Here is a 42644-nt window from a genome sequence, read left to right as displayed (position 1 = left end):
AACCGCGAGCACTACCGACTACGCATGCTCCTCATCGGCGGCGGACTGACCCACCCCCACCTGAAGTAGGAAGAGCCGGGAATGAACTACCCCTCCTGAAGAACGTCTTCGACCTTCAGGGCCCAGCTCAGGTGCTCCGCGCGAAGATGCCGGCTGAGCTCGCGCATGGCGGTGTCGATCTCGGCGAAGGTTTCCGTCCACCTCCCGTATGGAGAGAGGCCGATGCTGATCTCGGCTTGCCAGTGGGTGTGAGGCTCGTCTTGGTCGGTTGGCTGGATTGAGATGTGAACTGGGGCGAATCCTGAGGACCCGGCGAGGCGGTCTCTAACAAACTGGGCCAGATCCAATCGCGTCGTCTCCGCCACAGTGTCGGGGCGGTCACCCGGAATGCGGTAGCGCTTGGTAATCCGGGGTGTCTTTGCCACGGCTTTGCCGGTTGTTTCATAGAAGGAGGGACGCAGCCCTGGTGCTCCGAGGTAGGCAGCTCGCACCTCCGATTCACGATTGGCCAGTCCTTCGCGCGCGAGCTTGCACCACCGGCACTGGATCTCATGCGCATCCGGCAGATGACCTAGGTTCTGTGCAACGTCCGCGAGAGTGCGTCCGCACGGCAGTGATTCGTTCATGGCTGCCCTCCTGTGGCCGAGTTCTTGATCTTGACCCGCGCGCGAGCGAGCCGTCCACGGAGAGTCGAGACGGAGACGTTGGCGATTCCGGCAGCCTCCTCGTAGCTCAGTTCCTCAAGTACAACCAGGGTGAAGGCTTCACGCTCGCCCATGCTAAGTCGACGTAGCACGTCCAGTGCGTCTTCTGCTTCGGACCGGAGGACACTTAGCTCCTCTGGAGTACGCGCCTCCGTCGGCAGTGCAGTGTCGAGCACAGTCTCCAGGGAGTCCTCACTCCTGCGTCCGCGGACTCGATGAGCATCCATACAGAGGTTACGTACCATCCTGAACATCCAGGCGATGAATCCTGAACGGTCTCGCAGCGAGTCAAGACGAGTCCATGCTCTCACCCATGCTTCCTGGACCGCCTCCTCGGCGTCGCCTTGGCGCCCCAGCAACGAGTAGGCATATCCGTGCAGCCGGCGCGAAAGCAGACGCACGAGGTCGTCAAATGCCTCGGCATCACCCTCCTGCGCTCGACCCACGAGACGTGAAACCGGCACAACCCTCACCCCCGTCCGTGTGTGTACACAACCATTGCATGGTCCCCTCGCGAAAGCCCACGAATAGATGTGACCCATCTCACGTCTTGGTCGTGTGACGATGGGGGTTCGGATGCCGTCTAGCTATAGACAGCACGTTCTTACGAGGAGGAATCATGAGCCAGAACAACAGCCCCGTCGTTCGCCCCACGGGAGAAGAGGCCGCGCGGGCTTCGAAGAAGGAGGCCCAGGACACTGAGGTCGAGGTGCTCGGTCCCCTTCACACAGAGCACGGCAAGACCACGATCGAGGACCGTGTGGTCCAGAAGTTGGCTTCCATCGCAGCGCGCGAAGTTCCGGGTGTGTATGCCATGGGCAACGCTGCTCGCCGCACCTTCAACTCGATCGCAGAACGCATTCCGGGGGCCTCTGCGAACACCTCAGGCGGGGTGAGCGTGGAGAAGGGCGAACAGCAGGCTGCCATCGACGTCACGATCGTTGTGGAGTACGGGTACTCGATTGTCGATGTGTCGGAAGGCATCCGCTCCAACATCATCGACTCCGTTCAGCAAGCCACGGGGTTGGAAGTGCTTGAAGTCAACATCGAGGTGTCCGACGTCCACCTTCCCGAAGACGACGACGTCGAAGCCGAGCGAAGCGATCTCAAGTAACCACGGCGCAGTGTCACGCGCTCGATTCAAGGAGGTAGTGCCGTGAAATTGATGCACTGGGGCATCGTGGCTGGTCTCGTCATCGGACTGGTCCTGGCCTTCGGATCATTCACTCAGCTGATCATCGTCCTGTTCTTCACCTTGCTCGGGGCGGTCACGGGTTGGGTCCTACAGAACAAAGCAGACCTCTCCGCCTTCATAGCCGACCGCAGGAGGTGAGGCAGGTGTCGACACGAGGAACAACACACGTCCCTGATGCGGTGATCGCCAAAGTCATCTCCCAAGCAACAAGCGAAGTGGCTGAAGTTGGCTCCTCGTCAGGTGGTGTGCTCGGCGTCGGACAGAGACGTGATTTCAGTAAGCGCCCACGTGTCGACGTCGAACTCTTCGGAGCAACGGCGCTGGTCACGATCGACTTGGGCTTGCTCTATCCCAGCCCACTCGAGACCACGGCCGAACGTATCCGCGAAGTGGTTACGAGCCGCCTCGCCCGCGATGTTGGCATCCATCAGGCGCAGATCGACATCCACGTCTCGTGGCTGTACCCCGCCGAACCGACCGTCAAGAGGAGGCTCAAGTGAGAAACTTCTGGCACGTTCGCCCAGCACGAACCATCGCCCTCGCGATCTTCTCGCTCCTGGGGCTATCGGCATCTGTGCTGGCGGTGTGGGCGGGGATACGCAGGCTCGACCAAGGCTCCTGGCCTGAACCGGTAGGGGAATGGCTGGCTGTCCTCAACCGCGCTGCCCTCAACAGCAACCTGGTCCTCACGATCGGCGTGAGCCTCTGCGTTCTGGGAGCCATCGCTTTGGTCTGCGCTCTTGTTCCCGGGCGTCACAAGACCACGCCTCTGCAAGCCAGTACCCCGGGCGACGAGCAGGTGCTAGCCCTGCGAGGCCTGAGCGATTTGGTCCGCGCTACCGCCGAAAGTACCGACGGGGTGGCATCAGCGCGAGTCACGGCGAGACCTAACCGCATCGACCTCAGCGTACGAACACCGTTGCGTGCTACTGAAGGAGTACGCGAGAGCGTTCTGGATCGGACCAACCAGCTCGTCTCTGAACTACCCCTGGACACGAAGCCATCAATCCGCATCCGCATGCAGACGGAAGGAGACTGATATGTCTGAGAAAAAGCAGGTTCAGAGCATCTCGAAGAAGCTCGGCATGGGCCTGATGCTCATGTTGGTCGGTTGGCTGCTGGTCAAGCGTCAGTCTCGACGTACCGGGAAGGTGGCATCCAAGCTGGTGGCCCGACAGCGAGAAGCAGCGGCCCGCAAGATCGATCGTGGCCGCGTCCCAGCGGCCGTAGTTCGAGCCGTGAGGGGGCGGCACTAGTGTGGCGCACACACGGTCCACGTCAGCGAGCGCTCTTGGCCATCGGGGCGGTCGTCATTCTTGGCGTCGGAGTGCTCTCGCTGTTGTCACCCCAGCTCTGGGGCGGCAACTCCGAAGCGATGCCGCAAGTTGACGATGTAGTTCGGTGGTCGGGGGACCAAGTCGCGACGGGTTTGATCGTCGCAGGTTTCCTCCTCGCATTGGTCTGCGTTTGGGTCCTTCTTGCGGCAATGCCTAGGAAACCTCCGGTCAGGACACTCCGCTTCAGTTCAGGCCAAGGGGCAAGTACGACGATCAGATCAGACGTGATTGCCAAGGCCGCGCAAGAAGCTGCTGAGCACAGCGGCCTGATCACCACCGCCCGTGTGCGGATCTCAGGCAGCGCAGCCACCCCATCGCTCTACGCCACCTTCAGCGTTCGTAGCGATCGTCCACTCGCTGAAGCGGTTCACCTCGTCAACGAGCGCGTCATCACTGACATGGAAACCGTTCTTGGAGCTCAATTCGCCGAGAAGCACATCCGCTACGACGTCAACGATGAGCACACCAAGAACTCCGGTGCGCTCGAACTCACTTCCCTACCTGCCACCGCGGGCTAGAGGACCATCGCTCGGAACAACTGCGAGCACTCACATCACATAGGGGGACCACATCATGGGTTTCATCGGTTGGATCGTTCTCGGACTCATCGCCGGAGCCATCGCTAAGGCCATCCTTCCTGGCAAGCAGGGAGGCGGCTGGATCGCCACCCTCATCCTCGGCGTCGTCGGCGCACTCCTCGGAGGCTGGATCGGACAGAGTCTCTTCCACGCCGACGTAGACAAGTTCTTCTCACTCTCGTCCTGGCTGTTGGCCATCGGCGGATCGCTGATCGTCCTTCTGATCTGGGGCTTCATCACCGGACGCAACAAGAACAACGCCTAACAGCCTCCACCCAACCACAAACAAAAACACAACAAAGGAGATCATCATGAGCCTGGCAGACAAGGCAAAGAACACCGCGGACAAGGTCGCCGGCAAGGTCAAGGAGACCGCCGGAAAGATCGCTGACAACGAGCGCCTCGAGGCCGAGGGCAAGGCCCAGCAGGCCAAGGGCGACATCAAGCAGGCCGGCGAAAACGTCAAGGACGTTTTCAAGAAGTAACCATCGGCAAGAGAGGGGCCCGGGCCGCAACGGCCCGGGCCCCTCCGTGCCTGCTTGACCACTCACCGCAGGGAAGAGGATCACCATGAAGACGTCATGGGCAGGACTGGCCAGGGCGCTTGAACACGCACTCATGGCCTACGACGAGGTGCGCGAGTGCACGGTCGAGCTCTCACCGGACCGCCAGCACGCCTGGGCCGTGATCATGTTGGAGTCCCTCGCCGAACCCGACCAGCGCCGATGGCAGTCCCTCTTCCGTGCCACCAGCGCCAGCCACGGCGTACCTTCGACCTTCGACTACGAAATCAACGTCCGAGCACGCTAAAGCACCCCGCGACGTGCCCGCCCGCCAAGTGCAGAGCGGTGCGCCGACGCCCCGCCATCAAGCCCTAAGGACCTCGCTGTGGCCAGCATCGCTGTTATCTGGAACCCCTCCAAGACCGAGCGCGCGGAGCTCGCCGCGATCCTGGAGGACGAAGCTGCCAACGACGTGTCGTGGCACGAGACCACCGAAGACGACCCAGGGCAAGGCGCCGCAGGTGCAGCCCTGGCCACCAGCCCCCAGCTGATCCTTGCCGCCGGCGGAGACGGGACCGTTCGCGCGGTCATCGAGCGCCTGGCTCAAGAGAAGAACCCGCCTGCCCTGGGCATCCTTCCCCTTGGCACCGGAAACCTGCTCGCCCGGAACCTCGGCATCCCCATCGGAGACCTCGAAGCCGCAGCTGACCGAGCCCTCAGCGACGCACCGCCGAAGCCCCTGGATGTGGGCTGGATCGACTACGCAACCCCCGACACCTCCCATCGCATGGCCTTCGCCGTTATCGCCGGGATCGGCATCGACGCCCAGATGATCGTCGAAACCAACGACAAGCTCAAAGCCATGACCGGATGGCTGGCCTACATCGAATCCCTGGGCCGGGCACTCAAGACCACCGACCTCATCGATGTCGACCTCACCATCGACGACATGCCAACCCAGCACGTCAAAGCCCACACCTTCCTCCTCGGCAACTGCGGCACTCTCCAAGGAGGACTTACCCTCCTGCCCGACGCTGACCCTTCCGACGGTCAACTCGACCTTCTCGTCAGTAGCTCTACCGGGGCCAGCCAGTGGCTCGGGACTGCCAAAACCATGCTCTGGGACAACGGCTTCAAGCGCCTCCTCGGAAACAATGAGCCCGCAACAGACAGTGCCTCCACCATTCACCGCACCTTCACTAACCTCAGCCTGGTCCTCCCGGAGCCACGCCACCTCCAAATCGACGGCGAAGACATCGGACAGGTCACCCACTTGCGCGCCAGCATCCAAAAACACGGCGTCCTGGTCCTTTAGCATCCGAGCCACGGCTCCCGCAGCAATGAGAATTCCGGCCGTCCTGACCGCGCAGCACTGGGAGGCCCCGTAGTTGCTGCGTCCATAAAACTAATGTTTTACGAGACACACGCCACTCCCCCGCCCGGCCGACGGGCTCCCGCGCCAGATCAGGACGCGCCCTGACGCACAAACTTGTCTCACCGTGAAGCGTGTCACGAACACGCTTGCCAGGGGTTGTTGGGACAGACTGGACGCATGAGGCTTCTCGGATACACGCGCGTCTCCACCCAGGCACAAGATCCCACCCTGCAGATCGACGCGCTCGTCGGCGCCGGCGTGCAGCGCCGTGACATCTTCTCCGACGTCACCTCCGGGGCGAAGAACGCCCGCGAGCGGCCACAGATGAAGAAGCTCCTGGACTACGCGCAGGCTGGTGACACGGTTGTGGTCTGGCGCATCGACCGACTCGGCCGATCCCTCATCGACGTCCTCAACACCGTCAACGAACTCCGCGGCCACGGCGTCGAAGTGCGTTCCCTCTCTGACGGCATCGACCCCACCACCTCTTCCGGACGCATGATGCTCGGCATGCTCGCCACCCTGGCCGAATACGAACGCGAACTCATCACCGAACGCGTCAACGCCGGCATCCAAGCAGCCAAAGCCCAAGGCACCCGCTTCGGCCGCCCACCCGTCAACCCCGACACCATCGCCCGGAAACTCGCCATCGCCGCAGACGAACGCAAGAAAGGCCGAACAGCGGCCCAAGCCGCTGCCGCAGTCGGATGGTCCAGAGCCTCCCTCTACCGACACCAACAAGAGGCGGCAAGCCAAGTCGCAACCCCGGAGCCGGCTACGGATCCGACTGGTTTAACCTAGCGGGTCTGTTGGGTCGTTCCGTGTATGTGTCCGGCCCCTTCGCTACACTGAGTCCGTGCCGGGTGACCACGTTTTCCTTTCGTATATCAGTGAAGATTCCGCAGTGATCGATGAACTGCAATCGGCACTTGAAGCGGCCGAATTCGTCGTCTGGCGTGACAAGGACAAGTTGTGGCCGGGCGACGACTGGCAGAACGAGATCCGGAATGCGATCCGCGGCGGGTCCTTCGTCTTCTTGGCCTGCTTTTCTTCGAATCTGGCGAAGCGCGAGAAGTCATATCAGTTCGAGGAGCTGACCCTCGCTGCTGAGGAGTACCGCTTGCGTGCTCCCGATGCCAAGTGGCTCATGACCGCTCGCCTCGACGAGTGCGAGATCCCTGAGTTCGACCTTGGCGCCGGACGCACACTGGATCGGACGATCCATCGCACTGATCTGTTCGGACCACAGAAGTCCGCGAACGTGGCCCGCCTCGTCGTTGCGATTCAGCGTGCGATGGGAAGCACTCCTGGCACACCTCCGGCCTCGGTCTCGAAGGTCGCGGCTGATGCCGGGCGAGCCAAGAACGACGACGTCGAGCACCTGCGAGACCTGTTGCGGAACCCTTCCCTCGTCATGGACTACGACGAGTACCTCTCAGGTCTGCGGGTGCCGATCCGCGAGACTCTTGCCAACCGCGATGAGTTCCCGATGTCGGTGGCGTCCGGCACGAAGGTGGATCCAGATCTCGCGCGTTCCTGGATGGGTCGACTTCGCCGCTACGACGACGTCATGGCTCCGGCGCTGATCCCACTGAAGCTCATCGCGATGTACGGGACGCCGACGCACGAGCAGGAGCTCACCAAGACGCTTCAGGTTCTCGCTCAAGAATCTACCCAGCGAGAGGGCATGGATATCTTGACCTCGCTGCATGAGTACCCGGCTCTCCTCGCAACGTACGCGACAGCGCTGGGGGCCACTACGAAGCTCAACTACTCGATGCTTCGCGCAGCGACTGCCGACGTCCGCGTTAGTTCGCTGGGACGTCCTCGAGTGCCCTTCATCCTCACTTCCGGAGGCCGGAGCATCGTGGAGCACGATCGATGGAGTGCCTTCGGAACCCTGATCTGTCTCGAAGACGACGGAAATGAAATTCAGGATGATGAGATCGACAAGCTGCTGAAATCGGGTGGAGGGCGCCGGTTCACGCCTGTATCTGATCACCTGTTCACCCTTCTCGCTCCGCTCTACCGGCCCCAGTTCGCAAGCGACGACGAGTACGCGGAGGGATTCGATCGGGTCGAGGTGCTCCTGGATGCAATCTCGGAGGATGCTCGTGCCCAGGAGGACCAGTACTACTACGGCGCGCACGGCGGGTACGGGAGGTACACCTGGAGAGGCAAGCACCGGTACCGCGGAACCGGGGCGGAGATGGAACTGTTGATGGAAGCTCAGTCGCATGGCGCTGGATGGACGCCCCTGCTCGGAGGACTCTTCGGCGGTGACTCCGAACGTGCGATCTCAGCGCTCACGGCTGTCAAGGACCTTGCGACGAGCATTCGCTCGTCGCATTGGTGACCGTCACTGAGGAGACACGGAGCGGATGCGTCAACGCACTGCTGCGGCGCAACCCGGTGAACCCGAAGCTGAGGGAGAGCGTTGACTTGGCCACGAGGGCGAGCGGCCGGCGCCAGAGGCGTACTTCGTGAAGAACCGCACGCAGCCAGCTGCCCGCAACGCATCGTCCCGCGCCTGGACGTTCTGTTCGAGAATGAAGACACGGGCGTAGCCGATCAGGTGCCCGGCGCTGCTGCTTGACTCCATCCCCACGCGGTGCAGGCCGGGTGGGTTTCGGGCCAGCGTTTCGGGCCGTCGCGGCTCGGCGTGTCGAGCCGGCGGCGACAGTGGCCCGGAACCGGTCCCTTACGGTCCTCGCTTGGGTCTCAGGATCCGTGACCGCTGTCCCTGCCGGCGCGGGTCGGCTCCCTCAGAATCTCAGAGCAGAACGACTCGAAGAGGTAGGGATGGGCCCGCGCTTAGCGCCAGCGCCCACGGATCAGTAGGATCACAGAGATTCCGCGTTGCCCACACTCAATGGCGGACTCTTTCGTCTTGCCAGAAAGGTGTGCCCTTGTCGCGTCTATCGGAGCTACTGCGAACGCTGGAGCAACTCGACCCAAAGCTGGCAAAGGACCTCGACGACGAGATCCGCCCGCTCCAGAAACGCCTTCCCTTCGGTCTGAACTTTGAGCGGCACGCTCCAGAAGCGGTCGAGCTGGCAGGCCACCGCATCCGCAAAGGCAACAAAGTCCGGGTTCTCCCTCCCCGGGGCTCAACCGACCGCGGCGACCAGCGGCTCTGGCACGTCGACTCCCTCAGCGGCGGCATCGCGGAGGTCTCAACGCCGAACAGTGAGGGCCGCACGACGCAGTCCGTGCCGGTCGAAGACCTGATCCTGGTTGCTGAGTTCCGCGACCACATCTACCCCGGCCTCCGGCCTGGCGGCTCTGTTGAACGAGGCGCTGATAAGCCGTTCCATACCGTGATCAACGGCGAGAACTTCCACGTGCTTGAGCTGCTCACGTTTACACATGAGCACTCGGTGGATGCGATTTACATCGACCCGCCGTACAACACGGGCTCCCGAGACTGGAAGTACAACAACGACTACGTCGAAGGCGACGACCTCTACCGGCACTCGAAGTGGCTGGCGTTCATGGAACGTCGACTCAAGCTCGCAAAAAGATTGCTTAAGCCGGACAACTCCGTCTTGATCGTCACGATCGACGAGAAGGAATACCTGCGTCTAGGCCTGCTACTGGGTCAGGTATTTGACAACGCACGCATTCAGATGGCGAGTATCGTCATAAATGGCCAGGGTTCCGCTCGACAAATGCAAATGTCGAGGGTTGACGAATATGCTTACTTCGTCTACTTGGGTGAAGCAAAACCTACAGCAGTGGCGGTAGAGACACTCCAGTCAGATGATAGTCAGTCACAAGTTGGGGCTGAGCGAATCTGGTTTCCGTTGATCAGAGGTGGCAAATCAGGGGTAAGGGCAAAATCTAACGACAGCTTCTTCCCCATCTATGTGGACGACGATACTGGCCGCATTAGAGATGTCGGCTACCCCTTACCGCCACTCGAACACCCCGATGATTCTGTGCCCCCTCCCGATGGTTGCGTGTCAATCTGGCCCATCAGCAGAGGAGGCATCGAAGGCCGGTGGCAGATGAGCCGTGCCGAGTTTATCTCGCGCCTTGAAAAGGGCTACATCCGAGTCGGCGGCAAGGGAAAAAACGGTCGATGGCCGATTACATACGTGCGAGCCGGCACGATCGCACGAATTGAGTCGGGTGAGGTCGTAGTACAGGGTAGGGACGACCGTGGCGCTCTCATTCTCGCGAACGATCCGGACAATCCGAGGGGCCGAACCCCCAAGACGGTTTGGTACCGGAAGTCACACAACGCTGGTACATACGGCACTGACCTCCTCAACTCCCTAACTCCTGGAAGAGATTTCCCTTTTCCGAAATCGCTGTACGCCGTCGAAGACGCGCTTCGCTTTTTCGTTTCAGACAAGCCCAACGCTGTTGTACTCGACTTCTTCTCTGGCTCGGGAACGACAGCGCACGCGGTAATGCGCCTGAATAAGCAGGACGGCGGCAGCCGTCAGTGCATTTCGGTAACGAACAACGAGGTCTCGGCCGAGGAACACGCGAAGCTGCGCAGGCAGGGGCTGCGCCCGGGAGATCCTGAATGGGAGCAGTGGGGTATCTGCGACTACATCACGAAGCCTCGCATCCGCGCTGCCATCACCGGTCTCACCCCTGAGGGCGAGCCGATCAAGGGCGAGTACAAGTTCATTGACGAGTTCCCGATGTCCGATGGCTTCGAGGAGAATGCAGCGTTCTTCACCTTGAGCTACGAGTCACCGTGGATGATCGAGGCGGACAAGGCGTTCGCAGCCATCGCGCCGATGCTCTGGTTGCGTGCCGGTGCTGTCGGAGAGCGGATCGACTCACTTGAGGGCGGCTGGGCTGTTGCTGATAGCTACGGCGTCCTCAAGGACTTGGACCTTGCCAGCGATTTTATCGCCGAACTCCAGCGCCGACAGGGTATCCGTATCGCCTATGTGGTGACCGACGACGACGGGCGTTATCAGCAGGTCGCGAGCGAGATCCCCGGCATCGAGACGGTGCGCCTGTACGAGGACTACCTACGCAACTGCGAAAGCACCGGTGACATCTGATGCGTTTCACTCTGAAGGACTACCAGGCCGATGCCGTCGGCGACACTCTGCGCGAGCTCTCCTCAGCGCGGGACTTTTACCGCAGCGCGAGCAAGCGCGTCTCGTCGGTGGCATTGACCGCGACGACCGGCGCGGGCAAGACGGTCATGGCTGCTGCCGTGATCGAGGCGATGTTCTGGGGTAGTGATGACTTCGACGTCGTGCCCGATGAGGGTGCCGTGGTGCTGTGGTTCAGCGACGACCCTTCCCTGAACCAGCAGACCCGTCACAGGCTTGAGCAGGCCTCGGATCGCTTGCGGAACAGACTTGTGACAGTGGAGCACCCCTTCCGATATCCGAAGTTGTTGCCGGGGCACGTGTACTTCCTGAACACCTCGAAGCTCTCACGAAATAGCCTGCTGGTTCGTGGGCACGACGACTCGAACACCCTCGATGGCATCCAGTGGCCTGCAGACACTGTGCCGTTCACCTTCTGGGACACGCTTCAGAACACGATCGAAGACGACGATCTCACGCTCTACATGGTCTTGGATGAGGCGCACCGCGGCATGGGCAAACGCCCCTCAGACACCCCGACGATCGTCAAGCGCCTCATCAACGGCCACAGCAATATTCCTCCTGTTCCGATCGTGTGGGGTATCTCCGCGACCGTGCAGCGCTTCGAAGCGGCCATGACAGAAGCGGAGGTCCAGTCGAACCGTGTGCACCTCGGCACGGTGCAGGTAGATCCTGTGCGCATTCAGGAGTCAGGCCTCCTGAAGGACGACATCGTCCTGGACTTCCCGGCGGAGACCGGCGACTTCAACACCGTGCTGCTACGCCGCGGCGTGCGCAAGGTGAAGGCCCTCTCCGAGGCCTGGACTAGCTACGCCGCTGAGCAGAAGGCCGTTGGGCAGGACTTAGAGCCGATCAAGCCGCTGATGGTGCTCCAGGTCCCGAACAAGCCTGCTGCCGATGAGGTCGCCTCGGCCATCGACGTGATCCGAAACGAGTGGCCAGAGCTGGAAGCAGACGCGATCGCCCATGTCTTCGGCGAACACACTGCCCAGACATTTGGGATGCACACCGTCCCGTACATCTCACCGGAGCGAGTGCAGGACGCCTCATACATTCGAGTGTTGCTCGCCAAGGACGCGATCAGCACTGGATGGGACTGCCCCCGCGCGGAGGTAATGGTGTCCTTCCGCCCGGCAAAGGACGAAACCCACATCACCCAGTTGCTCGGGCGGATGATCCGCACTCCCCTCGCCCGACGTATTGAGGGTGATGACCTGCTCAACAGCGTCGAGTGCATCTTGCCCAAATTCAGCAAGGCGACAGCCAGTCTGGTGCTAGAAAAGATCATGGGTAACGACCTCGCGGGAAGCGGCGACACCGGCCAGCGAGTACTCGTCAACCCAAAGCTCATGACACCCAACGGTGCCGTTGCTGACGAGGTCTGGGAGCTGTTCCAGTCGCTTCCCGCGGAGACGTTGCCGCGCAAGCACGCCAACCCCATCAAGCGGGTCACCTCGCTCGCTCACGCCCTCGCTGCGGACAGCCTTGTGCCGGACGCCGGGAAGCTCGCCCACGAGCGCCTACACGGCGTGCTGGACGGACTGACCGCTCAGTATGCGAAAGACCTCGCGAAGGCCAGCAAAGACGTACTCACGGTCGCCGGTGGCACCGTGCGAGGGCAGGCACGCCACGGCATGCGGCAGGACGAGTCCTGGACCGAGGCTGCAGACGACCGTGCGGTCCAAGACTCCTACCGCAGCGGCGCGCGCACGATCACGCCCGACGTGGCTCGCAGCTACGTCGAGCACCTCACTGCCGACGCAGACAACGAGGACGACTACCGCGAAGCGTATGTCCGCGTCGCTGCCCTCGCGATGCTGACGCAGACACGTGCGAAGCTCGACGAAGAGGCCGACGAGATATCGAAGGAGTGGCTCGACGAGCACCGCGTCGCGATCAAGGAACTGCCCGAATCACGTCAAAGCCTCTACGCAGAGATCACCGCGATGAGCACGGACCCACAGCTGATCTCCATGGCGCTGCCGAAGAACCGCCAGGAGGAGACCAAGCGCGTTCTCGGCGACAGCGATCAGCTCCTCGAACGTCGAGCCCTCCACCTCCTCTCCGACGAAGAGGGCATGTTCCCTATCGGCAAGCTAAACCCCGACGAGATCGAGGTACTCGACACGGAGATGGCCAGGCCCAACGCACTTGCCTGGTACCGCAACCCAACGGGCGGGCGCGACTCAATGAGCATCGCCTACCGCGACTCTCACGGCGAGTGGCGCACACTGCGCCCGGATTTCCTGTTCTTCGTTGACACTGAACAAGGGGTGCGCGCGAGCATCGTCGACCCACACGGGCACTGGCTGCCGGACGCGGCCTGGAAGCTGCACGGCATGGCACGGTTCGCCGAGGTATACGGGGATCGATTCCACAGGATCGAGGCGATCAGCCGTATCGACGGAAAGCTACGAGTGCTCGACTTCAAACTCCCAGACGTGCGCTCCAAGGTGCTCGACCATTCCGATGCGAGGTTCGCCTATGACGCTGCGGCCGTGGACTACTGAACCTGCTTAGGAATCGGCGAAGTCCCACCTCGCCCCCTGGGCTTTGCCGGCTGGGGGCAGTTCGTGTGATCTTGCATGCGAAGCCGCGTGTCCCCGTGTGAGGGGTGAGCGGGCAGACTCCAAGCATCAGCGCCAACTGGCAACCTTTACAGCACAAGGGCGACAGTTTGAGGTGAACTGTCGCCCTTGTGCTGTAAAGCCCTCGTGCTGCGGGTGTCGGCTTAGTGCAGCTCGTGGGGCCGCAGGTCCGGCGCGGTGGGGTCTTCGGGAGAGCCGGCCGCGATCCAGGCTTGGTGCTGGCGGCGTAGCTCGTCGTTCGTCGGGGCCACGGCGGCCCAGGCGTCTTCGGTCTCTTCTTGGTGGGTGCGGTAGCCGTTGGTGAAGCCGATGGCGTGGCCGTCCTTGTAGCCGGCTTCGTAGCCGTGCTTGGTGGCGTCGTGGCCGGCTGCTTGGCCCATCTGGTAGCCGCGGATCTCGGCCTCCACGGTGGCTTCGATGACGAGCTGCAGGACACGGGGGTCGGCCATGAGGGTCGCGCGTTCGGTGTCGGTAAGTTCCAGCATGGTCCGTTCCTTTCCGTGTGGTGGTGCTCGAGGTGTGCCGGTTAGGCGGTTTCTTCGGCTTCGAGGCGTCGGGTCCAGGCGCCGAGGAGGAAGTCGGTGAAGGTGAGTCCGTAGAGCTTCATCTGGTCTTCGATGTTGGCCAGGAGGGAGAGCGGGACGGAGATCTCGATGCCGACGTTTGTGGCCGGCCGCAGGGAGGCCCTGCGCGTCACCGGGTCGTAGGCCCCGCTGATGACGTTCTCCATGCTCTGCAGCAGGTAGTCGGTCAGCGACTGCCCTGCTGCTTTGGCCTTGGCCTTCATGTCGTTCTTGATGCCGACGTCGACCACGATCTGCTTGCGCTTGGTGGGCTCGCCGTCGTACTTGGGGGGTCGGCCGACAGGGCGGGTGGTCATGAGGTGAACCTTTCTAGGTGGCGGCAGCGCGGTGGGCGATGACGCGTTCGATGTTGGCCGGATCCAGGCCGGACCAGTGATCGTCGTCGGTGACGACAACGACGGGGGCTTGCATGTAGCCGAGCTCTTCGGTGATGTACTCGAGGCCAGCTTGGTTGGCCGGATCGGTGATGTCGATGAACTCAAACTCCACGCCGGCAGCACTGAATGCTCGCTTGGTCTGCTTGCAGCCAAAGCACATGGCGTCCGGCTTGCCGTAGATGGTGATCATTGCCCGTTCTCCTTTGGTGCTGTGGGAGGCCCTTGTGGGTTCGCCCCTCCCTTGCTGATACCCATAATTTTACCCTGATAGCATGAGGGTGTCGAGGTTTTTCCCTGATCTCTTGTGGAGTATTTCTGACGGCCCGACCGCACAGCTCCCCCGCGTGAGTGCGCGGAATGAGGCGGGCCGCCGGCCCCTTTCGGGACTCTGGGAGGGCACTCGAAGTAGATCGCAGCAGCACGCCTCTCCGCACCTCATCCCGTCGCTCGTCCCAAGCCAAAGAAACCCGGCCGCCCACCAGTGGTGGACGGCCGGGTGATCAGGCCGGCCCGGCTCGAGCTCACGCGTGTGCGCGCAGCGCGACACGGGGGTGCCCGAGGGGCGCGCAGCCCCTCGGGCCGGCCACAGGCCGGCGGCTGAGCCACTGGTCAAGCCTGGCCCGAGGGGCGGGCTACTGGGGATGGTCTTGGGGCCAGCATGCGGGGTGGGCGCCGGTGCGGATCAGCTCGCGCTCTTCCGGCTCGGCGTCCGGCCACACGTTCTGAATGAGCTCCCCACCCTGCCAGCGGTGATAGTCGTCCGCATCCACCATGACGCGGGTGCCCTCGTTGCAGAACATGCAGCGCTGCAGGATGGAGACGGTGTTTCGCTCGTCCTTGATGGTGATCATGATGGGCTTGTCCTTCCTTTGGGTTTGACCCGTCGAGGCCCAGGTACTGGGTTCGCCCCTCGGTCGGGTTGAGGAGGGGAGGGGCCGGGGCCCCTCCCCCTGGTGTTGTCTGCCTAGAGGTGGTTCGGGTCCACCTTGGCGTGGACCTCGCTGCGTCCGTCCTCGCGCTCAATCACGATGAAGTGAGCGCGGGACTGGTGGCGCATACCGCGTTGGTGGGCCTGGAAGTCGCCGGAGACAAGGATGTTGTTGTCCGGGAACCACCCGAGCCGGCCGTAGCCCTCGGGCCGGTCGCTCTCAACGCGCTCCTGCTGCTGAAGCCAGCACTCTTCGAACTCGGCCGCGCTCAGATCGGGACGAGCCTCGCGCTCGGCCTGGACGCGGGCGGCGGCTTCCTTGATGCGAGGGGTGAAATCCATGACGGTCACGGGATTCTCTCTTTCCTTTGGTGTTGTCGGGAGGCCCTTGCGGGTTCGCCCCTCCCTTGCTGACACTCATAATTTTACCCTGGTCGGGTCAGGGTGTCGAGGTTTTTCCCTGGTTCTTTGTGGAGTATTTCTGACGGCCCGTCCGCACGGCTCCCCCGCGTGAGTTCGCGGAATGAGGCGGGGCGTAGCCCCTTTTCGGGACTCTGGGAGGGCACTCGAAGTAGATCGCAGCGGCACGCCTCTCCGCACCTCATCCCGTCGTGTGTCCAAAGCCCAAAAAACCCGACCCCACCAATGGTGGGCAGTCGGGTGGTCAAGTCGGCCCGGCGCGAGCTCACGCGTGTGCGCGCAGCGCGACGCGGGGGTGCCCGAGGGGCGCGCAGCCCCTCGGGCCGGCCGGAGGCTGGCGACGCGGCCACGCGCGGAGGTTGGCTGCGCCGGTAGGGGGTGTGGGTGCGATTCCGCGGAGCGGGAGCACCCCCGGCCACCGTGGTTTGCGGAGGCCGGGGGTGCTTACCTGCTAGGCCGTCGGGCGGGTTTTCATCCACTCGGGGATGACGCCGGTGTTGACGAACTCAAGCAGCAGGCGGCAGAGCCGGTTCTCGGGGTCGGCCTCGCGGCCAGCCTCGAGTTCCTTTCCGGCCTGGGTGCCGTGTCCCTGCGCCCATTCGATCCAGCCGAGCAGGGCCCGGGCGTTGGCGGCCCACACCGGCGGCAGGTAGGCGCCGATTTCCAGGAGCAGGGCGCTCATGGCGTCGCGGTGGCGCAGGTTCGGGCCGATGGCGGCCTTGCCGAGCAGTGCCGCTTCGCACGCGGCCATGTCCAGCAGGTCGATGCCGTCGAACAGGGCGACGACGAGCATGTCACGCAGGGCCGGAGTGCCCAGCGCGGCAGCCACGTGCGCCCACTCGACCCCGCTGGTGGGGTGCTCGCCCGAATCGATGGCCTTGCCCCAGTGGCCCATGATCGCGGCCGCGCGGGCCGGGTCGGTGACGTGCTCGCCGGGGGTGAAGCCTTCCTGTGCGAGCGCCTGGTCGAACTCGGCCACCTGGGCCGGTGCCCACCCTCCGGCCCAGGCGTGAGCCGTGGCGGTGGGAAGGGTGGCCGCGTGGGCGGCGATCGCCTCGGAGTCGATGGGCTTCGGTGCCCGGTCGACGCGCAGTTCGTAGGCGGTGCCGGTGGGCATGACGGCCCAGCCGATCACGGCGGTACCGACGGCCTGCAGCTCGCGCCAGAAGGCGACAACCTGCGCCAGGCGGGTGCCCTCGGGCGGGTAGATGCCCACCGCGATCTGGTTGAATCCGGCATCCTGCAAGATGCCAGCGGTCCACGCGGTCAGTACGCCGGTGTTCATCTCAGCGGTGAAGTCGTGCCGCGCGGTGGCCGCCCAGCCGCCTTCATCCAGAAGGCCGATGACGAGGCTGTTCTCCGGGCGGAAGCCCAGGGAGTCGCCGACGTGGGCGATAACGCCCGTGAGGTTTCGAATCGTGCTCATGATGAGCCCTTTCCTTTGGTGTTGTCGGGAGGCCCTTGCGGGTTCGCCCCTCCCTTGCTGACACTCATAATTTTACCCTGATAGAGTCAGGGTGTCGAGGTTTTCCCCTGGTTCTTTGTGGAGTATTTCTGACGCCCCGTCCGCACGGCTCCCCCGCGTGAGTGCGCGGAATGAGGCGGGCCGAAGGCCCCTTTCGGGACTCCGGGAGGGCACTCAAAGTAGATCGGCGCGTGGGTCTCCCCGCACCTCATCCCGTCGCTCGTCCAAAGCCAAAGAAACCCGACCCCCACCAGTGGTGGGCAGTCGGGTGATCAGGCCGGCCCGACTCGAGCTCACGCGCGTGCGCGCAGCGCGACACGCTAGGGCTGTAGGTGCTGGCGGTTCGCCAGGCGGTGAGGGCGCTGGGGGTGAGTGTGTCCACGGTCCCCGCTCACATGAGTGGCGGTCGCGGGTGTCCTAAGCGTGGGGGCGGTGGTCACACACCTGGTGGGTCCCGCTGTCCACGTGTGGGAGGGTCCGCCCCGGGCGAAGCACGGAGCCGTCCACGGGTGGGCAGGGGGCCAGTCTCAGGAGGCTTGTGCTGCCGGTTCTTCGGTGTACCAGCGTCCGGTGACTTGGTCGCGGATCGCTTCGATGGTGCGCAGCTCGCCGCGCGTACCGAGCTGGACCTGTAGGCGCCAGACTTCGGTGTCCACGAGGCCGGCACGCGCGCCCTTTGCTGCGCGGGACTCCTCGGCCCACCACGCCCGGCGCTTGTAGTAGCGCACGGGGCGCGCGGCGACGCGCCAAGTGTGACCCCGCCAGATCAGGCGCAGCGGTTGGCCGGCGGGGGTGGTGGTGACGGTAAGGGAATCGGCAGGCACGCATCCCAGTTTCCCGCGCTCCCCCGACACGTCGACGGCCGGGACGCAGTCGGGTTCAAAGGCCGGCACAGCTCGAGCTCACGCGTGTTCGCGCAGCGCCGGGAAAGGGTGAGGCCCCGCCGGGGCGAATCCGGCGGGGCCTCTGTGTCTCACCAAAGGAAGGAGAGAAGTGCACCCCGAGGGGTGCGGGTCTATGTTCTCATGCGGCGCCGGCGGCTACCATGCGAGGTCGATGCGGTGCCGGAGGAAGGAGAGCAGCACTCCCCCGGCGACCCAGCCGAGCGCCGAGACGAGGCCTGTGTTCAGCCAGGTGCCGATAGCCACGACGATGCAGATCACTGCGCCCCATCCGAAGAGCTGCAGGACGATCCACCGCAAGGTGTTGACCGGATGGAACAGAAGTCCCAGCAAGACGTTGACCACTAGGACAACGGCCAGCACCGCGAGAGTAATCACGATCGGCACGGTGCCATCCTTCCTGTCAGGACATCAGCTCGTCAGGCCCAGCGAGCTACGCAGCTCTGCTTCGCTCGAGCCCTCCAGCTCGTTCCGATGCTTTTCCAAGAGCAGGTCGACCGCAAGACGAAGCAGGGTGTTGTCGGTGATTCGTTCATCCTTGCGCTGGCGAGCGGCCTGCAGCTGCAGCGTCAGTTCTCCGAGGGCGGTGATCTGGTCGGCGCGGAGGCGGGCCGTCTTGGGCAGAAAGGCGGTGTACCGAGGTTCCGCCTTAATTTCCGAACTAGCGACCTTCGGAATTTCAGAAGTTCGTGACGTCGGAATTTCCGAAGTTTGAATAGTATCGGCGGGGACGCCGGGCGCCACCGCCTGGCCCTTCAGCATTGCTCCCAGGTCTCGCTTGACCATTGCCTACCCCTTACTTTGCCCAGATGGTCAGGAGCTCGCTGTGCAGCTTCCTGAAGTCCTCCACGGCGCGCATGGATGCGCGACCCGTGTACTGCGTCACGACTTCGCCCGCCAGTGGTGCGAAGGTGTGAACCTTGTATGTCCTCAGTGTAGTAGTGAAGTGCGGAATTTCATAAGTTCGCAACATCTCAAGTGCATCGTCTGCATCCTGCTGCACGCGCGGATCAACCTTGTTGACGAGCACGCGGTAAGGGACGCCGGCCGGGACCACAAGCTTCTCCACCGTGCGCATGAGTGGCTTCACGGACAGCGGCCCGGGCTCCATCGGCAGGATCGCGAAATCGCTCTGGGACAGCACGGCGGCCAAAACGTCGCCGGCTTCCATTGAGCCGGGCGTATCTACGAGAACAACGTCATAGGGCAGCTGGCGCAGCTGTGCGAGCTCCGCAGGGCTGGTTGATCCGGTGATGTCGAAGGGGAGGGATTCGCCTGCGCTGTCTGCCCAGTCGCCGGAGCTGGTGGCCTGGGGGTCGACGTCGGCAACGAGCACGCTCATCCCTGCTTCCTGGAGCACCGCGGCAAGGTTCATGAGGACGGTGCTCTTGCCGACGCCGCCCTTCTGGTTCAAAACAGTGATGACACGCATCTCTACTCCTGGGGTGTGAAGATCTCAACTCTGGAAGTTCACAACTAAGGTACATCGACACTTCCGAACTTGACAAGTCTCAAGTTATGAACTTCGGAACTTAATGCTTTGAGCGGCGAGCTGCTAGATCCTCCCGGATCCGTGCAGCCCAGCTCGAGGCCACTGGCGCCAAAGCCTCACGGGTTGCCTCCGCGCCGGCGCGGCGGGCGAGGTAGGCGCGGTGCTGGGCGTGGAGTCTGGCCGCTTCGGCGCTGATGCGTTGGTCGGGGCTTCGCATGACCTCGCCGGCGGCCGTGATCCAGCAGGCGAGGCGGTAGCGGAGTACTTCGCGCAGCACACGTTGGTGGTCTACGGGGGTTTGGTCCTGGCGAGCCTCGGGGAGAGGACCCCAATGTTCGCGGCCGGTGCGTGGGTCGGGGGAGGGGCGGTGGTTGAGTGCGTGGTGGAGGTCGGCCACGGTGTAGCCGGCGTCGAGGTGATGACGCATGAGCGACCGGAGGTCGCGCAGCGAGAGCACCCGGAGGGCGGGATTGAGATTCCGCAGAGTGGAAAGCCCGGCCAGGCGGCTTCCGTCAGAAGCCATCGTTCGATGACGTTCCCACGTGAGTTCTTGCCGATCTGCGGGTAGGTGAGGCTGCGCGGCGCTTGCGCCGCGCCTGGATGAGTCAGGGCCGCGAAGCGGCTCCACATCTTGGTTTTTTTCCTCGCGCGCGTGTGAGGTTCCTTCAACTTGAGTAGGTGAGAACCGCTTCGCGGGAGGGGTATTTTTTTCTTCCACAGCCAGGCGGGCTGCGCCTTCACGGCGGGCGACTGCTTCGGCGTGTGCCGGTAGCACCGGAAGAGCTCGGAGGCCGCGGCCGGCGGGGCGGCAGAGGACGTAGACGGCGGCCTCGTTGCAGCGCTGGCCATCGGCGTCTTTGGCGGCGTGGTCGGCCTGGCGACCGGAGGCAACAATGCCGATCAGGCCCCAGGCACGCAGCTGACGCAGTGCAGTGGCCACGGCGTTGCGGGAGCGGCCGGTGCGCTCCTGCAACACGGCCCACGTGGGCCTGGTGGTCATGGTGTCGAAGTCGGCGCAGCGCATCAGCACCCAGAGCACGCGGGCGAGGGTCAGGCGGCGGTCTTTACGGGCCAGCTGGTAGCCGGGCAGCTCGAGGAGCGCACGCCAGGTCTGCAGGGTGTGGTCGACGGCAAGGGAACCCGGAGGAATCGCTGAGACGACGTTCTTGCGGGAGGTCTCACGCAGGCGTGAGACGCGCCGGCGGTGGGAGCCATCGAACGTGGGGGCGCCGTAGCCCGTGGGCCGGCCTAGAGGCTTCGCCAGGCCACTGGTGCAGGCGCGGCCTCCGCACGAAGCATGGCGGCTACCTGCACACGTTCCAGCAGTGCGCTGTTCGACGGCGGGGGAGAGGGGCGGTGTGAAGTTGCTGTCAACACGCCCCCCTGATGTTGCGTCAGGCAACACCAGCGGTATGCTGGGCACAACAAAGTCCTCCTTCGGAGGGTGTAGTTGATGGACCCAATCACCTCGTGGTCGCCAAACTCTGAGGGTGATTCGGTTCCGAGACTTTTACAGAGCCCCGCTTCGGCGGGGCTCTTCTCGTTCTAGGCGCTCTTGGCGTGAGCCTCCTCGAACAGCGTGGACTTGTGTGAGCTCTGTGCCTCACGGAGGGCCCGGGAGGCGTAGTCGATGACGAGCCCCGAGAGCTGGTCAGTCACGTCAACGTTGGTCAGGCGCTTGATCTCCATGAGCTGCTCGTGCACCTCACGGGGTACGCGGACAGCCACAGGCTTGCGATCGCCCTTTGACGGTCTAGGCATGGTTCCTCCTGATGGTTCCTGGAACAGGTTCGCACGTTAACGGTTTCCGTAACGGGATCTGGTGCGGCGTGTCTACTCCCGTTCTTGCATCCATCGGGCAACGGTGCTTGGGCTGAGCCCAAGATGTTCTGCCACTTTCTTCCGTGACACCCCGCGGTCCTCGATCATGTACTCCACGAGCTCACGGAGGCCGCTTTGTAGCTGTTGGCTTGCCTCCTGTACGCGTGATGCCGTGTCCAGAAGAACCTGGGGGACTGGCTCGTTGAGCACGCGCGCTTCCACCGCGTCCAGCCCTTCTAGAAGATCGCGGGCGCCATCAAAGGCCGCGTTTAGCCGCTCCATCACGCTGCGGGCTTCTGTCCGGCGCGACCCAACTTGTTGCTCATCATGCATTCCCCAATCATGGCGACCTGCTCCAACCAGTTTGCCATGCACCTATGCATGATGCAAAGGAAGAACATATAATGCATACTCTAGTGGCGCTCGTACGGCTGAGGCGGACACGCCTGAGAGTGCGCCGAGAGTGCGGACGGTGATGAGTTCTTTTAGTGGGAAAACGCGAAAGGCCCCCACCCGGACAGGGGTGGGGGCCTTCGACGCGCGTCCCCCTGGGAGAAGGAACGCTGTGGTGTGCGGTGAGAGCGACCGGTGGGGGAACCGAACGTTCGATCGGCCGCACCCCGCAAACGTAACGGTGTTGTCTTTGTATGTCGAGGACCGTTGTGGGCGTGGTGTCGGGATATGGGAAGAGGCCCACCGGTTTGTGCTCCCGCGGTGGGCCTCTTCTGACGTTTCGCGCAAGCCTCAGGGCTGCGCGTTCGTCTCCGCGGAGGATCCCCCGATCTCCTCGGGACTCAGCCCCCATGAGCTAAGCCAGGCCACACCCTACCCAGAGCGTCCGACATTGCTCGAATCGGGCTCAGGGTTTGAGGGTGACGCCGTGGGCTTGCAGGAAGGGGATGGGGGAGATGGGGGTCTTGTCGCGCCAGACTTCGAAGTGCAGGTGGTAGCCGGTGGAGTTGCCGTTGGTGCCGACGTTGGCGATGTGGTCGCCGGCTTTGACTTGGTCTCCGACTTTGGCGATGAGTCCGTCGGCGAACATGTGCACGTAGAGCGTGCTGATGCGTTGGCCGTTCTCGTCGCCGTGGTCGATCTGGATCTGGCAGGGGGAGCGGCCTGCGGCCAGGTCGGAGCAGCTGGATCGGGTGACCTTGCCGTCTGCTGTGGCATAGATCGGCGTGTTCTTGGGGGCGGAGAAGTCCTCGCCCATGTGCAGGTATCCGGCCCTGGGGGCTCCGAAGCCCGAGGGGGTGCCGGTGTAGGTCTTCACTGGCTGCACCCAACCCTGGGCGGAGACGGTGCCGTAGAAGCCTCCGGTGTTGGTGGCGCAGGAGCCCGGCACGGGGTTGGTGCCGGCGTCGGTGGCATCGGTGACGGTGACGGTGACGCCGGCGAGGGCGAGGGCGTCGATGATTTTCTCTGCTGTCCTCTGGTGCTTGTTGTAGGCGTCGGGAAACGCGGAGATCTGTACGGCCTGGGCGACCTGGCCGTAGGCCTTGTGTTCCCAGTCGGGGATCTTCTTCATGCGTTGCATGAAGGTGGCTGCGGAGTAGGAGGGGTTCATGATCTGCTCGACGGTGCCCCAGCCGGCGGAGGGGCGTTGTTGGTACAGGCCGATGGAGTCCCAGTCCGAGCCGACGGCTTCGTGGGGGTACTTCATGGATTCCATGGCCACGGTGCGGGCCTTGGCCCACGCCGCCGCGCTGAGCACGCTCGAGGTGGCGGGCCGGATGAAGGAGCCGTCGTTGGCGTGATTGAGCAGGGTCGATTCCTGCATGGCGGTCATCAGCGCGATGACCGCGCCCTTGCGGCCCACGCCGGCCTTGGAGGCTTCGTTGATGATGATGGCCGCGTTGCGCAGCTGTTTGGCCCCGTATGTGCCAACGTTCTGCACGGGCAGGGCGGAGACGTTCACGGTGCCGATGGTGGCGCCGGCCCCGCACTGATCCGCCGCTTGAGCGGCGGGGGTGGTGGGGTTATCCAGCAGGACGGGGATGGCCAGCACCCCGCCGAGGGCGAGGACGGCGGCGGTGGCGATCGCGGCAGGCTTCTTCATGATCTGCGCCCGTTCTTAGGCCGGATCGATCTTGTAGACCAGCAGCTTCGTGTAGTCGTCGTTGTACTGCAGCTTGATCGTCAGGGCCCCGCCTTCGACCTGGACGGGTACGTCGATGAACATCGGGTGGGCTTTGTCCTGGACCGGGGCGCCGACCTTGGTGACGGCTCCGTAGGGCATGGATTCGTTGGAGGCCGTGGAGTACAGCGCCTGGGCGTCTTGGGTGAGGAAGCCGGCGAGGTTCTGTCGCCAGATCTGCGCCGAGACCTTCGTATCCACGAACGCCGCCGCGGCCCGGTGGGCGATGTCGGCCGCACGCTCCTGCTCGGCCTTGTTCCAAGCCGGTGTGCTCACGGGGGTGGGGGAGCCGGTGGGGCCTTCCAGGCCGAGGTCGGAGCCCTCGTCGTGATGCAGAGACGGCACCGCCGCGCCCGAGGTGGACGCGGCGGAGGATGCTGGCTGGCTGGTGCTGGCGGAGCAAGCACCCAGCAGCAGCGGCAGCACCAGGGCTGCCGCCGAGGCGGTGAGTGCGTTCTTAGATGTCCTCGGAGTCGGGTTCATCGTCGTGGTCTTTCGCTCGTGTTCGGGAGTTGTGTGTCCCTGCGAGGTATTCGTGCAGCTCCGACTTGGCCACGATCCAGCGTTGGCCGGTGGGCTGGTACCCGGGAAGGGTGCCTTCCTTCAGCCTCACGCGTGTGGCGGCCGGGTCGATGCGCAGGATCTCGGAGACCTCGGGGACGTTCAGGAAGTTCGGGTAGGGCTCAAGGATTTCGTCGAGGATCTCGTCGACGCTTCGGCTCGGAGCGGCATCCCCCGTGAGAGTGCCGTTGGTGGTGTTGCGGGTGGAGCGCAGGTAGTCGATGAGTTCGCTCTTGGCCATGGCCCAGCGCAGGCCGATCGGTTGGAATCCCGGCAGCAGTCCGTCGCGGAGGCGGTTGCGGATCGCATCAACGTCATTGCGCAGCACCTCCGAGATCTCGTGGATCGACAAGAAGGCCGGGTAGCCCTCAAGCATCTTTTCAAGCCCGTCCATGTGGAACTCCGTTGCCTTGGGGGAAGCGTCAGCCCCAAACCCTACTCTGACACCGTTCTTCCATCATCTGTGCCCTGCCCCTACCAATCAGAATAGTGTTAGAGTTGAATCAGAGCAAGCTTACACTGTCATGTAACTAGCTCAAAGAATTTGTAAACCCGAGGGGGGTTTCGATGACTAGTTGGCCCGGCATGGAGCGACCACAGGATGCTCTTGTGCAATCTCTAGACCCGAACGCAAAGAAAAAGCAGGCGGCGGACGAACAGGCCGACGCGACTGCCTACCCGGCCGTGGGCTACGGTGCAGCACCTTCTGGGGGCTTCACCGTTCCGCGCGAGCGCGCGCGCGAGGTACAGCCCACCGCCCCCGCACCTGCCCCGGCCCCTGAGCCGCAGAGTCTGGCTGAGCGCATGGAGGCGCTGCAGGCGCCGGTCCCTGTGGGGAAGCCGTTGCCGGCACAGGAGGGGTGGCGCGCTGGGCTCTCAAAGCTGACGGGCGGGTTGATCAAGCTTGCCCCGGGCAAGGTGGAGGCCGCGAGCCGTGAGCACGTGTCCACGATTCAGCGGGTGTTCCCGCGGCCGGTGACGATCATGGTCGCCAACCCTGGCGGGGGAGAGGGCAAGTCGCCCACGGCCCTGGCCCTGGGCGCGACGTTCGGCACGCGCAGCGAGCACGCCGTGCTGGCGTGGGATAACAACGAGACCATGGGCACCCTCGCGGCCCTGGCCCAGTCCGATGGTTCCACGCGAACCGTGACGGATCTGCTCGAGGCGTTGGACTCGCTCTCACACGCGGGTGTGCGTGCAGGGGACGTGCGGGCCTTCACCCGTCACCAGGGCAACAGCCGCTTCTCAGTGCTGGCCTCGCACCACGACCCGGCGCGGATGCAGATGATCACGCGGGAGAACTTCTCCTCGATCCTGGAGACCGTGCAGCGGTTCTGGAACCTCACGATCCTGGACACGGGCAACAACACCATCGCCCCGAACTGGCTGGCCGCCCTGGACGTGGCCGATCAGCTCGTGATCCCCATGCACCTCACCGGCAAGGGACAGCGCTCCGTGCTGCAGATGATCCAGCAGCTCGACACCCTCACCGCCACTACCGGAAATCTGCGTTACCGCGAGCTCTACGAACGAGCCGTGGTCGTCCTGGTCCCGGGGCGAACCGGCGATGCGAAGGCAGCGCGGGTGATGCGCGGCCAGCTCGTGCAGATCTTCGGCCCCTCTGCGACGTTCATTGATGCGCCGTTCGAGCCGCAGCTCGCCTCCGGCTCCACCGTGGACTGGGCCCAAGCCCGCCCTGTGACGGTACGCGCCTACGAGAAGATCGCCGCCGCCGTCGCTGACGGGGCGAACACCTGGGCCAAAACCCACCCCTAACCCTCCTCACCTCAGACAACTGCCTGAGGGTGAAACCCAAGCACCTCGCGGGTGGGCATCCGCGCGGAAGACCCAAGAAAGAGAAACCACCATGATCACCACCCTCGCCATGAAGGCCGAACTGGCCCTTGGCACCATCCCTGTCCTGGCCGACAAGGTCGACAACCCCCTCAAGGGCGTCACCCCGAAGCTCGACGTCTTCGGAGTGAAGTTCACCAACGCAATCTCCCTGATCCTCGGCGGCGCCTGGGCGCTGGCCCTGGTCGTGGCCGTGTTCTTCATGATCAAGAACGGCGCCTCCTGGGCCGCCGCACGCCAGCGCGGCATGAGCGATGACATGGAAGACGGCGCCACCGGCCTGAAGCGCTCCGCCCTGGCCTTCGCCCTGATCGCCGCGCTTGGTGTGATCGTCGGTGCCATCCTCAACGTGATCGGGATGCTCTGATGCGCCGGCGCTGGTGGATCATGGGCGCCGGCCTGATCGTGGTCATCGTCGCAGCCGTCATCCTCACCGTGGTCCTGAACCGCCCCGAGAACACGGCCGGCCCCGAGACCTCGTCCACCGGCGCCGCAACGACAGGCAAATACGGCTTCCCCGTCTCACCCATCCGCGTGGGTGAAGGCGGGCGCGAGCTCGCGCCCGACGGTAAGACTCGCGTCGGCTACGGCCCCTCCTGCCAAGAAGCCGCCCAAGCCGCCCTGAACTACTACTCCTTCGGCCGCTCCGCGGAGAAGCCGGACATGGACGCGCTCACCAAGACCGCACCCATGATCTATGCAACCCAAGACGACGTGACGAGCAAGCTGTACTTCGTCTCGACCGTGATCGGAGAAGCCGCCCCCGGTGCCCTGCAAGTGAACGTTGCAGCACCTGGACTGTTCAATATCGCCAAGTGCACTGAGGGGCAAAGTGCCTTGGTGGTCCTGGCCGTTTCCTCAACCGACACCCGTCCCTCAACCAACATTGCTGAGACACGCATGACTGCTGTGCAGGTGAACTATGTCGATGGCACCTGGAAGGAGACGTACCCGGATTTTTACGAGTTCGACACTGGCCAGGAGGTGTCACAACCTGCGTCGGAGGGATTCGTGAAGATCACCCCGGAGGTGATCAACCGGCTCTTCACCTCCGATGAGGGCAAGCCGCTTTCGCGCGACGGTTGGTTCGAGGTCTCCAATGCTCAGTAAGAAGCTCAGCTGGCGCACGGCGCTGAATGTCCTGATGGCCGCCTTGGTGGCCTTCTTGGTCGTGGCCACGCCGGTGGCTCCGGCCTCGGCGGCGGATAACCCGCCCTCGGGGATGAACGCGGATCAGTGGAAGCGCTGGAACAGCCTCGACGCGGCCGGCAAGGCCAAGGTCCGCGACGAAGCGATCATCGAAGACGCCAAGAAGAAATGCGAGAAAGCAGATTTCAGAGATCAGTTGGGGGTGAAGGATCGGTGTGAGGAGGTCGTGCGTGCTGGCCTGACGAAGGCCTACGAGAACGTCGATGAGTTCATCCAGGGCAAGGTCCCGGACACGAAGATCTGCCTGGCGATCGCGCAGGGCTCCCCGAGTGAGTCATTCGCCAAGGGCTGCGCGAACCAGGTGCTCGCCGGCATGAAGAAGGCCAACGACGCCACCCTGATGGCCGCGTTCGCGATTCTGGGCAAGGTCACGGGGGTGAGCAACGCCATCGACGTGGCCAAGTTCATCGCGGACCCCAAGACCGCCCTGGATAACCTGGCCAATGACTTCAAGACGCAGTCAGTGGAGGGCACCAAGCAGGTGCTCACCTCCCTGACCTCCGTCACTGGTCTGGATGCGAACTCGAAGGAGTTCCGCAGCGTGTGGGGTGCGTTCGCTGGCATCGGCGTGGTGGTCATGACCTTCATGATGCTGTTGCTCTTCAAGCGCTACGGCGAGGGGAAGGTCTCTGACGATTCCTTTGGCACCTCGATGATGTACTACCTGCCTGGCGGGTTCCTCCTGGCGATCTTCGGCCCGGGCCTGATGGGCCTGGCGCAGAAGTGGTCGTCCGGCCTGACGGATGGGGCCTCAGGCTGGGCTGCTGGGGCGATCAACAACTTCGTCTCCGTGATCGCTGGCTTCGGTGCCATGCAGTCCACCGATTGGTTCGGGTCCGTGCTGGCCGTGATCCTCTTCGGCATTCTGCTGCTGGGAGCCTTTGGCCTGCTGGTGTTCTTGCTGCTGAGCCCGTTCTTCATGGGCTTCGCCGGCCTGGCCGTGGCGATCCTGTGGGGCCTGGCCCTGGTGCCGAGCCTGCGCCCGCGCCTGGCGAAGATCGGCTCGGTGGTCGTGGTCATGATCTTCATGAAGCCCATCGTGTTCGTCCTGCTCGGCGGGGCGTTCTCGCTCCTGGCCGCCACCCCTGCGTTCAAGACCGGCACCGATGACGTGCTGGTCAACGTCGGCTCCCTGGCCGCCACCGGGATCATCTTGCTGATGCTGGCCCTTTCCCCGGCATTGCTGTTCAAGTTCATGCCGGTCCTGGACGCCGACGACGTCCCCTCCGGCACCGGCGGGGCCGTGCTGGCCGGTGGTGTGGCAGGCGCGGTGACCGGCGGCGCGGGCAAGGCGTTCAGCACCCTGCAGCAGAACGGGCGCGCGCGACGTCGCGCGGCCGCCGACTCCCACGGCGGCGGCGCCGGTACCCAGGGCGGCGGCCAGTCCTTCAACGCTCCGGGCTCTGGCTCGGCGGGTTCGGGCACGCAGGCCGGTTGGGGCGGCGGGTCCGGGGCGGGCTCCACTGCCGCTGGTGGCGCCTCGTCCGCGAGCCCAGCCACCGGCACCGCCGGGGCCGGTGCGCGGCAGCGCCGCGGTGGCGCGGCCTGGACCAACGCCGGCGGCTCAGTCAGTAAGCAGGGCACGGGAGCTTCTGCCGGGGAGCCTGGTGCTACCCCGGGCAGCACCACTTCCATTGGCGGTTCTGCGGCCCCTGGCGCTCGTTCTGGTGGCCGCCGCGCCGCTTTGAACGCCGGCCCCGGCGGGGGTGGTTCTTCGGCGTTGGCGACGGCTGCAGGTGCGACTGGTGGGGCGATCAAGTCGGGTCTGGTGGGGGCGCTGTGGGCTGGGCGTGAAAGCGCCCGCGCGGCCCGCCGCGCGGCTAGTGATTATGGGCAGATGCCCACTTCGTGGGGGAACTTCAAGGGCGCCCCCGCTTCGAAGGAACAGGAGTAGGGGTCATGGCACGCAGCGTTGCACTTGGTGGAGAGCTCAAGGGCCGCGGCCTGATCGGTGGCCGCTCCAAGCCCGAGACCTGGTTCCTGATCGGCGCCGGTCTGATCGCGGCGGCGGTCTTGCTGACTGGAATGTCTTCGCTGTGGTCCCTGGTGTTCGCCGCGGCGATCGCCGGGGCGGGGTTGCTGCTCTCGTGGCCGGCGCCGCTGCTGGGTGGGCGCTCGGTGATCGCCCTTCTCACGGAGGCGATCTACACGAGGGTGCGCGCACGCCAGGGCACGAACGTCTTTGACCCTCAGACCGAGGCCGAAGCGGCCGCGCGGGTGGCCGCGAACCGTGAGCACGCCAAGGCGGTGCTCGCAGCGCGCAAGGCCAAGCAGCCGGCCCCGGCCGCGCCCGGCGCCAGCCAGGAGCGCCCGGCACAGCTCGTGGCGGCGATGAAGCGCGCCAAGGAGCGCTCATCGCAGGCATTGGCGGCTCCGTTGTTCTTCGGGAAGGTCCAGATCCGCCAGGTGCCCTGCCCTGACGGGTCGATGATCGCGGTCGCCCGGCACGCCAACACCGCCGATGCCTACTACTCGGTGGTGTTTGAGGTGCAGGGCAAGTCCCTGGGGGCGGTGGAGTCCGATGTGGCCGAGGTGCCATTCCTGTCCTGGGGCGCAGGGTTCTTGGCGCAGGCGGCCCGGCGCACGCACCCGGTCTCGCACGTGCAGTCCTTCACCCGCTCGGTCCCGGCCGACATGGTCGATCACGTCATGTGGCTCAAAGACTTCGTGGACGGGCACGTGAGCGAAGAGGTGCTGCGCTCCTACCAGCAGCTCACGACGGACGCCCGCCGGGTCGGGGAGCAGCACCGCTCCTACGTCGTGCTGCGCTTTGATAGGTCCGAGGCGCTCTCGCGTCTGGACCGACGCTTCGCCGGCTACGAGGACGCCCGCGAACGCGGCATCGCCCAGGAAGCGCACACGCTGATGGCCAAGGGCCGCATGGGTGGCTCCTTCGAGGACTTCCGCCCGGTGGACGGCACCATGCTCATGGGCTTGCTCGCCCACCTGCAAAACCCCTACCGCTTCGACGTCGACGCCGTCGCCGTCACCCCCGAGACGGTGTTCTCCCACCTGGATGGCTCGATCACCCGCGAGGCGGTCGTGGCCGACGGGCGCGCGTACACGCGCACCGGCTACATCCCCCGCAACGGTTTCGCAGGCGATGAGATCTCGGTGCGGACGATGAACCAGTTCGTCTCCACCATCCAGCCGGCCGTGGTGCATTCGGTCTCCTGGATCAACAAGCTCGAGGACGCCGCGATCTCCCGCGGCAAGGCTCGCCGCCGCCGCGCCACCTCCGTTGCCCGCAAGCGCGAACGCGACAAGCGCGGCCAGGTCGGCGACGGCACCGAAGAGGTGCTGCTGGGCGCGGACACGCAGCGCGCGATGGACCTGAAGCCCAATTCCGGGCACCACGGTGCTGAGTGGGCCGCGTACATCTCCTTCACGGTGGCCTCGGAGGAAGAGCTCTACCAAGTCTCCTCACAGATCGAGGCCCAAGCCTTCGACGCCGGTATCGAGCGCATCGAATGGCTCGACGGGAAACAAGACCTGGCCCTGGCGGCCGTCATGCCCTTGGGAAGGGGAATCCGATGAGCATCTTCACCCGCACCCCAAAGCCGGCGGCCGCCGCCGATGAGGTGAGCTCGCGCAAGAGCAAGAAGAACCGCCCGGCACGCACCTCGAAGAAGGTGCGCTCCGAGCGGGCGGAGCGGGCCGTGGCCGGTGGGCAGTCGGAGCCGTGGGCGTCCTTCGACGCCGGCCGGCGCCTGACGATCGGCTCGGCGTTGGGAATGTATGACCCGGCCCCGATCGGGGCGCTGTCCACGACCCGTCAGATGGAGGTCTCCAACCTGGCGGTGCCGTGGGCGCCGACGAACCATCGCGGGCTGATCGTGGGCATTGATGAGGACTCCGGGCAGATCATCATCCACGACCCCTTCGTGTCCTACCCGGAGCTCGTGAACGACCCGAACGTGTGCATCATCGGCGACGTGGGCTCCTCGAAGTCCTCGCTGCTGAAGACCTGGGGCACCCTGCGCCCGCTGCTGATGGGCCGCGACGTCCTCGTGGTGGATAAGAAGCCCCAGGGCTCGGACGCCACCGAGGGCGAATACGCCTCCCTGTCGCGCCTGATGGGGCGTGAGCCCATCACCTTCCGCATCGGCACCGGCGGCACCTGCCTGAACGTCCTGGACGATGAGGTCGCCCCGTACCTGGACATTGACCCGCTCTCCTCCGACGCCCAGCGCCTCGAGGAGAAGGAAGACGCCAACGCCCCGCGGCCGGAGAACCAGAACCGGCTGGTGCGCGTGATGATCGAGACGATCATGGATCGCACCCTCACCCCGCGTGAGGGCAAGGCGCTGCGCACCGCCCACCGCCGCGCCCGCCTGGACGCGGCCGCGGCTGGGAAGGTCCCTACGCTGCGGATGCTCATGGCCCGCCTGATCGACCCACACGAGGACGATGCCGCCCTGGTACACGAGGGCGTCGCCGCGATGCGGGCTTGGGGCCTGGACATGGCCTTCGAGATCGAACGCATGGTCAGTGACGACCTCGCCGGCCTCTTCGACGGCGAAACAAGCCAGTCCGTGCGCCTGGGCGCCGGGCTGACGGTCTTCGACATCTCCCAGCTGCCCGAGTCCGGGCCGGCGATCCCGCTGGTGATGATGGTCGTGAACACCTGGCTGGCCAACCACCTCTTCGCCCAGCGCGCTGCAGGGCGCAAGACACACTTCATCATCGAAGAAGCCTGGCACGTCGTGGTCGGCATGGTCGCCACCGTGATCCGCCGCAACCTGAAGGTCTCCCGCGGTATCGGCCTGGGCAACTGGTTCGCCTTCCACCACGTCTCTGACATCCCCAAGAACTCTGCCGCCGAGACGATCTTGAAGGAGTGCTCCACCGTGGCCGTCTACATGCAAAAGCGCAACCAAGACGCTCTCTCCGCTGTGGAGTTCTTCGATCTGGCCCCGGGCAGTGAAGCGACCATCAAGCACCTGAACCGGGGTGAGTGCCTGTTCAAGATCGGCAAGCACCCAGCCATCAACCTCAAGCACACCCGATCCGACCTGGAAGTGGCCCTGACCGATACGGACACCGCCATGCTCGTCCACAGCGCCCGTGAGGAGCGTGAGTCCAATGGCCTCGCAGCCTAAGACGCACCCGTCCGCTCTTGCGTCGCCGAGTCAGGCGCCGGAGCGCTCGAATCGTCACCACGTCACCTATGAGGGTGGGCACTACCTGGCTCGGCGCGGTGGCCACGGCAACCCCTTGGATGAGGTGGCGTTGCTGGCGGAGGTCACCGAGCAGGGAAGCTTCGTTGCCTGGCTGCCGGCTCCCCGAGTGCTCGCGGCCTCGGCCGTGAGCCTGGACGAGGCGGGGTTGCGTTTCCCTGGCACGTTCCTGAGCCTGGCGTGCCAAGCCTGTGGGGCCGGTGTCGGTGAGGAGTGCCGGGACTGGGAGGGCTGGCCCTGGGCTGAGTTCCACGAGTACCGGCAGGCCGAGTTCTGGGCACAGAACGATCCGACAGTGCATGTGCGCGACGAGCGCGGGCATCTGTTCTCCGCCAAGCTCCAGGGCCTTGATCAGCTCCGGCTGCGCCAGGACCTCGACGCCCTGGAGGACTCAGCGGCGCCGGTGCTGCTTGACCTGGTGGTCGACGCCTCCGGGTACACCTTCGAGGACTACGCGGCAGTGCTGCTGCTGCGGCCCCTCGATCCCGAGTGGTGAGAGCCACCTCTTCTGACCGTCCTGCTCGATCTCAGTCTTAGGAGACACCGATGCCCTCCACCCCGAAGCGCTCCTCTGGGGCCAGCTCCACGATCATGGCGTGGGTATTCATCGCCGCCGTCGTGGCTGTGGTGCTGGCGGCGATCAACTGGGGCCAGGCCTGGATGCCCGTGAAGGGTTCCAAGGTCTCCTGGAACCCCATCGAGCTGATCAAGTACGCCACCGCCGGCCAGTTCCACTGGTCCACGGGCTCCACGATCCTGCTCGTGGTGCTGCTCATCGGCATCATGGTGGTGCTGACGTTCGGCTACTACTTCCTCATCGCCCCGCTGCTGAACCGAGGCAAGAACGAGAAGACCCCCGTGGGTCGCTCGATCCTCTCGGTGATGGGGCTCAAGCCCGCCGCGCGCAAGGCCCGCCAGGCGTTAGACGTCCCGCCCGATGTGAAGGACGAAGACGTGGTGGTGAAGGTCGCCTACAACGGCAAGACGGCCTTGTGGGCACAGTGGGAGGACGCGGGCTGGTGCTACGCCCCGCAGCGCGCCGGCAAGACCCTCTACATCGTGGTCCCCGCGATCCTGGAAGCCATCGGCCCCGTGCTGACGACCTCCACCAAGGTGGACGTGCTGTTCTGGACGGCGATCGCCCGCCAGGAGAAGGGCCGCGTGGCCGTCTTCGACCTGGACCAGATCTCCAACTGGCCTGATCAGGTCCGGTGGAACCCGATCTCCGGGTGTGAGGACCAGAACGAGGCCCTGGATCGGGGTCTGGCGTGGGCTTCGGCTGCGCCGATGAAGGGCACGAAGAACGGGGACTGGTTCTCCGGCCAGGCCGCGGCCGTCCTCGGGCGTCTGCTGCACGCGGCCGCGATCGGGCACAAGGACATGGGCGACGTGATCAAGTGGATCATGGACCCTGGCAACCGTGAGCCCGTCGACATCCTCACGGGCTTCGGATACAACGACGTGTTCACCGGCCACCTCAAGGAGCGCCTGTCCTCCCGTGCTGGGGAGACGCAGGACTCGATCAAGGCCACCCTCATGGGCCTGGTCGAACCGCTCGTCTCCGAACGGGTGCTCTCCCAGTTCCGGGTTCCTACCTCGATCGCGTTCAAGGCCGAAGACTTCCTGGCCGGGAACAACACCCTGTACGTCCTGGCCGACGGCGCGGACTCACGGATGGCGCCGCTGGTGTCCATGTTCACCGACTACGTCTTCCGCACCGCTAAGCGCCTCTCCCAGCAGCGCCCCGGCGGGCGGCTCTGGCCTCCGCTGTCGATGCTCCTGGACGAGGCCCCCAACGTCGCAGCCCTACCGGACATGACTTCCGTGCTCACCGACTCCGGCGGGCGCGGCATCCGCGTGCTGGGCTTTAGCCAGTCCTTCTCCCAGAACGTCTCACGCTGGGGCCGCGAAGTCGCCGAGACCATCGAGGAGACCGCCAACGTGAAGTTCCTCCTCCCCGGGCTCAAGGCCTCCAACCTGAAGGAGTACGCCGAGGAAATGGGCGTGCGCGACGAGCAACGCTCCTCCTACTCCGTGGGCCGCGGCGGCGGATCGCGCACGGTGAGCACCGCGGAGAAGGCCGTGATGCGAGCCGAAGAGCTCAAGCAGCTCGAGGTCGGCCAGGCACTCATGGTCTATCGCAACGTCCCGCCCACGGTGGTACGCCTCGAGGCCGTGTTCGAGCGCAAGGATGCCGCCGGCATCAAGGACCAGAAGCGCCAGGCCGAAGCGCTGGCCGGGCGCATCGCTGTTGAGGAGGCCGGCCGATGACGCAGGAAGAGACCACCCCAGAGACTGAGGCGATCGGCACAGGCGAGCTCGAGGACGTTGTCTTCGAGCTCCTGGCCAAGGTCAAGAGCCTGGCCGGGCAGGTCGACGGGCACACCAACGCTCTCACCGAGCTCACCGAACGCATCGACGAGGCCACCCCCGAGGCAGACCCGCTCGACCCGGACCCCTGGAACCTGCGCGAAGCAGACGACGAGGAAGCGGCCCTGCAATGGCAGAAGGTCGCCGAGTGGGTCATCTGGTTCAACGCCAACTACGCGCCCTATGCCGCGAACGACCTGCGCATCCCCGAGTGCTGGTACCTGCACCCGCACGGGCGCATGCTCCTGCTGGACCTGTTCTATGCGTGGCGGGCAGCGAACTACGGCCACGAAGCCGACAGCGCTGACGCCATCTACTGGTCCACGAACTACATGCCCAACGCCATCCGCATGGCGCGCGAGTACAACGGCTGGGAGCGCTGCACCGTCAGGCACGAGGAGGAGCGCACCGAACGCCCCGTCTCCCCGATCACCCCGCCGGTGTCCTTCCGGACCTGGCTCGACCGCGGCGACAGCCACGAACCAACCCCGCGCACCGACCAACTCCCCGTCGTGCCGCCGGCGCCGGGTGTGGCCGGCGAGTTCTCTGCGCAAGCGGCCGGCTGGCAGCCGCGCCCCTGGTCGCCGCAGGTGTGACGGGCTAGGAAGGGAGGGACGTGGTGGAGTTCGTGGAGCGCTTCTTCAAGCTGACGTTGGACAACGTGTACCGCTTCGTCTGCAGCGCACTGCTCCTGGCCGCGGGGTTCGGGGCAGGCAACGGGCTCAAGCCCCTGCAGCAGCTCGGGCGAGCGTTGGACTGGCTGGCCATCCCCTCAGAGTGGACGACGCCAGTCGGGGAGTGGATAGCCCAGCGAGGGTTCTTCGTGGCCTGCGTGGGTGTCGGCGGCCTGATGGTCGCCGCTCTCTTCGTCACGACAGGTCCGTTGAGTCGAGCGGGAGCCTCTGTCCTGCTCTCCGTCGTCATCATCGGCGAAAGCGGATACGCGCAATGGCTGTGGGTGGTCTTAGGCATCGTGGCGGCCGGGCTCGTGATCCTGGCCGGATGGGCCATCCGAGACGTGCTCATGCGCCACGGTGAGCTTTCGTGGGAGGTGCAGAACGTCGGGCGCTACGTCGGAGCTGCAGCGCGCGGGCTGCTCCTGTCCGTGTTCTATGTGCTCTCGCCGCTGGGGTGGGCTCTCAGCCAGGAGTACACGGACCAGCGGGGATCGGCGCGCAACCCGCTACACGTGAAAGCGGTGGAAGAGCACATGCCTTCAGGGGTGCGGTTCACCCCCGGCACCCCTCCGCGATGAGGGAAGGGCCCGGAGGTTGTGGCGCGGGGCGTGATGCCCCACGCCACAACACGTCAGGCCAGGATCAGGTCAGGCCCGGGGAAGTTCCCCGGGTCGTCGTTGATCCCTTCGGCCAAGCCGCGGCAGATCTCCAAGGTCCACCCCCAGAGCTTCTGAGCCAACGCCCAGATCCGATCGCAGGTGACTGCGATCACCCCTACGCGGTAGGCCTTCTTGACCGTGCTTCCTGCCGCGGCCGCGGCCTTGTTTTTCTCGGTCATAATGACTCCCTTGAAATCAGGGGAGGATAATGACATCTCAGCTAATCAGGGACGACCGTCTTGAAGTCTGCTCATTATTGTGTAAAATAAACGTAGAGACTTGGCAAAGACTCTCAGATACAACACGGCACTCCTGGTGAGTGTCAGACATACCTCCCGATGTGTGGATGGATCTTCTTCGGCTTCAGCTCTGCTGCGAACAGGGCATCAGCCAAAGGCCATCGTACCACATCGTATTTTCGTGTCCGGGTTTTTCCGTTTGATGCGGCCAGGCGGCCCCGAGGGGCCGCCTTTTTTGTGCCCTCACGACGGACCGCCCTCACCCACGGAGCCCGTTCGGCCGGGCGCGGGCACTACAGCTGGGGGCCGCCGCCGATGTCTCGGGTGGGCTGCTGGGTGTCGCGTAGGCGCCGGCGCTGGGCCTCGTCGTCCTTCTTGCTGGCCTCGGCCGCGGATTCGGGCTTCTTGGCCGGCTTGGGGGTCGCGTCCGGGGCGGGGCGCTTGCTCCACATGTCCTCGAGCTCGGCACGGGCCTGGGCGAGACGGCTCGCGGGCTTGGCCGGCTCGATCTTCTCGGTGGCCTTGGTTCCGGGCTCGGTGTTCAGCGCCGCGACGGCGGCGCGCAGACGCGCCCGCTTCGCCTCGGGGCTCTCCCCGGCCGGCGCCGGCCCGTCTTCGCCTGGCCGTGTGGCGGCCGTTCGCTGAGCCTCGCGCTCCTGGCGCAGCTGCGCGACGAACGCCTCGGCCTCAGTGGGCTCGATGTTCGGTCGCGCGGCGTCCTCGGCACGGTTGGCCTTGCCCTGGCGGTTCTGCTCGGACGCTCCTGGCTGGTTGGTCAGCGCCGAGTGCTTGTGCAGCGCGGTCGCGCGAGCGGCGAGCTCCTGGACGACGGGACGCGCCTGATGCTCCCTGGGTGCGAGGGCGGTCTCGGAGTCGGGGATGTTGTAGGTGTGGCGGTACGCCTGGATGTCGGCCGCGAGGGTCCTCCACTCTTCGGCGCGGTCCGGGCGGGAGGGCACCGGGCCGAGGGCATCGGTCCAGACTGGCGGGTTGGCTGCGAGGTTCGCTCCAACACGGGCGTGTTCGGTGGCCACGGTCTCCCTGTATCCCTCGAGCTGGGTGCGCCACGGCGTGGGCATGTCCGGGTGCACAAGATCTGCGGTGGGCGCGAGCCATTCACCCACGCGCTCGGTGTCGTCGACGGGGCGCGCTAGCGCTTCGGGGGCGGTGATGGTGCGCAGCTGCAGCTCGGTGTTGATCCGGGCCAGGACGGTCTCGGCGGCGAGCTGGTGCATGGGCTGTTCGCGCATGAGGGTTTCAGCCTCATGCAACGGCGCCGGCATCACCTGACGTAGGCGTGCCTCTTCTTGCAGGCGGGTGATCTCCCAGCCCAGCTGCGCGGACTTATTCTCTGGGTCGGAGGGGATCTGCCGGGCCTGCTGGTCTTGGGCGTACTCAATGCGCGCTTCGAGGCTGGTGTCCGTGAGGTGCCCGAACAGGCGGTGCGTGTAGGGCTTCACGCCGGCCTCGACGGCTTCGGCTTCCACGAGCTGCCGCGGCGTGGCCATGCTCTCGCCCAGGCGTTCGCTGGCGCGGGCCTGCAGCGCGCGCAGGTGCGCCTCGGGGACATTGGCCAGAGGTCGCTCCCCAGCGCCGGCGATCTGGGCGCGGTAGTTGGTGGCGAGGGCTTCCATGCGCCAGGCGAGCACGGCAGCCGGGTCATCACCGGAGACGATTTCGCGCTTCTCGTAGGCGTTGCGCAGCAGCACGACCGGGTCCAGGCCAGCGGCTTGGGCTTGGTCCATATGGGTGCGCACGGCGCCGAACGCGTCAGAGGTGACGACGTCGGCCGCGTCGGAGCCGAGGGCGCCACGGATGGTGTTCTTCACGCGCTCGGTGTGGGCCATGTCGTACACGTCCCGGTAGATCTCCGCGAGCTTGGCAAGGGATCGGGCGTTCTCGCGTTCGTGCTCGATGGCCCCGTGCGCGGTGAGGACGGGTTCGTGGTTCGCGGCGATCGTGGCGAGCACGTCGGCGGGGTTCTCGTTCTCCTGCAGCCCGACATAGACGCGGTTCTCGTAGCGTCCGCGGCTGGTGGCCACGTAAGCGCCGGCGCGGTCGGTGGTGGCGGTGAGCAGGGCGTGGGCGGTGTCCACGGTGATGCCTTGGGCGCGGTGCACGGTGGAGGCGTAGCCGAGCATGACGTGGGCTCGCACGTACTCAGCCGGCAGGGTCGCGGTGGCACCGTGGCGGGTGTGCTGCACGGTCAGGGAGCCGTCCTTGTTCAGGGCGGTGACGGTGAAGGTGTCGTTGTTCTTGACGAAGTCCCGGCCCTGGCTGAAGGCCAGGCGGCGGTCGTTGTTGCGGGTGACGATGAGGTCGCCGACGTGCACGCGGGCATCGTCGCGGATGCCCACGTAGTGCTCGGGGTCGAGTTCGCCGGTGCCGATGCGGTAGGTCTGGGCCTTGAGGTTCAGGCCGGCCACGAGTTCGTTGCTCGGGGCGAGCATCAGCGAGGTGCGCCCGGTGTTGGTGTCCTTCTGCCAGGCGGCGAAGACCTCGTCGGCCATGAGTTCCACGGCGCCGGCGTGCACTCGCCCGGCGTCCTGGTAGTAGGCCCAGGGCGCATCCGGGCCGGTGGCGGCCGGTTCGCGCATCGCCAGGGAGGCGGCGGCTTCTTCGGTGTTGGGGGTGCCGTCCTCGTGTCGGAAGCGGTGCACGTCCTCGAGCCGGACGGCTCCGACTTCGCGGTCGATCAGGCGCAGCGCGCCGCCGGCGCCGATGGCTGCGAGCTGGCGGTCATCGCCCACGGCGCGCACCACGGCGCCAGCTTCGGAGGCCAGGGCGACGGCCTGGGCGAACTGTGGGGTGCCGACCATGCCAGCTTCATCGAGCAGGACGACGTCGCCGGGCTTGAGCGGCACGAACGTCTCCGAGGGCTGGTTCCTGCTCATCAAGAGGGCGTCGATGGTCATGCGCTCGGCGCCCACCTCCTGGCCCAGCAGGTTCGCGGCCACCGCCGTGGGAGCGATCGCGATCACGCGGCCGCCGGCTGCGTGGATCGCATCGACGGCCAGGGACATCGCCGTCGTCTTGCCCGCACCGGCCGGGCCGATGCCCGCCACGAGCAGCCTGTCACTGGTGGCAAACGCTCGGGCGAGGGCGATCTGCCCTTCATCCAGGGGTCCTTCGTGGGAGGCGAGAACCTTCTCGAAGGTCTGCACGCCGGCGGCCGGAATCACCGAGGTGGAGGCCGCATCCAGGAGGGATGATTCGGCTTCGAGGACGCTCTTGGAGGTGTAGAGCGTGGCGTTGGGGCGCTGGTACACGGACACGTCCATGACCGCCCCCTGCACCGGGGCCGGCACCGGAGTGGGAGGTGTGACGGTCAGGGACTGACCTCCCAGGGCTTCGGTCACGACGGTGGAGATCAGCTCGTTAGGGACGATCTGCGCCCCGGCCATGGCCCCGAGGTGGCGGCGGGTCTCGGCCTCCACGTGGTGCTTGGACCACACGGCACGCTGGGACTGGACCTTCTCGATCACGTCGCTGGCGGCCTTGCCAACGCCCTGCACGTCGAGCTCAAAGCGCCCGCCGGCGGCCAGTTCGGGGTTGCGTCGGGCGTAGCGCTGAGCCCGCTCAAGGGCGCGCGTTCCGACGTCGACGCCGTCCACCTGGAAGAACTTGTCCTTCCATCCGCGGGTGAGTTCTTGGAGGGACTTGCCCTCCTTCTTATCCGGCCTCGTGGCCAGCGTGGCTTGCTGGGAGAGGCGGATCATCTGCTTCTTGCTGGGGGCGTAGCCGTGCTCGGCGGTGAACTTCTGCACGAGGGAATCGAGGTCGGCGGTGATGTCCGCGCGGCGCGAAGAGGCGGCCTCGATGGCAGCCATGGGCACGCCGCCGATCTCCATGATCGGCTGCTTGCCAGGCACCTGACGCATCACCGGAGCGACGTTCAGGAACTCGCTCACGCGCTCGATGATGCGGCGGTTGTAGTGCTCCGAGGCGGTCACGTTGAACTTGTAGAGCTGGGACCCATCGAGGGTTCCCCACTTGCCATCCAAGCCCAGCACCTTATTGGAGACCACGACGTGATCGTGCAGCTGCGGGTCGCCCGTGCGGGAGTCAAAGTGACGGAAGCGGGTATAGGTCAAGCCGCCTTGGACGGCTTCGGTGCGCACGCCGTTGCGTCCCTTGCGGGTGAACGTGGCGTTGTCCTCCAGGAACGTCATCGTGTCCTGGATGGCCAGCCACTGGGCCTTCTCGATCGCCTCGCGGGCCTCATCAGTGGAGGCTCCCCAGAGGAAGGAGACGGACTTGGGAGGGGAGAACACGAGGTCGAAGCCGGCCACAGCGTTGCCTGCCGGCTTGGCCTGGCGGGTGAGGAACTGGGAGAGCTCTTCCTTCGATGAGGGGTTGCGTCCGTGCTGTTCGCGGAAGTACTGACCGCCCACCTTGGTGCGGATCTTGCGGCGCTCATCGGCGTCAGGCTCGCGCTTCTGCAGGCGGGTGAAGTCACCCATGGCCTCGTTGATGCGCTTGGCCAGCTCAGGGTCGCCCTGGTTGGTGCGCTTGAACCGCTGACCCAGTTTCGCCGGAATCACGGCCCCAGTGGCCGGGTTCTTTTGGCCCGCGAGTGGGTGCAGTCCCTGGCCGTACAGCAGCTCCATTTGTGCCTCGGTGACCTCGCCCGAGACGCCAAGAAGGGCGGCACCTCGGCCGCCCCACATCCCCGGAGGGTTCCCGGAAAGGGTGTAGTAGTCACCCAGTTTCCGCCCTGGTGCGCGCAGCTCATCACCACTGGCGACCTCACGCGTGTAGTACGTGTACCCGTCGCCGGCACTGAGCTTGTGCACGGTCATCACTCCGCCAGGGTACGCGGGGACGGCCTCACATATCAATGATGCATGAGGTGTGACAGATCTGGATGGTTCAGCCTGTCCGAGGAACGAGAGACAGGGTCAGGCTGAACAAGTAAGATTTGGCCATCACACTGTGATGCGGCTTTGCACATGAGACTCGGTAACGAGTCGATTGTTCAAAGGCGCAGGAGCGGTGGGCTTTCCACAGGTGGGCAGGCCGGAGCCACGAGCAAAGCTCAGGGGCTGTCCACGTGTGGAAAGGGCACCGCAAAGAAGAGGCTTAAGCGTTGCGAAGTCCGCTCGCGCGAAGCGCCAGCGTCCCGGCGAAGCCGGCGAAGCGACTGGTGCGCTGACCGTTAGGGCGGGAATGAGAGATTGGGGACAAAGACATGAGCAAGCCACGCAAGGCATCCGCCGCCCTCGCGGCCCGCGAGAAGGCCCGCGCGCGAGCCGAAGAGATCACCCGCCGCAACGAAGAGCTCATCGAGCTCGCCACCGGTTACTTCGTCGCCGCCGATCGCATCGAGGCGATCGAGACCGAGCTGGAAGAGAAGATCGCCTCGCTGCGCGAGCAAGCCGACCGTGACTCCGCGGCCGCGCGTGAGGAAGCCGCCGGCGTCGTCGTGGCGATGCTCGCCACCGGCGAGGCCAAGCGCGCCGTGGCCGAACGCCTCGGCATCAGCACGGCCGAGGTCACCGCCGCGGCCAAGAGTGCCGAACCGGAGCAGCCCGCGACCGCGGAGCCGGATGAGGGTGAGAGCGATGAGTGAGAACCCGGTCGTCGACCCTGACGACTTCACAAGCTCAGCACTGCTGGCCGCGCGGTTCAACGCGATGATCAACAGCGCCGCGGCTTCCCGCCCCGCAAGCGTGCGCCAGCTCCTCGATCCCCGCGCCAGCGTCACCATCCCCACGCAGGAGAACGGGCCGCAGGACGGGGCGTGCTTGCCGATGTTGCAGGCAGCTGCGTTGTACTTGCACTTCGCCGCCCAAGTAGACGATGACGCCCGCGAAGTCTTCGCCACCGTAGAGGCCGGCTTCACTGGCCTGCCCGTTGAAACCGACTACGCCCGCGCTTGGCTCGGCCTCACCATCCACGTCGTCGACGACGAGACCGGCTCGTACTACACGCGCACCTCGGATGAAGCGATCACTGAGGCCGTCTACGAAGCGCTGCTCTCGATCGACCCCGAAGCAACACTGGATTGATCATGCGCCCAGAACAGAACGGGAAGTGGTGGCGCCAAGGGCGTTGGGTGCCCGTCGCCCTCCTCGGCGTCTACCTCTGCAGCATCGCCGTGATCTTCTACTACGTCACGCTCCCAGAGCCCCGATACATTCGGCCTCATACGGCCGACGACTGGGCAGCGTGGGGAACATGGATCGGAGGCATCGCAGGCACTGTCGCTCTGGTGTTTGCCGCCGGGCAGATCCGGCAGCAGGCGGCAGCGACAAACAATGCGACTCGAGACTCCGCCAGGCTGGACCTTGAAGCTCGCAACCGTCAACGGCGCGAGTCAGTAGCTTGATGGCGCTCATCGAAATTCCCCAGAGTTGCTCATCGGAATTCCTCAGGTCGCGTGGTCAGGTTAGCGCAGGTTCG

Annotated in this window: 46 protein-coding genes; 26 read left to right on the top strand and 20 right to left on the bottom strand. The window is 65.1% G+C overall.

Annotation, left to right across the window (positions count from 1 at the left end):
• Positions 1–86: 86 nt before the first annotated feature.
• Together DWB68_RS16045 and DWB68_RS17255 are read right to left on the bottom strand one after the other, a co-directional pair.
• The gene (locus DWB68_RS16045) at positions 87–626 is read right to left on the bottom strand and encodes a hypothetical protein (RefSeq protein ID WP_147391689.1); all 540 of its coding nucleotides are present in this window, start codon (positions 624–626) and stop codon (positions 87–89) included.
• Positions 623–1246, bottom strand: a complete 624-nt coding sequence (locus DWB68_RS17255) for an RNA polymerase sigma factor (RefSeq protein ID WP_119425623.1) — start codon at positions 1244–1246, stop codon at positions 623–625. Before DWB68_RS17255 ends, DWB68_RS16045 begins: the two co-directional genes overlap by 4 nt.
• 77 nt (positions 1247–1323) lie before the next feature.
• Between DWB68_RS17255 and DWB68_RS13385 the strand changes: the two genes are divergently transcribed.
• The 14 genes from DWB68_RS13385 (at position 1324) to DWB68_RS13330 (ending at position 13289) form a co-directional block, all read left to right on the top strand.
• Entirely contained in the window at positions 1324–1818 is a 495-nt protein-coding gene (locus DWB68_RS13385) for an Asp23/Gls24 family envelope stress response protein (RefSeq protein ID WP_119425622.1), read from the top strand.
• 42 nt (positions 1819–1860) lie between these two features.
• Positions 1861–2037 (top strand): DUF2273 domain-containing protein, encoded by a 177-nt coding sequence (locus tag DWB68_RS16310; RefSeq protein ID WP_158588318.1) that lies wholly within the window; start codon positions 1861–1863, stop codon positions 2035–2037.
• Positions 2034–2399, top strand: coding sequence for an Asp23/Gls24 family envelope stress response protein (locus DWB68_RS13380; protein WP_325048569.1), 366 nt, complete (start codon positions 2034–2036; stop codon positions 2397–2399). The genes DWB68_RS16310 and DWB68_RS13380 overlap by 4 nt, the downstream gene beginning before the upstream one ends.
• Positions 2396–2938: a DUF6286 domain-containing protein gene (locus DWB68_RS16040; protein ID WP_147391688.1), complete on the top strand. Its 543-nt coding sequence runs from the start codon at positions 2396–2398 to the stop codon at positions 2936–2938. The genes DWB68_RS13380 and DWB68_RS16040 overlap by 4 nt, the downstream gene beginning before the upstream one ends.
• Position 2939: 1 nt before the next feature.
• The gene (locus DWB68_RS13375) at positions 2940–3155 is read left to right on the top strand and encodes a hypothetical protein (protein WP_119425620.1); all 216 of its coding nucleotides are present in this window, start codon (positions 2940–2942) and stop codon (positions 3153–3155) included.
• 305 nt (positions 3156–3460) lie between these two features.
• Positions 3461–3754, top strand: coding sequence for a hypothetical protein (locus DWB68_RS13370; RefSeq protein WP_119425619.1), 294 nt, complete (start codon positions 3461–3463; stop codon positions 3752–3754).
• Positions 3755–3809: 55 nt separating this feature from the next.
• Complete coding sequence (locus DWB68_RS13365; protein WP_119425618.1) at positions 3810–4079, top strand: GlsB/YeaQ/YmgE family stress response membrane protein; 270 nt, start codon at positions 3810–3812, stop codon at positions 4077–4079.
• A gap of 46 nt (positions 4080–4125) precedes the next feature.
• Positions 4126–4299, top strand: coding sequence for a CsbD family protein (locus DWB68_RS13360; RefSeq protein ID WP_119425617.1), 174 nt, complete (start codon positions 4126–4128; stop codon positions 4297–4299).
• Positions 4300–4384: 85 nt separating this feature from the next.
• The gene (locus DWB68_RS13355) at positions 4385–4624 is read left to right on the top strand and encodes a hypothetical protein (protein ID WP_147391687.1); all 240 of its coding nucleotides are present in this window, start codon (positions 4385–4387) and stop codon (positions 4622–4624) included.
• 78 nt (positions 4625–4702) lie between these two features.
• A complete protein-coding gene (locus DWB68_RS13350) occupies positions 4703–5632 on the top strand; it encodes a diacylglycerol/lipid kinase family protein (protein ID WP_119425615.1) in 930 nt (309 codons plus the stop codon).
• Between the two features lie 237 nt (positions 5633–5869).
• Positions 5870–6493, top strand: coding sequence for a recombinase family protein (locus DWB68_RS13345; RefSeq protein WP_119425614.1), 624 nt, complete (start codon positions 5870–5872; stop codon positions 6491–6493).
• 55 nt (positions 6494–6548) lie between these two features.
• Complete coding sequence (locus DWB68_RS13340; RefSeq protein ID WP_119425613.1) at positions 6549–8048, top strand: toll/interleukin-1 receptor domain-containing protein; 1500 nt, start codon at positions 6549–6551, stop codon at positions 8046–8048.
• A 553-nt stretch (positions 8049–8601) separates the two neighbouring features.
• Positions 8602–10722: a site-specific DNA-methyltransferase gene (locus tag DWB68_RS13335; RefSeq protein ID WP_119425628.1), complete on the top strand. Its 2121-nt coding sequence runs from the start codon at positions 8602–8604 to the stop codon at positions 10720–10722.
• A complete protein-coding gene (locus DWB68_RS13330) occupies positions 10722–13289 on the top strand; it encodes a DEAD/DEAH box helicase (RefSeq protein WP_119425612.1) in 2568 nt (855 codons plus the stop codon). Before DWB68_RS13335 ends, DWB68_RS13330 begins: the two co-directional genes overlap by 1 nt.
• Before the next feature lie 221 nt (positions 13290–13510).
• Here DWB68_RS13330 and DWB68_RS13325 read toward each other — a convergent pair whose 3' ends face one another.
• The 16 genes from DWB68_RS13325 to DWB68_RS13255 form a co-directional block, all read right to left on the bottom strand.
• Entirely contained in the window at positions 13511–13852 is a 342-nt protein-coding gene (locus DWB68_RS13325; RefSeq protein WP_119425611.1) for a hypothetical protein, read from the bottom strand.
• 41 nt (positions 13853–13893) lie between these two features.
• Positions 13894–14247, bottom strand: a complete 354-nt coding sequence (locus tag DWB68_RS13320; protein WP_119425610.1) for a hypothetical protein — start codon at positions 14245–14247, stop codon at positions 13894–13896.
• A gap of 13 nt (positions 14248–14260) precedes the next feature.
• The gene (locus tag DWB68_RS13315) at positions 14261–14518 is read right to left on the bottom strand and encodes a glutaredoxin family protein (protein ID WP_119425609.1); all 258 of its coding nucleotides are present in this window, start codon (positions 14516–14518) and stop codon (positions 14261–14263) included.
• A gap of 442 nt (positions 14519–14960) precedes the next feature.
• Positions 14961–15179, bottom strand: coding sequence for a hypothetical protein (locus DWB68_RS13310; RefSeq protein WP_119425608.1), 219 nt, complete (start codon positions 15177–15179; stop codon positions 14961–14963).
• A 113-nt stretch (positions 15180–15292) separates the two neighbouring features.
• Complete coding sequence (locus DWB68_RS13305) at positions 15293–15598, bottom strand: hypothetical protein (protein ID WP_147391686.1); 306 nt, start codon at positions 15596–15598, stop codon at positions 15293–15295.
• A gap of 529 nt (positions 15599–16127) precedes the next feature.
• Positions 16128–17102, bottom strand: coding sequence for a DUF4192 family protein (locus DWB68_RS13300; protein WP_119425606.1), 975 nt, complete (start codon positions 17100–17102; stop codon positions 16128–16130).
• A 566-nt stretch (positions 17103–17668) separates the two neighbouring features.
• A complete protein-coding gene (locus DWB68_RS13295; RefSeq protein WP_119425627.1) occupies positions 17669–17965 on the bottom strand; it encodes a hypothetical protein in 297 nt (98 codons plus the stop codon).
• Positions 17966–18181: 216 nt separating this feature from the next.
• Positions 18182–18430 (bottom strand): hypothetical protein, encoded by a 249-nt coding sequence (locus DWB68_RS13290; protein ID WP_119425605.1) that lies wholly within the window; start codon positions 18428–18430, stop codon positions 18182–18184.
• Between the two features lie 24 nt (positions 18431–18454).
• On the bottom strand, positions 18455–18829 hold the full coding sequence (locus DWB68_RS16455) for a hypothetical protein (RefSeq protein ID WP_199700459.1): 375 nt from the start codon (positions 18827–18829) through the stop codon (positions 18455–18457).
• A gap of 10 nt (positions 18830–18839) precedes the next feature.
• A complete protein-coding gene (locus DWB68_RS13280; RefSeq protein WP_119425604.1) occupies positions 18840–19475 on the bottom strand; it encodes a ParA family protein in 636 nt (211 codons plus the stop codon).
• Between the two features lie 100 nt (positions 19476–19575).
• Positions 19576–20574: a hypothetical protein gene (locus DWB68_RS16035; RefSeq protein WP_147391685.1), complete on the bottom strand. Its 999-nt coding sequence runs from the start codon at positions 20572–20574 to the stop codon at positions 19576–19578.
• 506 nt (positions 20575–21080) lie between these two features.
• Positions 21081–21296 (bottom strand): hypothetical protein, encoded by a 216-nt coding sequence (locus DWB68_RS16030; protein ID WP_147391684.1) that lies wholly within the window; start codon positions 21294–21296, stop codon positions 21081–21083.
• 72 nt (positions 21297–21368) lie between these two features.
• A complete protein-coding gene (locus DWB68_RS13270; RefSeq protein WP_147391683.1) occupies positions 21369–21731 on the bottom strand; it encodes a helix-turn-helix domain-containing protein in 363 nt (120 codons plus the stop codon).
• Positions 21732–22215: 484 nt separating this feature from the next.
• The gene (locus DWB68_RS13265) at positions 22216–23412 is read right to left on the bottom strand and encodes a M23 family metallopeptidase (protein WP_119425601.1); all 1197 of its coding nucleotides are present in this window, start codon (positions 23410–23412) and stop codon (positions 22216–22218) included.
• A gap of 15 nt (positions 23413–23427) precedes the next feature.
• Positions 23428–23973, bottom strand: a complete 546-nt coding sequence (locus DWB68_RS13260) for a hypothetical protein (protein WP_147391682.1) — start codon at positions 23971–23973, stop codon at positions 23428–23430.
• Positions 23948–24445, bottom strand: coding sequence for a helix-turn-helix domain-containing protein (locus DWB68_RS13255; RefSeq protein WP_119425599.1), 498 nt, complete (start codon positions 24443–24445; stop codon positions 23948–23950). Before DWB68_RS13255 ends, DWB68_RS13260 begins: the two co-directional genes overlap by 26 nt.
• 500 nt (positions 24446–24945) lie before the next feature.
• Between DWB68_RS13255 and DWB68_RS13250 the strand changes: the two genes are divergently transcribed.
• The 10 genes from DWB68_RS13250 to DWB68_RS13205 all read left to right on the top strand — a co-directional run bounded on the left by DWB68_RS13250 (position 24946) and on the right by DWB68_RS13205 (position 35919).
• Entirely contained in the window at positions 24946–25827 is an 882-nt protein-coding gene (locus DWB68_RS13250) for a MinD/ParA family ATP-binding protein (protein ID WP_147391681.1), read from the top strand.
• A gap of 91 nt (positions 25828–25918) precedes the next feature.
• Entirely contained in the window at positions 25919–26272 is a 354-nt protein-coding gene (locus tag DWB68_RS13245) for a hypothetical protein (protein WP_233548813.1), read from the top strand.
• On the top strand, positions 26272–27015 hold the full coding sequence (locus tag DWB68_RS13240) for a hypothetical protein (RefSeq protein WP_119425597.1): 744 nt from the start codon (positions 26272–26274) through the stop codon (positions 27013–27015). Before DWB68_RS13245 ends, DWB68_RS13240 begins: the two co-directional genes overlap by 1 nt.
• The gene (locus DWB68_RS13235; protein ID WP_119425596.1) at positions 27005–29008 is read left to right on the top strand and encodes a hypothetical protein; all 2004 of its coding nucleotides are present in this window, start codon (positions 27005–27007) and stop codon (positions 29006–29008) included. The genes DWB68_RS13240 and DWB68_RS13235 overlap by 11 nt, the downstream gene beginning before the upstream one ends.
• Before the next feature lie 5 nt (positions 29009–29013).
• Positions 29014–30651: a hypothetical protein gene (locus DWB68_RS13230; RefSeq protein WP_119425595.1), complete on the top strand. Its 1638-nt coding sequence runs from the start codon at positions 29014–29016 to the stop codon at positions 30649–30651.
• The gene (locus DWB68_RS13225; protein ID WP_119425594.1) at positions 30648–32216 is read left to right on the top strand and encodes an ATP/GTP-binding protein; all 1569 of its coding nucleotides are present in this window, start codon (positions 30648–30650) and stop codon (positions 32214–32216) included. The genes DWB68_RS13230 and DWB68_RS13225 overlap by 4 nt, the downstream gene beginning before the upstream one ends.
• Positions 32200–32790, top strand: a complete 591-nt coding sequence (locus tag DWB68_RS13220) for a hypothetical protein (RefSeq protein WP_147391680.1) — start codon at positions 32200–32202, stop codon at positions 32788–32790. The genes DWB68_RS13225 and DWB68_RS13220 overlap by 17 nt, the downstream gene beginning before the upstream one ends.
• 50 nt (positions 32791–32840) lie before the next feature.
• On the top strand, positions 32841–34565 hold the full coding sequence (locus tag DWB68_RS13215) for a type IV secretory system conjugative DNA transfer family protein (protein WP_119425592.1): 1725 nt from the start codon (positions 32841–32843) through the stop codon (positions 34563–34565).
• Positions 34562–35260, top strand: coding sequence for a hypothetical protein (locus tag DWB68_RS13210; RefSeq protein ID WP_119425591.1), 699 nt, complete (start codon positions 34562–34564; stop codon positions 35258–35260). Before DWB68_RS13215 ends, DWB68_RS13210 begins: the two co-directional genes overlap by 4 nt.
• 20 nt (positions 35261–35280) lie before the next feature.
• Positions 35281–35919 carry a hypothetical protein gene (locus DWB68_RS13205; protein ID WP_119425590.1) on the top strand — a complete coding sequence of 213 codons (639 nt, stop codon included), beginning with the start codon at positions 35281–35283 and terminating at the stop codon, positions 35917–35919.
• Positions 35920–35972: 53 nt separating this feature from the next.
• On the opposite strand, the gene DWB68_RS13200 is transcribed toward DWB68_RS13205, so the two are convergent.
• Complete coding sequence (locus DWB68_RS13200) at positions 35973–36179, bottom strand: hypothetical protein (protein ID WP_119425589.1); 207 nt, start codon at positions 36177–36179, stop codon at positions 35973–35975.
• A 353-nt stretch (positions 36180–36532) separates the two neighbouring features.
• Positions 36533–41041, bottom strand: a complete 4509-nt coding sequence (gene mobF, locus DWB68_RS13195; RefSeq protein WP_119425588.1) for a MobF family relaxase — start codon at positions 41039–41041, stop codon at positions 36533–36535.
• Positions 41042–41430: 389 nt separating this feature from the next.
• On the opposite strand from mobF, the gene DWB68_RS13190 reads away from it, so the two are divergent.
• Together DWB68_RS13190 and DWB68_RS13185 are read left to right on the top strand one after the other, a co-directional pair.
• Positions 41431–41811, top strand: a complete 381-nt coding sequence (locus DWB68_RS13190; protein WP_119425587.1) for a hypothetical protein — start codon at positions 41431–41433, stop codon at positions 41809–41811.
• Complete coding sequence (locus DWB68_RS13185; protein WP_119425586.1) at positions 41804–42250, top strand: hypothetical protein; 447 nt, start codon at positions 41804–41806, stop codon at positions 42248–42250. The genes DWB68_RS13190 and DWB68_RS13185 overlap by 8 nt, the downstream gene beginning before the upstream one ends.
• The last annotated feature ends 394 nt before the right edge of the window (positions 42251–42644 follow it).

The organism is Galactobacter valiniphilus (assembly GCF_003575975.1).
Lineage (GTDB): Bacteria > Actinomycetota > Actinomycetes > Actinomycetales > Micrococcaceae > Galactobacter > Galactobacter valiniphilus.
This window is presented reverse-complemented; position numbering and strand designations above follow the sequence as displayed.

Excerpts from the sequence above, each read along its gene's own strand:
- mobF (WP_119425588.1), bottom strand. The coding sequence starts at position 41,041 with ATGACCGTGCACAAGCTCAGTGCCGGCGACGGGTACACGTACTACACG.
- DWB68_RS13255 (WP_119425599.1), bottom strand. The coding sequence starts at position 24,445 with ATGGACGGGCTTGAAAAGATGCTTGAGGGCTACCCGGCCTTCTTGTCG.
- DWB68_RS13315 (WP_119425609.1), bottom strand. The coding sequence starts at position 14,518 with ATGATCACCATCTACGGCAAGCCGGACGCCATGTGCTTTGGCTGCAAG.
- DWB68_RS17255 (WP_119425623.1), bottom strand. The coding sequence starts at position 1,246 with ATGGGTCACATCTATTCGTGGGCTTTCGCGAGGGGACCATGCAATGGT.
- DWB68_RS13215 (WP_119425592.1), top strand. The coding sequence starts at position 32,841 with ATGCCCTCCACCCCGAAGCGCTCCTCTGGGGCCAGCTCCACGATCATG.
- DWB68_RS13245 (WP_233548813.1), top strand. The coding sequence starts at position 25,919 with ATGATCACCACCCTCGCCATGAAGGCCGAACTGGCCCTTGGCACCATC.
- DWB68_RS13190 (WP_119425587.1), top strand. The coding sequence starts at position 41,431 with ATGAGCAAGCCACGCAAGGCATCCGCCGCCCTCGCGGCCCGCGAGAAG.
- DWB68_RS13210 (WP_119425591.1), top strand. The coding sequence starts at position 34,562 with ATGACGCAGGAAGAGACCACCCCAGAGACTGAGGCGATCGGCACAGGC.
- DWB68_RS13330 (WP_119425612.1), top strand. The coding sequence starts at position 10,722 with ATGCGTTTCACTCTGAAGGACTACCAGGCCGATGCCGTCGGCGACACT.
- DWB68_RS13325 (WP_119425611.1), bottom strand. The coding sequence starts at position 13,852 with ATGCTGGAACTTACCGACACCGAACGCGCGACCCTCATGGCCGACCCC.
- DWB68_RS13230 (WP_119425595.1), top strand. The coding sequence starts at position 29,014 with ATGGCACGCAGCGTTGCACTTGGTGGAGAGCTCAAGGGCCGCGGCCTG.
- DWB68_RS13320 (WP_119425610.1), bottom strand. The coding sequence starts at position 14,247 with ATGACCACCCGCCCTGTCGGCCGACCCCCCAAGTACGACGGCGAGCCC.
- DWB68_RS13365 (WP_119425618.1), top strand. The coding sequence starts at position 3,810 with ATGGGTTTCATCGGTTGGATCGTTCTCGGACTCATCGCCGGAGCCATC.
- DWB68_RS13220 (WP_147391680.1), top strand. The coding sequence starts at position 32,200 with ATGGCCTCGCAGCCTAAGACGCACCCGTCCGCTCTTGCGTCGCCGAGT.
- DWB68_RS13200 (WP_119425589.1), bottom strand. The coding sequence starts at position 36,179 with ATGACCGAGAAAAACAAGGCCGCGGCCGCGGCAGGAAGCACGGTCAAG.
- DWB68_RS13185 (WP_119425586.1), top strand. The coding sequence starts at position 41,804 with ATGAGTGAGAACCCGGTCGTCGACCCTGACGACTTCACAAGCTCAGCA.
- DWB68_RS13265 (WP_119425601.1), bottom strand. The coding sequence starts at position 23,412 with ATGAAGAAGCCTGCCGCGATCGCCACCGCCGCCGTCCTCGCCCTCGGC.
- DWB68_RS13375 (WP_119425620.1), top strand. The coding sequence starts at position 2,940 with ATGTCTGAGAAAAAGCAGGTTCAGAGCATCTCGAAGAAGCTCGGCATG.
- DWB68_RS16455 (WP_199700459.1), bottom strand. The coding sequence starts at position 18,829 with ATGGTCAAGCGAGACCTGGGAGCAATGCTGAAGGGCCAGGCGGTGGCG.
- DWB68_RS13260 (WP_147391682.1), bottom strand. The coding sequence starts at position 23,973 with ATGAACCCGACTCCGAGGACATCTAAGAACGCACTCACCGCCTCGGCG.
- DWB68_RS16045 (WP_147391689.1), bottom strand. The coding sequence starts at position 626 with ATGAACGAATCACTGCCGTGCGGACGCACTCTCGCGGACGTTGCACAG.
- DWB68_RS13355 (WP_147391687.1), top strand. The coding sequence starts at position 4,385 with ATGAAGACGTCATGGGCAGGACTGGCCAGGGCGCTTGAACACGCACTC.
- DWB68_RS13360 (WP_119425617.1), top strand. The coding sequence starts at position 4,126 with ATGAGCCTGGCAGACAAGGCAAAGAACACCGCGGACAAGGTCGCCGGC.
- DWB68_RS13300 (WP_119425606.1), bottom strand. The coding sequence starts at position 17,102 with ATGAGCACGATTCGAAACCTCACGGGCGTTATCGCCCACGTCGGCGAC.
- DWB68_RS13225 (WP_119425594.1), top strand. The coding sequence starts at position 30,648 with ATGAGCATCTTCACCCGCACCCCAAAGCCGGCGGCCGCCGCCGATGAG.
- DWB68_RS13385 (WP_119425622.1), top strand. The coding sequence starts at position 1,324 with ATGAGCCAGAACAACAGCCCCGTCGTTCGCCCCACGGGAGAAGAGGCC.
- DWB68_RS13235 (WP_119425596.1), top strand. The coding sequence starts at position 27,005 with ATGCTCAGTAAGAAGCTCAGCTGGCGCACGGCGCTGAATGTCCTGATG.
- DWB68_RS13305 (WP_147391686.1), bottom strand. The coding sequence starts at position 15,598 with ATGGATTTCACCCCTCGCATCAAGGAAGCCGCCGCCCGCGTCCAGGCC.
- DWB68_RS16030 (WP_147391684.1), bottom strand. The coding sequence starts at position 21,296 with ATGCCTAGACCGTCAAAGGGCGATCGCAAGCCTGTGGCTGTCCGCGTA.
- DWB68_RS13280 (WP_119425604.1), bottom strand. The coding sequence starts at position 19,475 with ATGCGTGTCATCACTGTTTTGAACCAGAAGGGCGGCGTCGGCAAGAGC.
- DWB68_RS13345 (WP_119425614.1), top strand. The coding sequence starts at position 5,870 with ATGAGGCTTCTCGGATACACGCGCGTCTCCACCCAGGCACAAGATCCC.
- DWB68_RS13310 (WP_119425608.1), bottom strand. The coding sequence starts at position 15,179 with ATGATCACCATCAAGGACGAGCGAAACACCGTCTCCATCCTGCAGCGC.
- DWB68_RS13240 (WP_119425597.1), top strand. The coding sequence starts at position 26,272 with ATGCGCCGGCGCTGGTGGATCATGGGCGCCGGCCTGATCGTGGTCATC.